Below are 55,970 nucleotides of genomic sequence, written 5' to 3' on the forward strand. Positions count from 1 at the left end.
ATGTAGCCGTCCGGCGAGAGCGTGCCGACGTCCCCGGTCCGCAGCCAGCCGTCGCGGAACTTCTCCTCGTCCGGGATGTCGTCGCCGACGTACCGCGCGGTCACCCACGGCCCGCGGACCTCCAGCTCGCCCACGGACGTGCCGTCGGCGGGCAGCGGCTCGCCCAGCGGGCCGACGATCCGCGCGGCGACCCCGGCCGGCACCCGGCCCTGCGTGTAGCGGTAGCGCCAGGCCGTCTCGCCGGTCGCGCCGGCCGGCGGCCGGGAGACCGAGCCCAGCGGGGACATCTCGGTCATGCCCCAGGCGTGGATGACCTCGATGCCGTGCCGCTCCTGGAAGGCGTGCATTAGCGACGGCGGGCAGGCCGAGCCGCCGACGATCACCTCCTTCAGCGAGGAGGTGTCCACCTCGTGGCTGTCCAGGTAGGCCAGCAGGTCGGTCCAGATGGTCGGCACCGCGCCGGCCAGCGTGGGGCGCTCGGCGGCGATCATGGCAGCGATCGGCTCGGCCTGGAGGAACCGGTCCGGCATGATCAGCGACGCGCCGGAGAGGAACGCCGCGTAGGGCAGGCCCCACGACATCGCGTGGAACATGGGGACGATGGCCAGCTCGCGGTCCTGCGGGCCGAGGCCGAAGCCCTCGGGCATGCAGACCTGGAGCGAGTGCAGGTAGATCGAGCGGTGCGAGTAGGCGACCCCCTTGGGGTTGCCGGTGGTCCCGGAGGTGTAGCAGAGCGCCGCGGCGTCGCGCTCGTCCACCTCGGGCCAGTCGTAGACCTCCGGCCGGTCGGCCAGCAGGGCGTCCCAGTGGTGTACGGCGATCCGGTCGCCGGCCGCGGCCACCAGCGGCCCCGGGTCGCCCCCGCCGACCACCACCACGTGCCGGACCGTGGCCATCTGGCCGATCACCCGGGCCAGCAGCGGGATCAGCGTGGTGTCGACCAGCACCACCCGGTCCTCGGCGTGGTTGGCGATGTAGGCGACCTGGTCGGGGAAGAGCCGGAGGTTGAGGGTGTGCAGCACCGCGCCCATGCTCGGCACGGCGAAGTAGGCCACCAGGTGCTCGTTGTTGTTCCACATGAAGGTGGCGACCCGCTCGTCACCGGTGACCCCGCACTCGTCGCGCAGCGCGTGGGCCAGCCGGGCGGCGGTCCGCCCGACCTCGGCGTACGTCATCCGGCGGGGCTCGGCGCCGGTCCAGGTGACGACCTCGGCCGTGCCGTGCACGGTGGAGCCGTGTTCGAGGATCCGGGCGACCTGGAGGGGGGCGTCCATCATCGTGCTACGCATGGGTAACAACGTAGTGTCGCCGGTCACACGAGCGGAACCCCCGGAACGGCCGAGCCGACCAGGGAAGGTGCGTAGATTGTCCGGGTGAGCATCTCGTGGGCCGACTCGTACGTGGGGCAGCTCCGGGCCCTGGCCGGTGACCGCACCCTGATGTTCGTCGGCGCGCGCGCCGTGGTCCGGGACAACGCCGCCCGGGTGCTGCTCATCCAGCGCTCCGACAACGGCCAGTGGGCGTTGCCGGCCGGCGCCATGGAGCTGGGCGAGTCGATCGCCGACTGCGCCGTCCGGGAGGTCCGCGAGGAGACCGGCCTGCGTGCCCTGCGGGTCAGCGCCTTCGCCCTCTACACCGGCCCCGACTTCACCAACACCAACATGTTCGGCCACACCTACCAGATCTTCACCACGGCGTTCCGGGTCGAGGAGTGGGACGGCGAGCTGGCCCGGTTCACCGACGAGACCACCGACGCCGGCTTCTTCCACCGGGACGAGCTGCCCGCCCCGCTCTCCGGCAGCGTCATCGAGACCCTCGCCGACCTGGACGTCTTCGAGCAGACCAACCGCCTCATCCTCAAGTGACGGCGCCGGCCTCCACGGGCCGCCCGTCGGGGGACGCCGCGGGGTCGCCGGCCGGCCGGGCGCCGGACCGTTCCGCGCCGATCCCGGCCACCACCACGAAGGCGATCCCCGCCACGGCGGCCGGCCCGGGCACCTGACCCAGCGCGACCAGGCCGACGACCAGGGCGATGGCCGGCTCCAGGCTCATGAGCGTGCCGAACGCGGCGGTGGTGAGCCGGCGCAGCGCCAGCAGTTCCAGCACGAACGGCACGACGGGCAGCAGCACGGCCAGCCCCAGGCCGGCAAGGAGCACCGGCCAGGTCAGGTCACCGAACACCGACGGGCCGACGACCAGGGTCGCGACCACCGCGGCCACCGGCATGGACACCGCCAGGCCGCGGACCCCGGAGACCTCGTCGCCCACCCGCTGGGTGAGCAGGATGTACGCGGCCCAGCAGGCCCCCGCCCCGAGCGCGTACGCCACCCCGACCGGGTCCGCGCCGCCGTGCCACGGCTCGGTGAGCAGCAGCACCCCGACCGCCGCGAGCGCCGGCCAGAGCTTGGCGCCGCCCCGGCCGCGGGACACGGCCACGCCCAGCGGCCCGAGGAACTCCAGCGCGCTGGCCGTGCCCAGGGGCAGCCGGGCCACCGCCGCCATGAACAGGATCGTGACGCCGGCGGTCACCACACCGAGCGCGACGCAGGCCCGCAGGGCGGAGCGGGTGAAGGCCGACGGGCGGGGCCGGACGAAGGCCGCGAGCAGCACCCCGGCCCAGGCCAGGCGCAGCCAGGCGGCGCCCTCCGGGCCGACCCGGTCGAAGAGCCCCACCGAGGCGGCCAGCCCGAGCTGGACGCAGGTCATCGAGGCGACGGCCATGGCGGTGCCGGCCCGGGCGGGAGTCACGGTGGTCATGGGGACAGTAGAGCCGGTCCGGACCGCTCGCGTCCACGTGCCATTCCTGGACGGACCATTCGGCGATCGTGAACAATCATCCCATGGACCTGCGTCGCCTCCGCCTGCTGCGCGAACTGGCCCGGCTCGGCTCGATGCGCCTGGTCGCCGACGAGCTGCACGTCACCACCTCGACGGTGTCGCAGCAGCTCGCCGTGCTGGCCCGGGAGGTGGGCGCCGACCTGGTCGAGCCGCACGGCCGCCGGGTCCGGCTCACCCCGGCCGGGCGCCGGCTGGCCGAACACGCCGTGACGATCCTCGCCGCGGTCGACGCGGCCCGGCTCGACCTGGACCCCCGCGGCGAACCGGCCGGCACGGTACGCGTCGCCGGCTTCGCCACCGCCGTCCGGCGCTCACTGCTGCCGCTCACCGCCCGGCTCGCGGCGGACCACCCCCGGGTGCGCCTCCACATCGACGAGCACGAGCCGGCCGAGGCGTACGCGCTGCTCGCCACCGACGACGTCGACCTCGCGCTGACCTACGACTACAACCTGGCCCCGATCTCCGCCGACCCCGCGCTGGAGGCCACACCGCTGTGGTCGGCGGCCTGGCACCTCGGCGTCCCGGCCGGCGCGGCGGCCCTCCCGGAGGCGGACGCCCCGGCGGTGTTCGACCGGTTCCGCGACGCGGACTGGATCGTCAACTCCCGCAACACGGCCGACGAGGTGGTGGTGCGGACCATCGCCTCGATGGCGGGCTTCGAACCCCGGATCGTGCACCGCGCCGACAGCCTCGACCTGGTCCAGGACCTCATCGTCGCGGGGCTCGGCGTCGGCCTGCTCCCCGGCGACCAGCCCACCGGGCCCGGGGTCCGGCTGCTGCCGCTCACCGCGCCGCAGGCCCTGCTGCGCGCCTACGCCGTGACCCGCCGCGGCCGGGCGGCCTGGCCGCCGCTGGCGCTCATCCTCGACCTGCTGACCGCCCATCCGGACCCGACCTCAGAGCCGGGGTGACAGGCGCCCGGGAGCCGGGCCCGCCGGCTGGTCCCCGGGTGGCGGCCACCCGAGGACCAGCCGGTCACCGTGTCAGGCCACCGGCTCCACGTAGTGGTAGGAGGCGTCGGCGCCGTTGTCCCAGGGGCGCCACTCCTCGCCCGAGGTGCTGATCTCGCCGTGGATCGCGAAACGGTCGTCGGCGACACCCGCCGGGGCGGTCATCGGCACGGTCACCGTGGATTCGGCCTCCACGGCGAGCGGGCCGGCGGTGCACACCACCTGCGTGGTGGTGACGTCACACGCCCACGGGCTCGGGTTGCCGGGCCCGTCGTACGGCTGACCGGCGGTGAAGCCGGCCGGCACGTCGACCACGAGGCGCAGGTCGCCGGCCTCGGCGGTGCCGATGTTGTGGGCCGTGAAGGTCGGGGTGATGTCCCCGCCGCTGGTCGGAAGGTCGGTCTCCCACGCCCCGCTGGCGCCTCCGTCGCCGCTCAGCGAGAGGTCGGCGACGTACCCGTAGGTGGTCTGGACCTGGGCGGAGTTGTTGGTCCGGGTGACCTCGCGGGCGCTGGTGGCGGCGGTCGCCCCGATCGTCGCGACGGTGCCGGCCGGCGCATCGGGAAGGCCGACGTAGACGCGCAGCGGCTCCGCGGTGCCGCCCGGCGGCACCGGGCCGTAGATGTTGGTGCAGACGAAGGTGGTGTAGTCGCACTGCCAGGACGGGTCACCGACGATCTCGCCGCCGGGCGGGAACGTGAAGGAGACGGTGACGTCCTCGACCGTCGCCGCACCGACGTTGTCGACGGTGGCGATGACGACGGCGGTGTTCTCCGTGGCGCCGATCATCGTGGTGGGCGTGACGGTGAGGTTCAGCTTCAGGTCGGGCCGGGGTGGCGGCGCCGCGACGGCGGGCGCGGCCGGCAGCAGCGCGGCCGACGCGGCCAGGGAGAGGATGGTGAGACCGGTACGGAGGGTGCGGTCGGAGGTCATGACGTCCCTTGCTCGCAGGGAGCCGCCCCACGGCCGTCGACCGGCGGGGCGGCACGGCCGGCGCCCCCGTCGACGCCGACCGGGGAGCCGCTCGGCGGCGGCTCACCCCTCAAAGGACGTTCACCGACGTCATCGCGTTACATGACTGGCTTCCCCCGGGATCAGAGCATGGTCTGGGACTTGGACTCCATGTCGGCGGCGGCCTCCTCCTTCGACTCCCTGGTGAGGGGCTTGCCGCCGGGAGCGGCCGCCGGGCCGCCGAGCGGGTCCGCGCCGCCGGTCGACCCGTGCGGGCCGGCGCCGCGCAGCTGCTCGTTCGGCATGAGCAGGGTGACCAGCACAGCCAGGATCGCGACCAGCCCGGTCGTCAGGAAGACCAGGTGCAGCGACTCGACGAACGACGCCTGGATGGCGGCCCGCACCGGGGCGGGCAGCGCCATGATCGTGGCCGGGTCGTTGATCGAGATGTTGGCGCCGCCGCCGGCCGCCACGGCCGCCCGCTGGTCGGGCGGGAGCTGGGCGATCGCCGCCGGCAGCCGGCCGGCCAGCTCGCCGGTGAGCCGGGACGACAGCACCGCACCGAGGATGGCGACCCCGAACGAGCCGCCCAGCGAGCGGAAGAACGTCGCCGACGAGGTGCCCGCGCCCAGGTCGCGCGGGTCGACCGCGTTCTGCACGGCCAGGATCAGCGACTGCATGCACAGGCCCAGCCCGACGCCGATCACCACCATGAAGCCGAAGGCGACCCAGAGCGAGGTGGCCACCTGGAGCTGCCGGAACAGCAGCATGCCGGCGACCAGCACGGCCGCGCCGGCCACCGGGAACCACTTGTACCGGCCGATCCGGCTCATCGCCCGCCCGGTGATGATCGAGGTGAAGATGATGCCGGCCATCATGGGCAGCATGAGCAGGCCGCTGCGGGTCGGCGAGGCGCCCTTGACGATCTGGAGGTAGAGCGGGATGAAGATGATCGACCCGAACATCACCAGACCGAGCACGAAGCCCGCCGAGTTGGCCAGCGCGAAGGTGGGGCTGCGGAACAGCCGCAGCGGCAGGATCGGCTCCTCCACCCGGGCCTCCTGGACCAGGAAGAGCGCGCCCAGCACCGCCCCGGCCACGAACAGCCCGATGATCACCCCGGAGCCCCAGGCGTACTCGTTGCCGCCCCAGCTCAGCGCGAGCAGCAGGCAGCTCACCCCGGCGACCAGCAACCCGGCGCCGACCCAGTCGACCTTGTGCTCCCGGCGCTGGAAGGGGACCAGCCGCATGACGTGGTAGCAGACCACGATGGCGAGGATGGCCAGCGGCACGTTGATGTAGAAGATCCACCGCCAGTTGGTCTCGGCGAAGTAGCCGCCGACCAGCGGCCCGGCCACCGAGGAGATGCCGAAGACCGCGCCGAACAGGCCCTGGTAGCGGCCACGTTCCCGGGGTGGCACCACGTCCGAGATGATGGTGAACGCCAGCGTGAGCAGGCCGCCCGCGCCGAGGCCCTGCACGCCCCGGGTGACGATCAGCTGGGTCATGTTCTGCGACAGGCCGGCCAGCAGAGAGCCGAGCAGGAACGTGCCGATCGAGAAGAGGAAGACCGGGCGGCGCCCGTACAGGTCGGCCATCTTGCCGTACAGCGGGGTCGACGCCGTGGAGGCGAGCAGGTACGCGGTGACGACCCACGAGTAGTGGTTGATCCCGCCCAGCTCACCGACGATGGTGGGCAGCGCGGTGCCGACGATGGTCTGGTCGAGCGCCGCCAGCAGCATGCCGGTCATCAGGCCGAACATCAGCAGGCGGATCTGGCGGGCGTGCAGCACGGGACGAGCGGCCTGGGCTGTCATCCCGCTTCCTTTCCCACCGGGGGCGGATCATGCCCCCGGTGGGAGAAGAAGTCAGTGCCTGCCCTCGGCGAACTCCTCGACGATCTTGTCGCAGAACGCCGGCAGGTCGTCCGGCTTGCGGCTGCTGACCAGGCCGTTGTCGGTGACGACCTCCTGGTCCACCCAGTTAGCTCCGGCGTTGGTGAGGTCGGTGCGCAGGCTCGGCCAGGAGGTGATCGTCCGGCCGCGCACCACGTCCGCCTCGACCAGCGTCCACGGGCCGTGGCAGATCACCCCGACCGGCTTGCCGGCCTCGAAGAACGACTTCACGAACCGGACCGCGTCGGGGTCGGTCCGCAGGAAGTCCGGGTTCGCCACGCCGCCGGGCAGCACCAGCGCGTCGTACGCCCCCGCGTCCGCCTCCTTTGTCGTCACGTCGACCTGGTACTGCTTGCCGTGGTCGAGGTGGTTGAAGGCCTGGATCGAACCGGACTCGATCGAGACCAGCTCGACCTGGGCGCCGGCGTTCTCCACCGCCTCGCGGGGCTTGGTGTACTCGACCTCCTCGACGCCGTCGGCGGCCAGGAACGCGATCCGCTTGCCCTGCAGTGTCGCTGCCATGGTGGTTCTCCTCTCCGGGGTCTGTCTGCACCCGTTCCCGGGCCGGAACCGCCGAAACCGGACGGCCAGGGTGTCCCGGGCCGCAGGTTTGGCCGGTCCCGCTCGGGGGACCCGAAGGGGCATGGCAGGAGCAGCAGCGGAAGAGCGCCGGCTCGCCACCGTCGTGGCCGGCTGGCAGGGGCGTCCCGTGCTGGTCGTGGGCGACGCCATGCTGGACGAGTGGCGGTTCGCGGAGTCGGAGCGGCTCTGCCGGGAGGCGCCCGCGCCGGTCCTGACCCTGCGCCGCCGGATCTCCGCCGCCGGCGGGGCCGCGAACACCGCCGTCAACGTGGCCGCCCTCGGCGGCCGGGCCGCCCTGGTCGCCCCGGTCGGCGCCGACGTGGCCGGTGACGAGCTGCACGACTGCCTCGACCGGGCGGGCGTCTGGGACCGTACGGTCGGCCACCCCGGGCGGCCCACGCCGGTGAAGCGGCGGATGCTCGCCGGCAACCAGATCCTGCTCCGCGAGGACTCCGGCGACCCGGAGGACCCGCTCGACGACGACGGGGTGGCCCGCCTGCTGACCGCCCTGCACTGCGCCACCGAGGAGCTGCGCGCGGTGGCCGCCGGGCAGCCGCCCACCCTGGTCGTCTGCGACTACGGCCTCGGCGCGCTGCCCTCGGCGGTGCGCGCCTGGCTGGTCGCCAACCGGGACCGGTACGCCACCGTGGCGCTCGACGCGCACGACCTGGCCGACTGGCGCGGCCTCAACCCGACCGTGGTGACACCGAGCTTCGCCGAGGCGACCCGCCTGCTGGCCCGGGCGGCCGCCGGCTTCAACGGCGGGCACCGGAGTGCGGCCCACGGCGCGACCGCCGGCCACCTGCACCTCGACCACCTGGCCGACCCGGCCGACGGCCCCTCCGAGCTGGTCGTCGGCGCGGCACCCGGCGGTGCGGGCGAACGGGAGCCCGGCAGCCCGCACCCGACCTCCGGCGCGCCCGCGGCCGAGCACGGCGGCGGGGTCGCCGGCCCGACCGGCGAGCCGACGCCCGCCGAGGAGCGGGTCGCGCTGACCGGGGACGGGCTCAGCGTCACGGGCACCGGCGTGACCGTCAACGCGGCGGCCGGGGCCGGTGTGGACCGGGCCGTGCTGGCCGAGTCCCGTCTGGACGAACTGCGCGAGCACACCGGCGCGGACGTGGTGGCGGTGACCCTGGACACCGAGGGCGCGGTGGTCGGCGGGGCCGACGGCGAACCCCGGCGCAGCCACAGCACCCCGGTCCCGGCCAGCCACGCCGTGGGTGCCGGGGACGCGTACCTGGCGGCGATGACCCTGGCGCTGGCGGCGGAGGCGAGCCTGCCGACCGCCGCGCAGCTCGCCCAGCTCGCCGCCACCATCACCGTCTCCGACACCGGCACCTGCGTGTGCCGGCGGGAGGACCTGCTCGACGCGCTGGGCAGCGGGCCGGAGGCGGCCGGCCGCTCCACCCAGGTGGGCGCCGAGGAGCTGACCGCGATCGTCGCGGAGCACCGCCGGGCCGGCCGGTCGATCGTCTTCACCAACGGCTGCTTCGACGTGCTGCACCCCGGGCACGTCCGCTACCTGACCCAGGCCCGCGCGCTCGGCGACCTGCTGGTCGTGGCGGTCAACTCCGACGGCAGCGTACGCCGGCTCAAGGGCCCCGACCGGCCGGTCAACCCGGTCGAGGACCGCGCCGCCCTGCTCGCCGCGCTGGAGTGCGTCGACCACGTGGTGGTCTTCGAGGAGGACTCCCCGGCGAAGCTCATCGAGGCGGTCCGCCCGGACGTCTACGTCAAGGGCGGCGACTACCCGCCGGAAATGGTCCCGGAGGCCCCGCTGGTCCGCCGGCTGGGCGGCCAGGTGCGCACCCTCGGGTACGTGCCGGACCGCTCCACCTCGGCGATCATCGACCGGATCCGGTCGCACCCGGTCGTCCCGCCGGTGGGTGAGGGCAGGCCGGCGTGAACCGGCCGCTCGACCCCGGCGTACCCGAGGACTTCCGCCGGCCCCGGCAGCTCGACGTGCTGATCCCCACCCGCAACCGGCCCGCCGAACTGGCGGTCACCCTGTCCGGGCTGGCCGCGCAGGAGGGCGTACCGGACTTCGGGGTGGTGGTGAGCGACCAGTCCGACGACGACCCGGCGTACGCGCACCCGGCGGCGGCCACGATGGTCCGGGCGTTGCGCCACCGGGGCCACCCGGTGCTGCTGACCCGGCGGCTGCCCCGGCGCGGGCTGGCCGAGCACCGGGCCTCCCTGCTGGACCGGTCGGCGGCCCGCTACGTGCTCTGCCTCGACGACGACGTCTGGCTGGAGCCCGGCACGGTGTCCCGGCTGGTCACCGCGATCCGGGAGCTGGGCTGCGGGTTCGTCGGCAACGCCGTGCACGGACTCTCCTACGCCGACGACGTGCGCCCGGAGACCCACGTCCATTACGAGGAGTGGCCCGGGCCGCCGGTGCCCGAGCGGATCCGCCCCGGCACCCCGGAGTGGCAGCGGGCGGACATCCACCCGGCGGCGAACCTGCTGCACGTCACCGAGAAGCTGCGGCTGCCGACCGGGGCGTGGCGGGCGTACAAGGTCTCCTGGATCGGCGGGTGCGTGCTCTACGACCGGGCCAAGCTGCTCGACTCCGGCGGCTTCGAGTTCTGGCGCCGGCTGCACGAGCGGCACCAGGGCGAGGACGTCGCCGCGCAGCTCGCGGTGCTGGAGCGGCACGGTGGCGCCGGCGTCCTGCCCAGCGGGGCCTACCACCTGGAGTCGCCGACCACCGTCACCGAGCGCGACGTGGAGGCGTGGGAGGTCGTGGTCGCCGAGCCGGACACCCCGCAGCCGGCCTGACGCTCACCCCGCCAGCAGCTCGCGGGCGGCCTCGACCACCTCGGCCGCCGGCACGTCGGCCACGAACGAGTCGCGGTGCGGGCATTCGCCATCGCCGGGCCGGTGCGGATAGATGTCCCGCGTGCAGTCGATCCCGCAGACCGGGCAGTGGGTGGTCCACGAGGCGATCGGGCGGTGCCGGACGCGCAGCGGCGTGGCCCCGTTGATCAGGTTGCCGATCCAGTAGACGCCGACCGTCGGGGCGCCCACCGCGGCGGCCAGGTGCAGCGGGCCGGTGTCGTTGGAGACCACAAGCGCGCAACCGGAGTACGCGGCGGCCAGCCCGCCCAGGCTGAGCGTGCCGACCTGCGGGCGGACCGGCACCCCGGCCGCGGCGACCACCTCGTCCACCGTCTCCCGCTCGGCGGGAGTGCCGGTGACCAGCACCTCGTACCCGTCGCCGGCCAGCGCCCGCGCGACCTCCCCGAAGCGCTCCGGCGGCCAGCGCCGCCGGGTGTCGGTGGCCCCCGGGTGCAGCGCCACCCGGTGCCGGTCCGGCTCGCCGAGCACCGTGCGCGCCTCGGCCCGGTCGGCGTCGGTCACCGCCAACGCCGGGGTGATCGTCACCGCCGGCGCACCGACCAGGGCCACCGCCTCCAGATAGCGGATCACCTCGTGCTGGTAGTAGACGTACCGGATCCAGCGGTCCAGCGGCGGCGCGTCGTCGGCGCGCAGGCCGGCGGTGACCCGGGCGCCCAGCCCGGCGATGACCGGGTTGGAGTTTGCGCCCCCGCCGTGCAGTTGCAGGGCGAGGTCGAACCGCTCCTTCCGGGCCGCCGCCAGGAAGTCCGCCAGCTCGGACGGCGCCTCGTCCGGGCCGGGCTCGCGGATGCCGGGCGCCGGCGGCACCACCAGCACCCGGTCCACCGGGCCGGGCCGGTCGCGCCAAAGCTTCGCGTGCCACGGCGCGCCGAGCAGCACGATCTCGGCCGAGGGGTACGCGGCCCGCAGCGCCTCCAGCGCCGGCAGCACGAAGATGAAGTCCCCGAGCGCGTTCGCCCGCAGCACGGCGATCCGCTCGACGTCGGGTACGCGCTCGCCCACCGGGCCGAGCACCGACGACGGCTCCAGGTCGCGGCGCGGCGACAGACCCGCCGAGCTGGAGTCGTCGGACGACGGCTCCAGGTCGCGGCGCGGCGACAGACGCGCCGAGCTGGAGTCGTCGGACAGGGTGGCCACGCGACCCCTACGGCCGGTCGATCTCGTCGACCGCGGTGTCCGGGTGGTGCAGCTCCCGGTCCGCGGCCGGGTCGGTCACGGTCCGCGTACCCCCGGAGGTGGCGCCCGGGCCGGTGCGGCCGACGGTGATGGTGCGCGGCGCGGGCCGGGCCGCCCGGGGCAGGCGCACCCGCAGCAGGCCGTGGTCCATCACCGCGTCGATCCGGTCCGGGTCCACCCGGGACGGCAGGTCCACGCGGTACTCGAAGCCCCGGGTGGTGAACCCGCCCGGGATGCCCTGGTCGGCGTTGACCTCGGCCTCGGACCGGGCCCGTACGCACAGCTCCCGGTCGTCCAGCTCGACGGCCACCTCCTCGGGGGCCACGCCGGGCAGCCGGACGACCACCTCCCAGCCGTCGGCGATCTCGGTCAACTCCACGTCCGGGCTGCCGCCGCGGCCACCGACCAGGCGGCTCAGCTCGGCGCGCAGCGACTGCAGCTCGCCCATCGGATCCCAGCCCTGCTGGCGGCCCCGCCAACCCCGACCGCCGCTCTGTTCCGTCATCGCACGTCTCCGATCCGCTGGGTCGCCGAGGGGGGTCGCAGCGAGCTGGGCGCGTTCAGGTCGTGCTCCGGGTCGACGCCGACGCCCAGCCGGTCCACCAGCTCGCCGCCGAGCCAGGCGCTGACGCCGAGGATCGCCACGGCGACCACCTCGATGGCGATCAGGGCGCCCCCGGCGGCCCGGGAGTCGGCGTTGAGCCGGACCACCCAGACCGCGGCGAAGAGCAGGATCACCGCCACGTTGGCGGCGGCGTGGGTGAGCCCGACCCGCTTGGCGCGGGTGCCGGTGGGCAGGGCGAGCAGGTCGAACGCGCCGGCCGCCGCGGCCAGCAGGCCGCCGACCAGGCCGACCGTGATGTTCCAGTACGCGACCTCGCCGAGGAAGTCCGGCCCGCCCACGGTGTCGATCACGTCGAAGATCACCGCGGTGACCAGCAGGGCCACCGGGAACATCACCAGCATGGGATGCACGGGATGGCCGAGCACCTTCAGTCGGCTCTCCATCTCGGCCTCCATCGATCGCGTCCGGGCGCGCTGCGGCTCAGTCCGTACCCGCCGGCTCCGGGGGCAAACCTCGCCGTCGACGCGCTCTCCTAGGCTGACGATGGCGGAAACCGGCCTTCCGTGCGCCGGAATCGCCGTCAAGGTCAACGGACGGGGGAGGAAGACGTGACGACACGGGAGATCACCAGCCCGGAGGAACTGGCCGAGCTGCTGGGCGCGCCGGGGCAGCGGGCGCGGGACAAGGAGCGCACGGTGCTGCACGAGCGGGACCGGGAGTGGCTGGCCGCCTCGCCGTTCTGCCTGGTCGCCACCGCCGGCGCGGACGGCAGCTGCGACGTCTCCCCGAAGGGCGACCCGGCCGGCTTCACCCTGGTGCTGGACGAGACCACCATCGCCATCCCCGAGCGGCCCGGCAACCGGCGGGCCGACGGCTACCGCAACATCCTGGCCAACCCCCATGTCGGGCTGCTCTTCCTGATCCCCGGGCGCACCGACACGCTGCGGATCAACGGCCGGGCCCGGCTGGTGGCCGACGCGCCGTACTTCGCGGACATGGAGGTCAAGGGGCACCGCCCGGTGCTGGCCGTCGAGGTGTCCATCGAGCAGATCTTCTACCACTGCGCGAAGGCGTTCCTCCGCTCCGAGCTGTGGCGTCCGGAGACCTGGCGGCCCGACGTGCTGCCGACCCGCGCCCGGCTGGTGAAGGAGGTCGAGGCGCCGACGGAGAACCTCGCCGACCTGGAACGCCACTACGGCCCGGACTACGCCCGCAAGCTCTACGTCTGAGCCTCCGCCCTCGCCGCCCGGCCGCCGCGGCGGGCGATCAGCTCACCGGGGAGAAGCGCGCCGGCACGCCGACGTCCGACAACGCGCGGGCGAGGTGCGGGGCCGTGGTCCTGGCGTAGGCCGCGCCGATGTGCGAACCCCCGCGGTAGACGAGGACGTTGCCGAACACCACCGGACACCTCTCGGTCGGGCAGATGGCGTCGAACAGGTCGATCATCTTGACCTCGGGCATCCCGACCACCGCCTTCCGCTGCATCTGGAACGCGGGGTCCTCGTCGTGGCGCTCGCGGTCGAAGGCGCAGGCCGACAGGTGGTCCCGGTTCCTGTCGGCGCACTGCACGATCGCCGGGCCGGGATGGGGGTTGTTGGCGAGGACGACGACCTTCGTGCCCACGGAGTCGAGCGCCTTCCAGGAGGACCGCACGCCCGCGACCATCGCGTCGACCGACCACTTGCCCGCGGCGTCGACGGCGCTCCCCGCCGACTGCGAGGTGACGACGTAGTCGGGACGTTCCTCGACCAGCCTGCGCAGCAGCGTCCTGTTCCACTCCATGCAGTCGGTGTAGAGCTTCCGGGATCCGTCGGCCATGAGGACCCGGGCGCCGGTGAACGGGCAGGACGCCTTGACGGTGATCACCAGCTTCCAGTCGTTCTGCGCGGCGAGCACCTGGAACGCCGGCAGCCACTGGTCCATCTTCGAGTCGCCCACCAGGGCCACCGTCGTGGCACCGTCGGGATTGCCGTAGGTGCAGGACAGGACCTCAGCGCCCGCGATCTGCTGGAAGCACCTGTCCCGGTTGGTGTCCGGCACATCCAGGAAGCCCTGGGCGAACCGCAGCGGATCCGGCGAGATGAAGTCGAACCGCTCCGGGACCGGGCCGATCGGGGCGGTGCCGGGCGTGGTCGACAGCAGCGCGGCACCGGGCGCGTACCGGCCCCGGTCGCTCGGCGTCGCGCTGGCCGCCAACGCGGCGGTCAGGACCAGGGCGAGGCCCGCGCAGATCCCGGCCATGGTGAAGTTGCCACCGAGGCTCAACGCGAGACGCGGCGACCTCGAAATCGCCCGCGAGTACCGCAGCGGGTTCTCCACGAGCCGGAAGGTGATCCAGGCAGGGACCAGCGAGGCGAGCACCACCACCAGGCCGCGCTCCACCGAGAGGCCGTCCCAGTACGCGCCGGCAACGACGAGCATCGGCCAGTGCCACAGGTACAGGGAGTACGACAGGTCACCGACCCACCGGAACGGGCGCGTGCCGAGCACCAGGACCGGTCCGCGGGGGCCCGCAGCGGCCCCGGCCGCGATCACCGCGGCGGCGCCGAGGGTGGGCAGCGCGGCAGCGTACCCGGGCCACGCCGTCCCCTTCGTGATCAGCAGCGCCGCCGTCACGATCGCGGCGAGACCGAGCCACCCGAGGACGACGGCCAGCGCCCGGGGCAGGCGCGCGGCGCCGGTCGCGATCAGGGCGGTGCCCGCACCGACCGCGAGCTCCCACATCCGCGTCGTGGACACGAAGAACGCACGCTCCGGCGAGGTGGCCGTCTCGACGATCGACCAGGCGAACGACGGCACCGCCAGGACCGCGAGACCGACCCACAGGACCGGCCGCACACCGGTCCGCCGGAGCCTTTTCGCCGCGAGGATCGCGAGGATGATCAACAGAGGCCAGATCAGGTAGAACTGCTCCTCCACGGCGAGCGACCAGAAGTGCTGGACCGGCGAGGGCGGGGCGTCCGCGGCCAGGTAGTCGACCGCGCGGTCGGCGAAACGCCAGTTCACCACGTAGATCGCCGCGGCGACGATGTCGCTGCCGATCTCCTGCCACTGGCCCCGGGGGACAAGCAGCCGGGCCGCCACGGCGGTGGCCGCCAGCACCACCGTCGCGGCGGGCAGGATCCTCTTGGCCCGCCGCGCGTAGAACCCCACCAGCGAGATGCGGCCGGTGCGGTCGATCTCGCTGACGAGCTGCCCGGTGATGAGGAAACCGGAGATCACGAAGAAGACGTCGACCCCGACGAAGCCACCCGGGAGGAACGGTAGGCCGGCGTGGTACAGCAACACCAGCCCGACGGCCACGGCCCGGAGCCCGGCGACGTCGGCGCGGAACCGGCTCGGTTCCCGGCGCGGCTCGCGTCCGGCGGCCACGCCCGGGAGGGTGTCGGCGCCCGCCGGGGTTGACTGCTTGATCTGGGAACTTCCCGAAGCGGCAACTGTCGTCAACTCCGGGGAATTCATCACGATCCTCGAGCTTGGGGGGATTTCAGCCTCGGGAACAGTAGCGACTGGTCAGGCGGGTGGGCAATCGCGCCAACCCGCGGCCGGAACTGCCCCTGGACAGGCCCCGCGAAGCGGCGGCGGCCGAGCGCCGGACGTTTGGACGGGCGGCTGGGGGTACTGATTCGGGGACGGCCCACCGCCACCACACGACGCTGGAACCCCCCCCTGGAACCGGGTCGAGGAAGGATGATGTGCGATGCCCACGAAGAACGGCTCCGGGCGCGGCAGCGGCTCGACCGCGACCACGAACCCGCCGGGCAACCAGACCCCGAACACCCCCGACATCAACGAGAGCGAGATCGCCCGACTGAAGGTCGACCAGCTCCGCGACCGGCTGCGTCGGCGCGGCGTGACCGGCACCGCCGACATGCGCAAGGATGACCTGGTCAAGGCCCTCGTGAAGGCCATGAAGGATGGCGCCAAGAAGAGCACATCCGCCGGCGCGGGTGGCTCGCCCGGCTCCGGCTCGTCCCGGTCGGGCTCGTCCCGGTCGGGCTCGTCCGCGAAGAAGACCACCTCGTCGTCGGCGAACCCGCCGGGCAACCAGACCCCGAACACGCCGGACGTCAACGAGAGCGAGATCGCCCAGCTCAAGGTCGACGAGCTGCGCGGCCGGCTGCGCGCCCGGGGCGTCGCCGGCACCGCCGACATGCAGAAGGCCGACCTGGTCAAGGCCCTGGTCAAGAGCCTGCGCGACAACTCCGGCGCGTCCTCCTCCCCGGGTGGCGGCGGCGTCCGCAAGGGGCCGCAGACCTCGAAGTCGATCAAGTACGCCCAGGAGGTCACCTCGGTCGACGACGAGCCTGAGCGGCCCGGCCGCAGCCTGGTCACCACCGACCACGAGGTGATCCGGCGCTGGGCCGAAGCCCGCAAGGGCCTACCGACCACCGTGGACGGCACCGAGCACGACGGGCACGCCGGGGTGCTGCGCTTCGACTTCCCCAGCAACGGTCGCGAGCAGCGGCTACGCGAGATCAGCTGGGAGGAGTGGTTCCGCGCCTTCGACGAGCGGCGGCTCAACTTCATCTACCAGGAGGAACGCTCCGACGGGAAGCAGAGCAACTTCTTCCGGCTGGAGAGCCCGGACCGCGAGGACGGCTGATCCCCTGATCGTGCGGAGGCCCGGGTCGCGACATGGCGACCCGGGCCTCCGGTGTGTCAGGGCGTCGTCACTGCGTGACGGCCGCCGTCAGGTGGAAAGGGTTCTCCAGCGTCGGGCTGGTACGGCGTGCCTCGACCACGAACTCCCACACGCCGGGCTTGGGCTTGGCGTAGCTGCGGGTGAACGGGTCGCAGCCGTTGCCGCCCTGGTAGTTGGCGTAGCAGTAGATGGTGCCGGCGCTGGACTTCTCCGCCTCGAGCCCGTCCGGCCCGTACGCCCACCAGCGGGTCTGGCTGCTGTCCGCCAAGCCGGAGAGGTTCACGGTCAGGTCGGTGGCACCGGCCGGGACCGCGACGCTGTAGACGACCGTGTCGTTACGGTCCACCGCGCCCGCCACGGACCAGACGGCGCCGGGGGTCAGCGGAGCGGCGGCCTCGACGGCCAGCATGGCGGACTGCTCGACGGCCTGTGTCGCCGCGTTGTCGATGGTCAGCACGGCGCTGTGAATGCCCTGGTTGCCCGGGGCGGCGGTCACCTTGACCACGGTGGGGACGTTCTTCGCGAGGCTGACCTTGTGGGGCGCGGTGAAGGTGCCGTCGTTGCCCCGCAGGTCGAGGACGTAGTCCAGCGCACCCTCCGCCCCGCCGGCGCGGGTCAGGGTGACGTCGTAGGTGCGGGACTCGCCAACGCCCTGGCCGCCGCTGCCCGGCGCGCAGCTGTTGTACAGGCCGCTCCCGGTGTTCGGGGTGACCAGCTTGGCGGAGAGGCTGGTGCAGACCGGCGCGGAGACGGTGACGTCGTCGGTGCCGGCGACACCCTTGGCCAGGTACTGCCAGGCGTGCACGACGTTGAACTCACCACGGCCCTGGGCGATGGCCGGCTCATCCTTGTTGTAGTCGGCGGTCGAGAAGATGGCCCGGCGCAGCTGCACCGGCGTGGCGCTGACGCCGTCCTGCCGGGCTGCGGAGATCAGCAACGCGGCGGCGCCGGTGGCCTGGGGGGAGGCCATCGAGGTGCCCTGCAGCATCGAGTACCCGGCCGGCAGGGTGTAGCCGGCGTCGGCGACGACGCTGTTGGCGATCCAGCTCGGGGTCGGGGCGATCGCCGCGCCGGGCGCGGTGATGTCCGGCTTGAAGCCGCCGTCCTCACGCGGGCCGCGCGAGGAGAACGGGAAGACCGCCCGCGCCCGGGTCACGAAGGAGCCGTAGTTGGCCCACCAGGTCTGCTTGGAGACCGAGGCGCCCACGCTGACCACGGTGTCGGCGGAGGACGGGTCGCCGACGCTGTTGGTGCCGGCGCCGGAGTTGCCGGCCGAGGAGAAGATCTGCACGCCGGTGGTGGCGATCAGCCGGTCGTAGAGCAGCGCCATGGCGCTCTGCCCGTCGTTGAGGGCAGGGCTAGAGCCGATGGACAGGTTGATGACGTCCACGTGGTGGTTGGTGGCCAGGTCCACCATGCCGTCCGTGAGGGCGGCCGAGGAGCAGCCGCTGTGGGTGCAGGCCCGCATGGAGACCAGCTTGGCGCCGGGCGCCTGGCCGTTCATCTGCCCGCCGAGGATCCCGTTGGCGGCGGTGATGCCCGCGACGTGGGTGCCGTGCGCCTCGTCGAGGGTGTTGATGTTGACGCCGATGAGCGCCGAGCTGAGGCGCCGGGCCTCGACCGTGAAGGGCTGGCGCTCGTTGAGCTCGGTCGCCGGGTTGTCCGTGCCGATGTACCCGATCTGGTGGTCCACCCGGTACGGCCGGTACAGCTCGTCGTCGGTGAAGACGTGGTCCTGGTTGAGGTCGATCCAGACCGCATTGTCGGACTCGCGGTAGGCGACACCCAACGAGCCCGTGAGGGTGGGGTCGACGTAGCCGGCGACCGCGAGGTTCTTGCGGGTCAGGTACATGTCGTCGCTGCCACCCTCGGGCAGCGTCCAGGTGATGTCGTACTTGTCGACCGTCGACCCGGTGACCTTGTTGCCGGCGGTCATCGTCAGCCAGGTGCGGTCGAAGAGGATGTCGATCAGGTTGCGCGGGTCGCTGCCGGCGACCGTGTCCACCAGCTTGCGCTCGCCGGTCGTGGTGGTGGCCAGCGCCGGGTGGGTCGGGTCGACGCCGGTGTCCATGATGCCGATGGTCACGCCGCGGCCGTCGTAGGTCGGGTGCTCGGTCTTGAAGGCCACCGAGCCGGTGTCCCGGGTCGGCATGTACGGGTTGTCGTCCGGCGTGGCCGCGGACGGCGCGGACGGCAGGCTGCCGCCGTCGCCCCCGGCACCGGCGACACCGGCGGCGTCCGCCCTGGTCTCCTCCAGCTTGAGCAGCTCGTCGGCGTCCACCCGGAGCACGTCGTCGAGGGCGACGACCTGGTCCACGGCCGCGAACGGCACGTTCACCTTGAGGTAGCCGATCGCCGGGTCGGTCCGGGTGACCTCGGCGCCGAGCCCGGTGACCTGCCGGGCCGTCTCGTCGGTGCGGCCCGACTTCACCGCGAGCATCAGGGTCACGAAGTCGGGGACCGGCTGGTCAGCGTCGGCCGGGACGCTGCGGGTCCGGGACTGGGCGGCGTACCCGGCGATCAGAGCCCGGTCGTGGCTGCCGAGCTTGTCGGCGACGCCACCCGGCGTGGCCGAAGGGTCGGCGTGGGCGGGAACGGAGGACAGGGACAGTCCGCCCACAACGAGTGTGGTGGCCAGTGCGGCGACGGCGCGGCGGGTGCGTTTGGCAGGGGAAGTCACGCGGCATCCTTCGGAGGCAGGGATGGGTTGACGCGCACACACTGCCACCGGGTGACACCCGGCCATCAGGGCTCTGAGCTGGCACTTCAATGCCATGGCGTAAAACCGTCAGCGGTCCGGCGGTGCCCCCGCCCGTCGGCTAGATCCAGTTACGACGCGCGGCCTGCCAGCCGAGTTGAATCCTGCTCTGCACCCCGGCGACGGTGAGCAGCCGCTGCACCCGGCGCTGGACCGTCCGCATGCTCACCCCCAGCTGCGAGGCGATGGCCTGGTCGGTGTAGCCGGCCAGGAGCAGGGCCAGCAGGCGGCGGTCGTCGGCTACCAGCGGACCGTCGGAGACCTCGGAGAGCGCGGCAGGCACCGGCAACGCCGACTCCCAGATCCGGTCCACGATCCAGGCGAGGCAGTCCACCACCGGACGAGCGCGCAGCACGAAGAGCACGGGCTGCTCGGGAGGTAGATCGGGCGGCACGAGCGCCGCCTGCCGCCGGTCGATGACCATCAACTTGAACGGAACGCTGGCCACCCGCGACTCCTCGCCGAGCGCGGCCCACTCCTCGAGCAACAGCGGGATCTGCAGGCTCTTCGGGTCCAGCAGGTCACGGTCGTACACGACCCGGTAGCGGACGCCGGCCCGCAGCGCCTCCCGCTGGGCGGCGTTCTCGGCGGCCGGCACTGCGACAGCCGGTCGCCGGCTGAGTGAACAGATCTCCCGCGTCGCCTCACGCTGCAGCATGGCGTACCGCTCGGCGATGGGCCGAGCATCCCGGACCACCTCGACCGCCTCGGTGCCGCGCCACGCCTCCCGCGCGAGGAACCGCTCGGTCAGCTCCGCGATGACGGCCTGCGCCTTGCGGAGCTCGTCCATCCGGCGCAACGCCAGGAGCTTGAGGGTGGGGTCGGGCGGCGCGGCCCGGATCGCGCCCGGCTGGTCGGCCGGGATGTCCACCAGCCCCTTGGCCTCCAGACCCGCCAGCGCCCGCCGGATCTCCGGACCGGACAATCCCGTCCGTTCGGACAACTCGTCCACACCGGCCGCCTGCCCGGCGGCGAGCGCCAGGTAGACCTGTTCCTCACCCGGCTCGACGCCGACCGCCTCCAACATCCTGTTCCCCCCGCCCGCCGGCCCCCGACCCACCGCTTGAGCTGCGATTTCGCAGCAGTGTAGACAGCTCCTCGCGAATGCCGGGGCCCCGTCCGCAGGGCGGGACGGGGGCCTCCGCCGCGGGTCGGAACCGGCACTCATCTGATTGAGGGCGGCATCCCGGGGTACGGATTTCAGTACCGACGACTGAACGACAAGGAGTGCCCATGACCACGAAGGTCGAGAAGTCCATCGAAGTCGACGTGCCCGTCAGCACCGCGTACAACCAGTGGACCCAGTTCGAGGAGTTCCCCCGGTTCATGGGTGGCGTGCAGGAGGTCCGCCAGCTCGACGACCGGCGGATGCACTGGGTCGCCGAGATCGCGGGCGTGAAGCGCGAGTGGGACGCCAAGGTCCTGGAGCAGGTGCCGGACCGCAAGGTCGCGTGGGCGGCCACCAGCGGCGCCACCAACGCCGGCGCCGTCTACTTCCAGCCGATCGGCACCGACCGCACCCAGGTCCGGCTCTCCCTCGAGTACGAGCCGGAGGGGCTGGTCGAGAAGGCCGGCGACAAGCTGCACATCGTCGAGAAGCGGGCCGAGGCCGACCTGGAGAAGTTCAAGTCGTACATCGAGGGCCGGGGCGCGGAGACCGGCGCCTGGCGCGGCACCGTCGACGAGGGCCGTACCCTCGGCACGCCCGGTGTGGAGCACGCCGCGTCCTCCCGCGGTGACGACGGCAAGGCCGGCCTCTCGGGCAAGGCGGTCGCGGCCGGCGCGGTCGCCGCGGGCGCTGCCGCGGCCGGAGCCGCCGCGGTGGCCAGGCACCGCTCGGACACCGACGAGGAGCCCACACCGCAGACCGAGACGGAGTACGTGGTGACCGACGTCCCCACGCAGCGGACCGGCGTGTTCCCGCCCGACCCGGCGGACCCGCGCCGCAACGTGTAGGACCTTTCACCTTCCTGCCGGGGCGAGCCCGGTGGGCCGGCCCCCGCGCCGCGCCCGCCGGGCTCGCTTCGTTCCGGCGCGTATCGTTGCCGTCCGTGACCGACCTCGGACGACGCACACCGGAGATCACCGTCGCCGGCCCCGCGGAGCGCGGGCGGGTGGTCGACTCGCTGGTCGCCGCCTTCGCCGCCGACCCCGTCCTGACCCACCTCTTCCCCGACCCGGCCAGCTACCCCCGGCACGCCGCCGCCTTCTTCGGACACCTCTTCGACAAGCGGGTCCACCGGGGAACGATCTGGACGATCGGCCGGGGCGCCTCGGTGGCGATCTGGGAACCACCCGTCCCGCCGGAGCCGGAGCCGGAGCCGGCCGACCCGCTGGCCGCCCAGCTGCCCGCCGACGCGCTGGCCCGGGTCCGCGCCTACGACGCGGCCGTGCACGCCGCGCTGCCGGCCGGGCCGTTCTGGTACCTCGGCGTCCTCGGCACCCACCCCGACAGCGCCGGGCGCCGCTGGGGCCACGCCGTCATGCGGGCCGGACTGACCCGGGCGGCGGCGGACGGGCTGCCGGCGGTGCTGGAGACCAGCAACCCGGCCAACGTCGAGGTCTACCGCCGGGCCGGCTGGCAGGTGGTACGGGAGGTCGCCGAACCCCTGCCGACCTGGATCATGCAGCAGCGCTGATGGGTCCCGCTCGGGTCGTGGGCGAGGAGGATTTCGCCGGGTGCACCACCGGCCAGTTCCTGGAGCTGCTGAAAGCCCTCACGGTGATCCTGACGCTGCCCCAGTCAGCCGCCGACCGCGTCGAGGCACTCGTCGTCGCCACCGGTCAGGGCGAAGAATGGCGCCTGGCCCACGCGATCCGCACCTGGGAGGCGAACCCGAAGCTCCGCCACCTCCTGGTGGCGAACGGGAACCCGGCGGAGAAGACCTACGCGGAGATCACGCTCGACCAGCTGCGGAGCCTCGGCCTCCGTCGTGTCGAGGGGGTGCACGTTCAGGCCGAGCCGGCCCCGAACACCGGCCGGCAGGCCGCCTGGATCGCCGACCAGGTCCGGGCCCGCGGCATCAGGAGCCTCGCGCTCACCGTCTCGCCCTACCACCTGGCCCGCGTCTACCTCACGGTCCTCAAGGCCTTCACCCGGCGTGGCATACGCCTTCCGATCATTCCGCTCCCCGTGGCCGTCTCCCCGGAAACACCCGTCCCGGAGACCGGGGCGACCGCATACGACCTCGTGCCCGGGGAGGCCGGACGCATCCTCGCCTACATCGAGGAAGGGTGGGTCGCCACGGCGGCGGAGCTACAGGAGTACCTACGGTGGCTGTGGAGCCGGCACAGTGCCCTCCTGGTAGGGCCCGACCGCGCCCGGTGACGGCGCCGGCGATGGCCGCTCTGCCGCCCATCGGGCCTCAGCTCTCGGCCGACCGCCAGCCGGACGAGCCGCGCCAGAGCCGGGCTTCGGCCGTCAGTTGCCGCATCGCTTCCTCCTTCGCGGCGCCGTACCGCGCCCGGCTGTCGGGATGCCGTTCGGCCGCATGCCGCTTCGCCGCCTCGTAGCGGCGCGCGGCATCGGCGTCAGCCGCGATGTAGGCGCGGAAGAGCCGGTTCGCCGCCGGCACCGGCGACGTGACGCCGAAGACGTGCAGGTGCTCGGCCCGCTTCCCGGCGGTGTCCTTGACGAAGAACAGGTGCTGGTCGTCGTCGGGGAAGACCAGCGGGCGATGGACGTATCCGAGCTGCTCCAGGGGCCGAAGGTCGGCGAGCACCGCCTCGACCTCGGGCACCACCGCCTGGATGTCGATGATCGGCTTGGCCGCCATTCCGGGAATGCTGGTGGAGCCGATGTGTTCGATGCTCACCGCCGTGGGCAGGGCGCCCACCAGCAGCCGCTGTGCCGCTGTGAACCGCTCCGACCACGTCGGGTCGTGGGCCACCACCTCGACCACGCGCGCAACGTCCTTCACCTCGTCACCGTAGCGGCGGTTCTCGGTGCACCGGTGCCCGCAGCTCCCCTCGTGGCGGCGGCATCGGCGCCCGCGACCGGTCGTGGTTTCCGCTAGCGTCCGGTCTGTGGCAGCCGAAGCAGCAGGAGCATTCCGTCGGACGCCGATCGAACGATCAGATCAACGCGTGGCATGGGAACGGACGGACCAGGCCTTCTTCGCGGCCGGAGCGTGTCACATCCTGGCCTGGGTCTGCCGGGGCTCCTACCCTGATCGCCAGATCCAGATCGCCGGGGTGCGCCCGGCCGGCGAATGGCAGGTCTTCCACGTCTACGCGGTGTGGGACGGCTGGGCGTTCGACCACTCGGGCTGGAATCCCGAGCCGCGACTGCTCGCGGTGAACACCGAGTTCGAAGGCCGCCCGCTGGAGCGCGTCGCGATCACCGACGACCTCGCCACGTTCTGCGCGACGCACCACTCGCGCATGCCCAGCCAGTACTGGCAGGACCCGCTCCCCCGGGCCCGCGACTACGTGAGCCGGCACAGCCCGCCCTGGGCGGTGCATCCGTCGTCAGTTCCAGTTCAAGCTGCCCATCTCCCGCTTGAACTGCTTGAGGCTGATGGTGCCGCCCTCGACAGGCGTCAGCCGGAGGGAATAGGTGACCTCCCCGGCAGCCCACCACAGGGTCCATGAGCCTTCTGCCCCACCGGTGATGACACCCTTGCGTGCGCCGATCGTGAGGGTGCCGACGGTGGCGGGTCGACCCGCTTCGGCGGTGCGACGCGCAGCCGCGAGGAGATGCGAGCCACCGGGGCCGTTGTAGCCCTGAAACCAGCCGTCGTCGGTGGACGCCCACCGCCCGGGGTGCGGGCTCCACCGCTTGTCGCTGCTCAACCCGGGAAGATCGCGCTCGAAGTACGCCGGTGGCGGGAGTGCGGTGGCGGCGTCGCGCAGCACCCGGTCGCCGAGAGGTTCCGGTAGCGACACCACGAGGGGGATGGCTCCGCCGCTCGTGGTGCAGTCGGTCGCACGCCCGGTGCGCGCCTTCACCGCGATCACCACCCGGGTGCCGTCCTGCTCGACCACCGCCGCCTGGGGTTGCACGAGTTCCCCGCACTCGGCGCTCGTCCCGGCGTACACGGTGACGGACGTGCCGTCGCGGGCAACCAGCGCCGAAAGCCAGGCCAGGGTCGAGGGGGCCTCCGCCGGCGTCTCCCGCGCCGACACCTGCCGGGGCGCCACCGGATCGGTTGCGCGTTGCTGCCTGAGGAAGAAGCTGCCGACGAGCGCCAAGCCGATGGCGGCGGCCGCGACCGCGAGGGTGACCCGCCCATGGTGGCGTGGCCGCTCTGCCGGAGGCTGCCCGGTCGGCAGGTCGCCGGCGACCATCAGGTCGGGCAGTCCGTCGTCGGATCTCATCAGCCGCCTTCACCTTCCGCGGGACACGCAGAAGCGGAGCGTACGCGATCATCGGCTGCCCACCGGCCCCGTTCGGGGGGCCGCCCGGTGCCACCGTTGGCTCTATCGTCACGGCCATGATCCGCAAGGTTTCCGCTGCCGTGGTGCGCCGTCGGCAGGCCATCCTGCTGCTCGGCCTGCTGGTGGCGGGCGTGAACGCCGCTGCCGTCGGATTCGCTCCCTCCGTCGGGCAGGTCCTGTTCTCCCCGCTTCTCCTCCTCGCCCTGGCGGTCGTGGTCCTGTCGGTCATCGTCATGGGGATCCGGCCGGCCAGCTTCGTGGTGCTGCCACAAGTGCCGGCCTTCGCCACGCCGGCGCCGGCGTGGAAGGTGTTCTTCGCTCTGGGCTTCCTCGGGCCTGCCTCGGCCAGCGCCGGCACATTGGCGCGCTCGACGAGGACGAACCCCGTGTCGACCCTCGACGTGGTCATGACGATCTCCTGGCTGGCGCTTGTCGCGCTGCTGCTCGTCGAGGCGTGGCGGGGGCACGAGGTGCAGCTACGGCCTCACGGCATAGTGCAGAGCTGGGTGCTCGGCTCGCTGACCGTGCCGTGGGAGGCCCTCCCGGCCGCGCAGGTTCCTGCCGGGGCGTACCGTCCCTCACGGCTCTGGATGACCTTCGCGGAGCCTCAGCTCGTGAAGCGGCGGGGCCTTCCGTGGAGCCGGTACGCGCTGCGCACGGACAGCGTCGACGCCAGGTTCCTCGCCGCCACGATCCGGCACTACGTCGGTCATCCCGAACACCGGGCCGCCATCGGCAGCGCTGGTGAATACCGGCGGCTGCTCGCCCAACTGGCCGACCCGGACGGTGGAAGAGAACACTGACCGGCACGGCCCTGCGCCGCCGCCCCATCGCCGAGCGCGCCGCCAGCTGAGCCGGGTGGTACGCGGCAGCTCCGAATACCGAACCGTGGGCCGCCGCCAGGGCATCAGGCGACGCAGAACTCGTTGCCCTCGGGGTCCTGCATGACGACGTGACCGAGCACGTCGCCGTACCACTCCTCCCGGATCACCGTCGCGCCCGCGGCGACCAACTCGGGCACCCTCTGCCGGATCAGTCGGGCGCGCTCGACCATGTCCCAGGGGCCTGGACCGGCCACCCGGACATCGATATGCATCCGGTTCTTGCTCGACTTGCCCTCGGGCACCTTCAGGAAACCAATGGCGGGGCCCCGGCCGTCCGGGTCGACGATTGACGCGTTATCGGGCTCGTCGAAGCCAGGTTCCGTGACATAGCCGAGGGCCAGCGCCCAGAACGCAGCGATCCGCTGCGGATCGTCGGCGTCGCAGCCCAAGGTCCAGAATGTCGCCATGGCGCCAACATACGGAGCCTGCTACCCCGCTGCCATCGGCAGGTGAATGCTCGCAGGCAGACAAATGTCACCGACTGTAAGCAGGGCGACCGGGGAGCCAGGGCGGGCTGTCGTGCATGCGGCGGGCCAGGTGATCCTGTTCACTCCAGCTAGATCGGGTATCGGCCGACCGGCAGCCTGGCCGGATGACAACCACGGTGATGCCTGAGAGCCCTGGCGTCGCTGTCGCGCCCAGCAGGCGTGACCCGTACATCGACAACGTCAAAGGGCTGTTGATCGTCCTGGTCGTGCTCGGCCACATGGTGGGTCAGACGGTGGGCTCCTCGCCAGGTGGCAGGACGATCTACACGTTCATCTACCTGTGCCACATGCCGGCCTTCGTCATGCTCTCAGGGATGCTCTCGGCAACCGAGCTCACCGGCCGTCGTGCGGCGTCGCTGATCCGGGATCTGCTCGCGCCGTACCTGGTGTTTCAGCTGCTCTACATGGGCTTCTACACGGCGATGGACCAGCCGATGCCCTGGACGGCCAACATGTTGCTGTCCCCGATCTATCACCTGTGGTTCCTGCCCGCGCTGTTCATCTGGCGGATGCTCGCTCCGCTCTTCGCCCAGCTTCGCGGAGCGGTCGTCATCGCCATCGTCGTGTCCCTCTCCGCCGGAACCGCCAGTCTGCTCGGCCACGCCCTGTCCCTGGACCGGGTGGCAGGAATGCTGCCCTTCTTCGTCATCGGCGTCTGGCTCGGTCGCGGCAGGCTCGCGTACCGTCCGTCTCCGCCCGTGCGGCTGACCGCGATCGCCGTCCTCCTCGCTGCCGCGCCGGTCGCCTATCTGGTCGCCTCGCGCCTGTCGGACCTCTGGGTGTACTGGAACCGGACTTACCAGCGGCTCGGGGTGGAGGTGACCGAGGGCGTCCTGATCCGGCTCGGACTGCTGGCCGTCGGGTTGGCGATGACATGGGCGATCATGATGCTCGCTCCCCGTCGACACACGTTCCTCACGGGTTGGGGAGCCAACTCCATGTACCCGTATCTGCTGCACGGGTTCGTCGTCCTGGCCTTCAAGTGGTCATCCCTCGACAAGCAGGTCGACAACATCCCAGCCCTGCTGGCGCTCACCGCCGCGGTCGTCGCGCTGGTCTGGATCACCGCCAGCCGGCCCGTGGTGTGGGCGTTGCGCCCCCTGGTCAGCCCGCCGGTCGGCTGGCTGCTCAGGGACGTCGCCCGAGCGAAGAAAGAGCAGCCCATGGCGGTGACCAGCCAGACCTGAGCCGATGACCTGGACGTTCGAGGGCCGTTCGGCGTGATCGACCTTGGGAAACGGCAGAAGCCCAGGTCGATGACCTGGGCTTCTGTACCGAGCCGCCTGACGGAATCGAACCGTCGACCTACGCATTACGAGTGCGTCGCTCTAGCCGACTGAGCTAAGGCGGCAACGATCGTCAAGTGTACGGCACACCCCGCCGGACGCCGAACGGGATCCCCCTCACCTCCGATCCGGACATCCGGGAGTTTCGGTACGTCCGCGGGAGAGACTTCGCGCTCGGTCAGGACTACCCTGCGGCGGGTGAGCGACGATCACGTACCGCCGCAGCAGCCGATGCCCGAGGCGCACCCCGGCGAGCGCGCCACCCGACGCCCGCGCAGCCTGGACCCGCTGGAGCTGGGTTTCACCCCGCGCAAGCCGGTCCCCTGGCTCGCGCCGCTGCTGCTCATCAGCACCGGCCTGCGGACCCTGCTGGCGATCCTGTTCGGGGCGTACCTGGACAAGCGCGAGTTGCAGAACGCGTTCGGCGACGACACGTTCCGGCAGGTAGGGCCGGACGGCGGCCTCTGGCTGGACTACGTGGCCGACCTGGGTGACGGCTTCGACGCCACGTACTCGGTGGCGTACCTGCTCGCCCAGCCGGAGCTGGAGGTGGACGGGCACCGGCTGCCCCGGGCGCAGACCCTGGTGATGGGGGGCGACCAGGTCTACCCGTCGGCGGCGTACGAGGCGTACGAGGACCGGTGCAAGGGCCCGTACCAGGCGGCGATGCCGGTCGCCCCGCCGCAGCGGCCGACACTCTTCGCGGTGCCGGGCAACCACGACTGGTACGACGGGCTGACCGCGTTCCTGCGGCTGTTCGTCCGGTCCCGGGACCGGCACTTCGCCGGCTGGGGCACCGGCCAGTCCCGCTCGTACTTCGCCGTGGAGCTGCCGGCCGACTGGTGGCTGCTGGGCCTCGACGACCAGTCCGGGTCGTACCTGGACGACCCGCAGCTCACCTACTTCGACGAGGTCGCCCGGAAGCTCACCCCGCGCGCGAAGGTGATCCTGGCGGTGCCGGCACCGACGTGGGTCAAGGCCCACGACCACCCGACGGCCTACGACTCGATCGACTACTTCATCCGTACGATCATCGCGCCCACCGGCGCGCAGGTGCGGCTGCTGGTCTCCGGCGACCTGCACCACTACGCCCGCTACACGGGGCCGGAGCGACAGCTCATCACCTGCGGGGGCGGCGGCGCCTACCTCTACCCCACCCACCAGCTGCCCGAGCGGCTGGAGGTGCCGCCCCGGGACACCCTGGCCCGCCGGTCCAGCCGCACCCGCGAGTACGACCTGGCCGCCCGCTATCCGGACAAGGCCCGCTCCCGGCGGTACGGCTGGGGGATCTTCGCCCGGCTGCCGTTCCGCAACCCCGGCTTCACCACCCTGCTGGGCACCCTGCACACGCTGCTGATGCTGGCCATGGCCGGGGTGGCGGCCAACCACGTGGGCACCACCGAGCAGCGCCTGTTCAGCGTTCCCCTGGTGATCATGCTGGTGGTGACCCTGCTGAGCGCGGCGTTCTTCGCCAAGCCACCCAGCTCCGGCGGGAAGCGGCACGCCCGGCACTGGATCCTCGGCGTGACGCACGGGCTGGCCCACGTCGCGCTGGCCGCCGGGGGCACCTGGCTCTGGCTGCACCTGCCGTTCTACGACTGGCCGTGGCCGCTGCCGGCGGTCGCCGCGGCGGTCCTGTACGGGCCGGCGATCGGGCTGGTGGCCAGCCAGGTGGTGGCCCTCTACCTGCTGGTGGCGGGGTCGTTCGGGGTGAACGTCAACGAGCTCTTCGCGGGCCAGGGCATCGAGGACTCGAAGTCGTTCCTCCGCTTCCGCATCGACCCCGACGGCACCCTGACCATCTACCCGATCGCCGTGGACAAGGTCTCCCACGCCTGGGAACTCAACGAGGACGAGTCCCCGACCTCAAGCTGGCTCCTCCCCAGAACCCCCCTGACCCCCCGCCTGGCCGAACCCCCCATCGTCCTCCGCTGACCCCGAGAGTTGATCAAGAGGTTTGCGTCAGGAAGCACGCGAATCCTGACGCAAACTTCTTGATCAACGGGGCAGGGCGGCAGGGCGCGCGGAAGGGTCGGGACCGCGTCAGGAGTAGTGCTGGTCGTGGGCCTGGCGGGGGGCGCAGACCGAGGCGCGGCTGCAGGAGCAGCGGGAGCCGTCGGCGTCGAGGCGGACCGTGACCGAGTCGCGGGGGACGCTGTGGCCGACGACCTTGCCCTCGCCCTCGGGCGTGGAGACGCGGCTGCCGATCGCCGGGGCGGACTCCTGGAACCGCTGGTAGAGCGGGTGCTCGTACTTCAGGCAGCACATCAGCCGGCCGCACGCGCCGGAGATGCGCAGCGGGTTGAGCGGCAGGTCCTGGTCCTTGGCCATCCGGATGGTCACCGGCTCGAAGTCGGTGAGGAAGGTGGCGCAGCACAGGTCCCGCCCGCAGGAGCCGATCCCGCCCTGCACCCGCGCCGAGTCGCGGGCGGAGAGCTGCCGCAGCTCGACCCGGCAGTGCAGGGTCGCCCCCAGGTCGCGGACGAGGGAGCGGAAGTCGACCCGGTGCGGGGCGGTGAAGTAGACGGTCGTGCGGTCGCTGCCGGTTTCCGGGGTGGCGAAGACGTGGTCGATCGCCACCACCTTCATGGGCAGGCCGTGCTCGCGGATCAGCCGCTTGGCGGCCACCTTGGCGTCGGCCTTGCGGCGGCGCAGCAGTTCGTCGCGGCGCAGGTCCTCGTCGCCGGCGAGGCCGGCGAGCCGGGGGAAGCCGTCGGTGTCCTCGCTGACCCACTGCGCGGCCCAGACGCACTCGGCCACCTCGGGCCCCTCGTCGGTGGGCACCAGCACCTTGTCGCCCACCTGCGGACGCAGCTCACCCGGGTCGAGGTAGTAGAGGCGCCCGTACCGGTTGAAACTGACCGCGCAGAGCATGCCCATGTCCACCACCCTACGACCTCCGCGGGGTTCGGGGACGGCCGCCCGTCGCCGTCCGGTCACCCGGCGCAGTGATCCACGATTGTCGACTCGACCGAACCCACCTCGACCCCTCGTGCCGTTGATCCTCGCCCGGACGGCTGAAACATGAGTCGGTTACGGGACAAGCGGCGACCGACCGCGTTGAGTGAAGGCATACCTGCGGGGGGTGCAGGGGAAGGCCACGGCGTCGCCGCCGGAGCCCGGCCACGGCCGGTTCGGCGTGCGACGCCGTGGACCTGCCGGGGCCCGTTCAGTGTCCGATCCGGGTGGTGCCGCCGTAGCGGGGCGCGGTCGTGGCCCGGTCCCGCCAGGTCGTCTCGGTCAGGCTCGGCGCCCACTGGCGCAACAGCGTCTCCGCGCCGTCGTACGCCACCCCGAGGACGCCCAGCACCCGGGTGGCGATCTCGGCGGCCGCGAGCGCTCCGGCCCGCCCCGCGTCGACGCCCGGGCGGGTCGCGGCGTGGACGGTGACCGCCTCGGCCGAGCGCAGCACCTCAGCGAGCGCCCGGGCCAGCGCGACCCGGCTCCCCTCCACCCAGTCGGCCAGAGCGTCGGCGTAGCCGGCGGTCGACTCCAGCCGCCCGACCAGGCTCTCCGGCCCCTCGTCGAGGTGCCGGAGCAGGGCCGTGCGGGCCTCGTCGTAGGCCGCGGCGGCCGCCCCGGACCAGGCGACCGGGTCGGCGAGCATGGCGCAGGTGTCGTCGTACCCCCGGACGAGCCGGCGCACGGCGTGGCCGGCGCCGGTCAGCGGCGCGGGGTGCAGGTCGAGGAACTCGCGCACGGCCGCGCCGGGGAGCACCTGCATGCGGCGCAGCAGCGGCCAGAGCCGGTGCCCCTCGGGCGCTCCGGCGGCGAGCAGCGCGTCGACCCGGGCGAGCAGGTCGAGACCCGGCTCGGCGAGGCGGTCGAGCGCGTCCATCAGGCCTCCCGGGCCAGCCGCCGCCCGACGGACTCGTCGGTGCCGGAGTAGCGGTCGGCGGCGCTGCGCAGGGCGGCCGCGGCGGCAGCCAGCCGGGTGGCGGCGGCCTGAGCCTCGCGGGCCCGGTCGCCGGTGGCGGCCGTCCACTGCCGGTGCAGGGCCCGGCCGACGTCGCCGGGCCGGCCGGCGGCCTGGGCGCCGAACGCGGGGTGGGGCGGGTCGGTGGCGGTCACCGTGCGGGCCAGCGTGGCGAGGGTCGCGCCGGCCTCGTCGAGGCGGGCGGCCAGCGCGCGCAACGTCTCCATGTCAGGCTCCCGCCAGCGGCCGGTAGGCCGCGAAGGTCTCGTTGTGCAGCTTCTCCCGGGCCCACTGCGCCGCGTCGGCGGCGGCGGTGACCGCGGCCTGCACCGAGCCGGCGACGTCCCGGGGGCTGCGCTGGTGCAGCGGGCCGAGGAACCGCACGTCGGTGATCCGCCCGCTGGCGGTCACCACCACCTCGACGAGGCCGTCCGGCGAGCGGACGGTGACCTCGACCGTCGACACCGCCTGGTCGAACTCGGCCTGGAGGGTCTCGATGCGCCGGTAGCGGCGGACCGCCTCCTCGATCCAGGCCTCGTCGATCTCCCCCCGCGGCATCGGCGGACTCCTCCCGGCTGACCCTCGTCACTGAGCGTGCCGCCATCGTCACCGCGGCCACACCGGACCGTACCGCAGTCAACAAAGCCTGTCGATGCCCCTGTGGACAACGCTGCAGGGTGGCGGTCAGCCCTTCCACAGGGCGAGCATCATGGCCTCCACCGCGATCCGAGGCTTGACGTTCGCCTCGATCGCCGCCCGGCACTCCAGCACGGCCTCCAGCCGGCGCAGCGACCCCTCGGCGTCCCACTTCTGCGCGCCGGCCCCGGCCAGCGCCGCGGTGTCGGTGTGCACCGGCGCGACCGGCGCCCGCAGCGCCATGGTCAGCGCGTCCCGGTAGAAGCCGGCCAGGTCGACCAGAGCCCGGTCGAGGGCGTCCCGCTGGGCCCGGGTGGCCCGCGACTTCTGCCGCTTCTCCAGGTCCTTGAGCTGACCGGCGGCACCCCGCATGGCCCCGGCGGCGCCCCGGCCGGTGCCGCCCGCGCCGAGCGCGGTCTGCAGCGCGGCCCGCTCCGCCTCGTCGGCCTCGGCGACCGACGCGGCGGCCTCCGCCTCGGCCGCCTCGATGAGCGCGGAGGCGGCGTCGAACGCGGCCCCGACCCCGGTCAGCCGGCGCGGCACGGCGAGCACGGCGTCGCGGCGCTGCCGGGCCTCCGGGTCCCGGGCCAGCCGCCGGGCGCGGCCCACGTGTCCCTGCGCCGCCGCGGCGGCCCACCCGGCCACGTCGGGGGCGATGCCGTCCCGGCGTACGAGCACCTCGGCCACCGCGCCGGCCGGCGGCTGCCGCAGCGGCACGACCCGGCACCGCGACCGGATGGTCACCGAGATGTCGTCCGGGTGGGTGGAGGGGGCGCAGAGCAGGAAGACGGTACGCGGGGGCGGCTCCTCGATGGCCTTGAGCAGCGCGTTGCCGGCGGCCTCGGTGAGCCGGTCGGCGTCCTCGATGATGACGATCTGCCAGCGGCCGCCGGACGGGGTGCTGGCCGCCCGGAGCACCAGCGCGCGCATCTCGTTCACTCCGATGGAGAGCCCCTCGGGCACCACGAGCCGCACGTCGGCGTGGGTGCCGGCCAGCGTGGTGTGGCAGCCGGGGCAGTGGCCGCAGCCGGTGCCGTGCACGCACTGCAACGCGGCGGCGAAGGCGCGCGCGGCCACCGAGCGGCCGGAGCCGGGCGGCCCCGTGAAGATCCAGGCGTGGGTCATCCCGGCGCCGGGTTCGGCCCCGGCCCGGTGGTCCGCCGGGCCGGGCCCGTCGACCTGCTCGGCGAGCGCGTCGAGGTCGTCGTGTCCGCCGTCGGGGTCCGCTCCGCCGGCCGCCGGGGCGCCCGCCCGGGACACCGCGGGCGCGGCGGCGCGGAGCAGGGCGGCGGCCGAGGCGGCGGCCCGCCGCAGCGTGACCACCGCCTCGTCCTGCCCGACCAGGTCGGCGAAGACGTCCGTCATCGTTCGCGGCGCTCCATCGTCACCAGCTCCGCGTCGGATAACTCGGGCTGGACCGTGGTGTCGGGGCCCTGGGCCGGGCGCGGGTGCACGATGCCGGCCGGGTCGACGAGGAACTCGTCCACCCGCCGGGCGACCGCCGCGGCGATCTCCTCGACCGGGCGGGACGCGTCGAGCACGAGGTAGCGCTTCGGGTCGGCGGCGGCCAGGTCGAGGAAGGCGTAGCGGACCCGCTCGTGGAAGGCGAGCGACTCGGCCTCCAGCCGGTCGGCGCCCTGGTTGCGGGAGTCGACGCGGGACCGGCCGGTGTGCGGGTCGACGTCGAGGAGCACCACGAGGTCGGGCTTCAGCCCGCCGGTGGCCCACGAGGAGAGCCAGGAGACCTCCTGCACCGGCAGGGTCCGCCCGGCCCCCTGGTACGCCAGCGACGAGTCGACGTACCGGTCGCTGACCACCACCGCGCCGCGGATCAGCGCCGGCCGGACCACGGTGGCCACGTGGTGCGCCCGGTCGGCGGCGTAGAGCAGCGCCTCGGCGCGCGGCGACGGGGCGTCGTCGGCGGAGGTCTCCAGCACCAGCGAGCGGATCCGTTCGCCGATGCCGGTGGCGCCCGGCTCCCGGGTGACCACGACGTCCCGGCCCTGCTCACGGAGCCGGTCGGCGAGCGCGGCGAGCTGGGTGGACTTGCCGGCGCCCTCGCCACCCTCGAAGACCACGAAGAGGCCGGTGGAGACGAAGGGTTCGGCCGGCATCAGCGGGCGGCCCCGGATCGAGCCCCAGAGGTCGGCCAGGACCGGCACGCCCTTCTTGTCGTCCATCTGGCCGAAGGCGCTGATCCCGGCGAAGATGCCGGCGGCGCCCGCGGCGAGCAGCAGCAGGCGGGTCGAGGAGACCGAGATGCCCAGGTCGGCGATGGTCAGCTGGCGCGAGCCGCCGACGCCGACCAGGAGGCTGCTCAGCGCGATGGCCAGGATCAGCACCAGCCGGGTGCCGATCTGCACCACGGCGAAGACCCGGCCGCGCACCTCGTCGGCGACCTCGCCGCCGAGCAGCGTGGTGCCGGCCAGGAAGGCCATGCCGGCGCCCGCGCCGACCAGGATCGCGCCGAGCATCGCCATGGACAGGTGGATGGCGAAGGCGAGTACCAGCACCGAGGCGCTGGCCAGCACGATGCTCATGCCGAACCAGCGGCGCCGGGACATGTCCCGGACGATCATCGGCCCGAGCCCGATGCCGAGCGCCAGGCCGACGAAGATCGCACCGAACAGCAACGAGAAGGCGGCGTCACCGGCGCCGAGCGAGTTGGCGAAGAACTTGGCCGTGCCGACCACGATGCCGCCGCCCGCGAAGGCGCCGAAGATGCCCAGCACGAGGCCGCGTACCAGCGGGGTCTGGCCGATGTACTTCCAGCCGTCGGCGAACTGGCGGAACATGGTCTGCTCGACGCGCTCCGTCTCGCCGCGCTGGGCCTCGCTGATCTCCTTGATCCCGAAGGCCACCACCAGTGCGGTTGCCAGCCGGGAGAAGGCGTTGAACCAGAGGGCGAGCTGGGCCGGCTCGGCCCAGTCGGGCAGGTCGCCGCCGACCGCCCCGCGTACGCCGCGGTCGAGCACGGCCAGGGCGATGGCCGCGGCCACCGGGGTCAGGCCGTACGTGGTGATCAGCGTGAGCTGGTTGGCCGTCTCCAGCCGGGTGCGCGGGATCAGGTTGGGGACCGCGGCCTCCTTGGCCGGGATCCACAGCAGGGTGACCGACTCGATCAGGAACGTGGCGATCAACGCCCAGCCGACCACCAGGCCTCCGGCGGCGCCGGTGAGGGCGTAGAGCGGGATCGAGGCGAACAGCACGAAGCGCAGCAGGTCGCAGATGACCATCGTCCAGCGGCGGTCGAACCGGTCGGCGAAGACGCCGGCAACCGGACCGAGCACCAGCGCCGGGAGCAGCCGGATCGCGGTCACGCCACCGAAGGCGGCGCCCTGGGCGGTGCTGCCGGAGACCTGGGCTGCGGCGAAGAGGGCGGTGGCGAGCAGGCCGAGCCAGTCGCCGAAGGAGGCCACGCCGAGCACGATCCACAGCCGGCGGAACGGCCGGATGCGCAGCACCGACCGGATGGCGGCCGCTCCGGAGCGGTCGGCCTGCCCCGCGGGCGACGACACGCCGGGCGACTCGCCGTTGTTCTGGCTTTCGATGGCCGTACCTCCACGTGCCGGCCCAGAGCTGGGCATCCCCGGTGGAACACTCTAGTCGCGGCGAGATGCGTCCCCCTCCGCGACATTCGCCTGCTCGCCGAGCCTAGGCCGCGGGCACCACCGACCGCAGCCCGGACAGACACGAGGGTATTTCGCATTGGCGTCCAGACAGTTAGCGTGCAGACGTGGCCACCGACCGTGACAAACTTCGCGATCGCCTCGATCGGGCGACCGCCCACCTCGACCCGCCCTACGCCGTGGTCGATCTCTCCGCCTTCGATGCCAACGCCGCCGCCCTGGTCGACCGGGCCGCTGGCAAGCCGGTCCGGATCGCCAGCAAGTCGGTCCGGGTCCGCGAGCTGCTGACCCGGGCACTGGCCCGGCCCGGCTGGCGGGGCGTGATGGCGTTCACCCTCCCCGAGGCGCTCTGGCTCGCCCGCGGCGGCGTCAGCGACGACGTCCTGGTCGCCTACCCCACCGCCGACCGGAGGGCGCTCGCCGAGCTGGCCGCCGACGCGGCGCTCGCCGAGGCGGTGACCCTGATGGTCGACGACCCCGGGCAACTCGACCTGGTCGACCAGGTCTGCCCGCCCGGGCGCCGGCCGGCGCTGCGGGTGTGCCTCGAACTGGACGCCTCCTGGCGGCCGCTGGGCGGCCGGGTGCACGTGGGCGTGCGGCGCTCTCCCGTGCACAGCGCCGGAGCGGCCGGCACGCTCGCCGCCGCCGTCGCCGGCCGGCCGGGCTTCCGGCTCGTCGGCCTCATGTCGTACGAGGCGCAGATCGCCGGCCTCGGCGACGCCCCGCCCGGGCAGGCGGTGCTGGGCACGGCCATCCGGGTCACCCAGCGCGGGTCGTACCGGGAACTGCTGGCCCGCCGGGCGGCCGCGGTCGCCGCGGTACGCGAGCACGCCGACCTGGAGTTCGTCAACGGCGGCGGCACCGGCAGCGTGGCCGCCACCAGCGCCGACCCCGCGGTCACCGAGGTCACCGCGGGCTCCGGCCTGTACGGGCCGACGCTCTTCGACGCGTACCGTGCCTGGCGGCCGACCCCGGCGACGTTCTTCGCCTGCGCGGTGGTCCGGCGCCCGGGGCCCGGGCTGGCCACCGTGCTCGGCGGCGGCTGGATCGCCTCGGGCCCGGCCGCCGACAGCCGCCTCCCCCGGCCGTGGCTGCCGGCCGGGCTGAAGCTGCTGGGCGCGGAGGGCGCCGGCGAGGTGCAGACCCCGCTGGCCGGCGACGTGGCGACCGCCCTGCGGATCGGCGACCGGGTCTGGTTCCGCCACGCGAAGGCCGGCGAGCTGTGCGAGCACGTCAACGAGGTGCACCTGGTGGACGGCGACAGCGTGGTGGCCACCGTGCCGACCTACCGCGGCGAGGGCCACGCGTTCCTCTAGATGGTGACGGCGGGTCCCGGCGCACCTCGGGAACCCGCCGCTCGTCGTCCTGCCCCGGTCGCACCCCGGGCATCGCACCTTGTCGTCACCGCCGGCACCAGGGCGGTGACGCCCTGCTCAACCCTGCTGGACGGCCTCCGTCCGGGCGTCGACCTGCCGGTGCAGGTACTCCCGGATGAGCGCCTTCGCCTCGACCAGCACCCGCTCGTCGCCGTCGGTACGGCGGCGGAACGCCAGCTTGATCAGGGCGTCGGCCGCCTCCACCGCGACCTCCAGGTGGAACCGGAGGTCGGGCACGCCGGCCAGACCGAAACGCTCCGTGAGCACCCGGGCGAGCTGATCGGCGATCACCCCGTTGTTGTCCCGCTGCTCGTCGAGCAGGTGCAGGTCGACCACGTCGCCGAAGTGCAGGGTACGGAACCCGGGGACCGTGCGGTGCATCGAGATGTACTCGTCGATCGCCGCGTCGACCCCGTCCCACCAGTAGGTCAGGTCGGTGGAGGCGAATCGCTCGTCGAGCCGCTGGAGATAGGACTCCATCGTGCGCAGCGTGAGCGCCTGCACGATCGCCCGCTTGTCCGGAAAGAACTGGTAGACCGACCCGATCGCCACCTCGGCACGCTCGGCGAGCAGGGTCGTGGTCAAGCCCTCGTACCCCACTTCGTCGACGAGCTCGGCGCAGGCGTCCAGCATCCGCTGGACCCGCGCCACACTTCGACCCTGCACCGGTACCCGACGCAGCGGCCCGGTCGTGGCGGCTGGTGTGGACACTCGGCGCCACCCCCCTTCGACGGATGAACATATCTGCACGTCACGAGTCTGTGACTACCGGTACAACGAGCCGGGCTCGATTGCGGTATTTACCAGGTACAACGTTCCTGATATGAAGTCAGTTCATATTCACGTCGAGGAGCGTCCCATGGTCGGCACGCCAGCCGCCTGGTCCAACTGGGCCGGCAACCAGCGCAGCACCGCCGCCCTGACGGTGCGCCCCCGCACCGTCGAGGAGGTCGCCGAGGCGGTGCGCCACGCCGCCGACACCGGCCGGACGATCCGGGCGGTGGGCAGCGGACACTCCTTCACCGCGACCGCCGTCGCCGACGGGCACCGGCTCGACCTCGCCGACCTGGACACCGGGGTCACCGTCGACCCCGCTCGCCGCCTGGTCACCGTACCGGCCGGAATGCCCCTGCACACCCTCAACGACCTGCTCGCCCGCCATGGCCTGGCTCTGCCCAACCTCGGCGACATCGACGCGCAGACCATCGCCGGGGCGCTCTCCACCGGCACCCACGGCACCGGCGCGAAGCTCGGCTGCCTGTCCACCTTCGTCACCGCGCTGACCCTGGTCACCGGGACCGGCGAGGTGCTGCGCTGCTCCGCCGACGAACACCGCGACGTGTTCGCCGCCGCCCGGGTCGGGCTCGGCGCCGTCGGGGTGCTCGTCGAGGTCACGCTGCGTTGCGTCGACGCCTTCGTGCTCCGCGCGCACGAGCGGCCGGCCGCGCTCGCCGCGGTCCTCGACGACCTGCCCGGCCTGATCGAGCAGCACGACCACGCCGAGTTCTACTGGTTCCCTTACACCGACCGCGTGCAGGTCAAGACCAACGACCGGGTCCCCGCCGACGACCGGCCGCTGCCCCGCTGGCGCGGCTGGCTGGACGACGAGTTCCTCTCCAACACCGTCTTCGCCGGGGCCTGCCGGCTGGGCCGCGCCGTGCCGGCGCTCGCCCCCGGGATCAGCGCCATCTCCGCCCGGGCGCTCACCGAACGCACCTACACCGGCCGCTCCGACCAGGTCTTCTGCACCCCGCGCCGGGTCCGCTTCGTGGAGATGGAGTACGCGCTCCCGCGCACCGCCCTGCCCACCGCCCTGGCGGAACTGCGGGGGATCGTGGACCGGATGCCGTTCAAGGTGCTGTTCCCGGTCGAGGTGCGGTTCACCGCCGCCGACGACATCTGGCTCTCCCACGGATACGGGCGGGACTCCGCGTACATCGCCATCCACCAGTACGTCGGGATGCCGTACGAGCCGTACTTCCGGGCGTTCGAGGAGGTCGCCACCGGGCTGGACGGCCGCCCCCACTGGGGCAAGCTGCACTGGCGGACCGCCGACTCCCTGGCGACGGCATACCCGAAGTTCACCGACTTCCAAACGGTCCGCAAGCGCCTGGACCCCGAAAACCGCTTCACCAACCCATACCTCCAGCAGGTGCTGGACGCCTGACCCTGAAGATCTTGGAAGGAAAGGGCCCTCATGGGGGCCGGTTCCTTCCAAGATCTCGGGGAGGCGTCAGCCGCGCCAGCCGGCGGCGCGGAGGGCCGCGCGGAGTTGGGTTACGACCGTCTCGGGGTCTGTGCGCAGGGCCCACGAGGGGAACCGGAGGACGCGGTCGCCCTCCACCCACAGGTCGTTCTGTCGGCGCATGTCCGCCCCGGCGTGGGCGGGGTCGAGATGCTGGCCACCGTCGACCTCGACGTGCACCCGCCACTCCTCGAAGTACGCGTCCAGGTAACGGCGCCGGCCAGCCGCATCCCGCCGGACCACCTGACGCGTCGGCTCCGGCAGCCCGGCGCGACGGACCAGGCTCAGCAGGTCCAACTCGCCCAGCGAATGCGCGCCACCGGCGGCGTCCGTCGCGGTGGTCAGGATCAGCCGGCGCCGACGGAGGCGCGGCATCCGATCGACGACCTCGTGCAGGTCGTCACCGCCCACCAACCGCTGCTGGAACGCCGCCGCGACGACGGCCCGAGCCTGCCCGTCGTTGAGCGCCCACTGGGCCGCGTCGACGATCGACCGGGCGGCCGCCGTCCGAGGTGGCTGTCCCAGCGCGAGCACGTCCCGGTCGGGTAGGTGACTGGTGCGGTGCGCCCGGACGCCCGCTTGCAGCGGGGCACGACGAACGGCTGCCGGTAGCAGCAGGTGCACGACCCGGTCGGGGAACCCGCGCAGGCCGCCCGCCTGGGCGGCGCTGAGCCCGCCGAGCAGCGCGGCGGGGCCGGCGGCCAGCACGGCGATCCAGGGAAGCTGAGCCGGCGCGATCGGGCCGTTGTGTGCGACCAGGACCGCACGGTGCACCTGGCGCCAGCGACCCGTCGCCACCCGGTGGCGGATCGCCTTACGGGTCAGGTGCTCCCGCGCCTGCGCCAGGGAGATCACGTCCTCCTGCCGGAAGAGCAACCAGGTCAGCTCGTCCGCGTCATCGCCCGGCACCGCCCGCCGCAACGCCGCCCAGGAACTCCCCACCCACCAACCCTGCCCAGCACCCACCTCTCCTCGCCGCCCCTGTGGACAAAGAAAAGATCTTGGAAGGAAAAAGCCCTCATGAGGGCCGTTTCCTTCCAAGATCTCGAAGAGAGCGTTACTCCGGCGAGGTGGTGGTGGCCTTCTTTGGTGTTGCCTTTTTGGCTGCGGCCTTTTTCGCCGTCGTGGCCTTGGCGGTGGTGGTCTTCTTGGCGGTGGTGGACTTGGCCGCCGCCGTCTTCTTCGCTGCAGTCGTCTTCTTGGCGGGGGCGGCCTTCTTCGCCGCCTTCTTCTTCGGGGCCGGACCCTTCGCCCGCTTCTCGGCGAGCATCTCGGAGGCCTCCTCGAGGGTCAGCGCCTCCGGGGTCTGCCCGCGCCGCAGCGACGCGTTGGTCTCCCCGTCCGTGACGTACGGCCCGAACCGCCCGTCCTTGATGACCAGCGGCTTCTCGGTGGCCGGGTCGTTGCCCATCTCCCGCAGCGGCGGCGCGGCGGCCCGGCGCTGGCGCGTCTTCGGGGCGGCCAGCAGGGCGAGCGCCTCGTCCAGCGTGACGGTGAACATCTTGTCTTCCGAGTCCAGCGAGCGGAACTCGTCACCACGCTTGACGTACGGGCCGTAGCGGCCGTTGTTGGCGACGACCTCGTTGCCCTCGGGGTCGGCGCCGATCACCCGGGGCAGGCTGAGCAGCTGCAACGCCTGGTCGAAGGTGAGGCTGTCCGGCGACTGCGAGCGCAGCAGCGAGGACTTCCGCTCGCCGCTGGCCACGTACGGGCCGAAGCGGCCGGACTTGAGCAGGATCGGCTCGCCGGTGGCCGGGTCGTCGCCGAGCTTGCGCTCGCCCCCGCCACCGAGGAACAGCTCGTGCACCTTCTCCGGGGTCAGCTCGTCGGGGGCCAGCCCCTCGGGGATCGGCGCCCGGTCGCCCTGGCCGCCGCCCTCCTCGCCCTCCGCGGCGGGGGCAGGCTGCTCGCCGGGCAGCGCCCGCTGGAGGTACGGCCCGTAGCGGCCGACCCGGACGACGACCTCGCGCCCGTCCTCGTCGGTGAAGAGCGGGATCGAGTTGACGCTGCGCGCGTCGATGTCGCTGAGGTTCTCGGTGACCAGCTTCTTGAGCCCGCCCGCGTGGGCGATGGCCTGGTCGCCGGTGCCGTTGGCGCTGCCGAAGTAGAAGGAGGTGAGGAAGTCGACCGCCGCGTGGTCGCCGCCGGCGATCTCGTCCAGCTCGTTCTCCATGCTGGCCGTGAAGTCGTAGTCGATGAGGCGCGGGTAGTGCCGCTCCAGCAGCCCGATCACCGCGAACGCCAGGAACGACGGGATCATGGCCTGGCCGCGCTTGAAGACGTACCCGCGGTCCTGGATGGTCTGCATGATCGACGCGTACGTCGACGGGCGGCCGATGCCCAACTCCTCGAGGGCCTTGACCAGCGACGCCTCGGTGTAGCGGGCAGGCGGCTGGGTGTGGTGGCCCTGGGCGGCCAGCTCGTCGGCGGTGAGCGGCTGGTCCTTGGTGAGGGTGGGCAGCCGCCGCTCGGCGTCCTCGGCCTCGGCGTTCTCGTCGTCGCTCGACTCGACGTAGGCGCGCAGGAAGCCGGGGTCGGTGATGGTCTTGCCGGTGGCACCGAAGTCGGCCTCCTCACCGGCGGAGGTGAGCGCCCGGATGCGCACCGAGACGCTGGAGCCGACCGCGTCGGTCATCTGCGAGGCGATGGTGCGCCGCCAGATCAGCTCGTAGAGCTTGAACTCCTCGGCGGACAGCTCCTTGGCCACCTCGCCCGGGGTGCGGAAATTGTCCCCCGCCGGGCGGATCGCCTCGTGCGCCTCCTGCGCGTTCTTCACCTTGCCGGTGTAGCGGCGGGGCTCCGGCGGCACGCTGCGCTCGCCGTACAGCTCGACGATCTGCCGGCGGGCCGCCGCGATGGCGGTCTCCGACAGGTTCACCGAGTCGGTACGCATGTAGGTGATGTAGCCGTTCTCGTAGAGCCGCTGCGCGGTACGCATCGTCTGCTGCGACGAGAGCCGGAGCTTGCGGGCCGCCTCCTGCTGGAGGGTGGAGGTGATGAACGGCGCGTACGGGCGGCGGCGGTAGGGCTTCTCCTCGACCCGGGTGACCGTGAACGGCCGCCCTTCGAGGCGCGCGGCCAGACCCCGGGCGCCGCTCTCGTCGAGGTGCACCACCCCGGCTCCGGGCTTGACCCGGCCGGTGGTCGGCTCGAAGTCCTTACCGGTGGCGATCCGGTCGCCGCCCAGCGCGATGAGGGTGGCGTTGAAGGTGCGCGGGCCCTCGCCGGGGTTGGCCACGGCGAGGGTGGCCAGGATGTCCCAGTACTCGGCGGTGCGGAAGGCCATCCGCTGCCGCTCCCGCTCGACCACGATCCGGGTCGCCACGGACTGCACCCGGCCGGCGGAGAGGCCGCTGCGGACCTTGCGCCAGAGCACCGGGGAGACCTCGTAGCCGTAGAGGCGGTCGAGGATGCGCCGGGCCTCCTGGGCGTCGACCAGGTCCCGGTCGATCTCCCGCGGGTTGGCCACCGCGGCCTGGATGGCCGGCTTGGTGATCTCGTGGAAGACCATCCGCTTGACCGGCACCTTGGGCTTGAGCGTCTCCACCAGGTGCCAGGCGATCGCCTCGCCCTCGCGGTCCTCGTCGGTGGCGAGGAAGATCTCGTCCACCTCCTTGGCCAGCGACTTCAGCTTGGTGATCTGCTTCTTGCGGTCCGCGGAGACCACGTAGAGCGCGGCGAAGCCGTTGTCCACGTCCACGCCGAGCCGGGCCCAGGGCTTGTCCTCGTAGGCGGCCGGGATCTCGGCGGCGTTGCGGGGCAGGTCCCGGACGTGGCCGAAGCTGGCCTCCACGACGTACCCCGGGCCGAGATAGCCCGAGATCGTCTTGGCCTTCGCCGGTGACTCGACGATGACCAGACGGGTGGTTCCAGCGTTGCTCGGCACGTCTCTCCCCGACCTCACTCCTACGCAATGCCCGCTTCGGGCCGTGTCGCACCACCGGCGGTCCGGATGTCCAACGTAACGCGCCGTCCGCGTTCCGGGTTTCGTGGGCGGCAAATGATCAGGTTCCGTCGACCATCGGCCGGCACCCCGCCGGACGGCGCCACCGTACACCGTGGGTAGGGCGCCGAGCGGGTCACTGTGACGATCACGCACCCATGGCGGAGGGGACACCAGTCGTTTTCCTGGGCAAACCGCCGCACGGTGTGTCCGGGATCGGACAGCCGGTGGGGTTGCGCCGGAGGGTCAGCCGTGCGTCCCCGGCCACTCGGCCGCCGGCACGGCCCGCGGCCGGTCCCCGACCAGCTCCGCGAGCCGGGCCACCCGGCGCCGGCCGGTGATCCGGTACGCCGGCCCGCCCTCCTCCGCCTCCACGAACGCGGCCGGAAGCCCCACCGCGGCGAGCGCGGCGCGCACCGGCGGCCAGCACTCCTCGTCGGCCGGGCCGAGCCGCAGCCGGAACCCGGCCGGGTCGGCCGCCCCGGCGGCGGCGAGCCAGAGCCGCAGCCGCCGCCCGTTGAGGTGGAACCGCGCCGGGGGCCGCTTCACCGCCCCCCGCAGCCAGGCCAGGGCGAGCGGGGCCAGCGTGGTGGCGTACGCGGTGCGCACCAGGTGCCGGCCGTCCTCCGTCGGCTCCCAGCTCGCCGGGATCCCCCGGGCGCCCAGCTCGGCCACCAGCACGTGCACCCGCCAGGCGGCGTCCACGACCACGGCGACCCGGGCCGTCCCGCCCATCCGCACCACCTCCCCGGGCCCGGCGAGCAGGCCGGCGAGGTCGGACAGCGACGGGTCGGCCGCCTCGGTGGAGAACAGCGAGGGCTGGCGGGCCGGGTTCTGGGAGGGAGGGGTCAGCGACACTCCGGGACCTCGTCGAAGGCCTCTTTGAGTTCGGTCGAGTTGAGTTTGCTGGTGTCCAGCGCGCTCGCGTCGTACTCCTTGTTGAGCGTGTCCACGGCGGCCCGCACCCCGTCGTAGAAGGGACCGGCCTGGGCGGTGTCCAGGCGGTCGATGGTGTCCCGGGCCCGCCCGTACGCGTCCCGCACCTTGCTGAGCGAGGCGCGGAACCCGGCGGAGATCTCGTCGCCGTGGTCCGTCTCCGGCACGCCCGCCTCCTCGACCTTGCGCCGGGCGGTCTCGCTGGCCTGCTCGGCCCCGGCGAACAGCCGGACCAGGTTCTCCTTGGCCTGCGCAGGGGTGGTCTGCGCGGTCATCTGCTGCTGGGTGCTGCTGGTCAGCTTGTTGATCTCGGCGCGCCACGGGCTGAGTGCCTGGCAGACCGAGGCGGCCCAGGCCTGCGGGCTGGGACCGCCGCAGCCGGCGACGACGAGGACCAGCGTGGCCAGGACCACCGTGAGCTTTCCGGCGGTTGCCGCCCGGCGCGTACGCATGCGTTGCAGCGTACGACCTCCCGGTGGAAGTGCCACCGGTCAGGTTTCGTGCACGGGACCGCCGGACGGCACGGTTCCCGGCCGGCCTGGGCCGACCGGGAACCGTCGCGTCGTCCGGGTCAGGCGTTGACCGTCTCCACGCGCTCGTCCGGGGTGCCGGCGCCGCTGTCGGAGTCGTCCATCGCGATGCCCTTGCGCTTGCTGAACACCACGGCCGCCACGATGATCAGCGCGGCCACCACGGCGATCGCGATGCGCAGCGCGGTGTTCTTGTCGTCGCCCACGCTCCAGGCCACCACGGCCGGGGCGATCAGCAGCGAGACCAGGTTCATCACCTTGATCAGCGGGTTGATCGCCGGGCCGGCGGTGTCCTTGAACGGGTCGCCGACGGTGTCGCCGATGACGGTCGCGGCGTGCGCCTCGGAGCCCTTGCCGCCGTACGCGCCGTCCTCCACGAGCTTCTTGGCGTTGTCCCAGGCGCCACCGGAGTTGGCCAGGAAGACCGCCATCAGGGTGCCCGCGCCGATCGCACCGGCCAGGTACGAGGCCAGGGCGCCCGGGCCGAGGCCGAAGCCGACCGCGATCGGGGCCAGGATGGCCAGCAGGCCGGGGGTCATCAGCTCGCGCTGCGCGTCCCGGGTGCAGATGTCGACGACCTTGCCGTACTCGGGGCGCTGGGTGCGGTCCATGATGCCGGGCAGCTCGCGGAACTGCCGGCGGACCTCCATCACCACGGCGCCGGCCGAGCGGGACACCGCGTTGATGGCCAGGCCGGAGAAGAGGAAGACCACCGCCGCGCCGATGATGAGGCCGACCAGGTTGCGCGGGTTGGCCACGTTCAGCGAGTTGAGGATCTCGGTGCCGACGTCGCCCACGCCCGCGTCCTCGTACGAGGAGCGCAGCGTGTCGGTGTACGAGCCGAACAGCGCGGTCGCGGCCAGCACCGCGGTGGCGATCGCGATGCCCTTGGTGATCGCCTTGGTGGTGTTGCCGACGGCGTCGAGCTCGGTCAGCGTCCGCGCGCCGTGCTCGTCGATGTCACCGGACATCTCGGCCACGCCCTGGGCGTTGTCGGAGATCGGGCCGAAGGTGTCCATGGCGACGATGACGCCGACGGTGGTGAGCAGGCCGGTGCCGGCCAGCGCCACCGCGAACAGCGACAGCGTGATGGAGCTGCCGCCGAGCAGGAAGGCGCCGAAGACGCCCGCGCCGATCAGCAGCGCCGAGTAGACCGCCGACTCCAGGCCGACGCTGATGCCGGCGAGGATGACGGTGGCCGCGCCGGTCTGCGAGCTCTTGCCGATGTCCTGCACCGGGCGCCGGTTGGTCTCGGTGAAGTAGCCGGTGAGCGCCTGGATCGCGGCGGCCAGCACGATGCCGATGACCACCGCGCCGATGGCCACGAGCCGCGGGTTGCGGTCGACGTCGGTCAGCCCGCCCTCCAGCTCGCCGAAGGTCGCCGGCAGGTAGGCGAACGCCGCGATCGCCACCAGCACCGCGGAGATCACCGCGGAGAGGTAGAAGGCCCGGTTGATGGCGGTCAGGCCGTTGCGGTCGCTGGTGCGCAGCCGGGTGATGAAAACGCCGACGATCGCGACGAGCACGCCGATGGTGGAGATGATCAGCGGGAAGACCAGGCCGTCCTCGCCGAACGCGGCGCGGCCCAGGATCAGCGCGGCGACCAGGGTGACCGCGTACGACTCGAAGAGGTCCGCGGCCATGCCGGCGCAGTCACCGACGTTGTCGCCCACGTTGTCGGCGATGGTGGCGGCGTTGCGCGGGTCGTCCTCCGGGATGCCCTGCTCGACCTTGCCGACCAGATCGGCGCCCACGTCGGCGGCCTTCGTGAAGATGCCGCCGCCGACCCGCATGAACATGGCGAGCAGCGCGGCGCCGAAGCCGAAGCCCTCCAGCACGGTCGGAGCGTCACCTCTGAACAGGATGACGACCAGCGCCGCGCCGAAGAGGCCGAGACCGACGGTGAGGAAGCCGACCACGCCACCGGTCCGGAAGGCGATCTTCATGGCGCCCTCGCGCCCGCCTTCCCTCTCCCGGGCGGCCGCGGCGACCCGCAGGTTGGCGCGGGTGGCCAGCCACATGCCGGCGCCCCCGATGAACGCGCTGAACAGCGCGCCCACCACGAAGAAGGCCGACCGGCCGATCTTCACGAGGGTCTCGTTGCCGTCGGTGTCGTGCACCGGCAGCAGGAAGAGCAGCACGACGGCGATCACGACGAAGATCGCCAGGGTGCGGAACTGCCGCAGCAGGTACGCGGACGCGCCCTCCTGCACCGCCCCGGAGATCTCCTGCATGTTCGTGGTTCCCGTACCGGCCGCCAGGACCGCCCTGGTGAGGGCGGCCGCGAAGACGAGCGCCACCAGCGCGATGACCGCGGCGATGACGACGTACGTCACGTTGGCTCCGGTAAGGGACAGTGCGCCGCCGTCGGCGGCCAAGGTCCCGGACATCTATGTCCTCCTGTACCGAACAACTCGCGCCGGCCAGTGGAGACGCACGGACCGACGCCTGGATGCGGACTCGCAAGCGCGCGCCAACCCACCCCGGCGGACCAGCGATGAACACCCATTCCCGCTGGCTGCGGGATGGATCACTTGCTGACAACCCGCGTACTGTAGCCCTCCGACGTGTTGAGGGTCACAGGGAGGGGGCACCGTGTCCTGATGATCTTCGTAACTGTGCTATGCGAAAAAATCTGATATAAGGCCCAGGCAGCACGACGAGGCCGCGCTCCCCGAGGGGAACGCGGCCTGCGGCAGGACAGGGTCAGGCGCGGCCGACCGGCCACACCATCCGGACCTCGGTGCCGACGCCCTCGTCGACCGGGCGGACCTGGAGGTCCTCGACGAAACCGGCGAGCAGGGCGAAGCCCACCCCGGTGGTCAGCGCGTCCTCGCTGAGCGACTCCTTGGCCAGCTCGTCCGGGGGCAGCGCGGCGAGACCGATGCTCGCCTCGATCGGGGCGCGGTCCACCACCCGCACCGTGTACGCGCCACTGTCGGACATCTCCACGTACACCGGGTCGGGCAGCCCGTACTGCCGGTGCAGCGCGACCGCCCGGGTGCACGCCTCACCGATGGCCAGGCGCACCTCGTCGAGCAGGTCCTCGCGTACCCCGGCCCGGCGGGCCACCGCGACGCCCACCAGGCGTGCGGTGCGGACGTGCACCGGCGCCGGGGAGAAGGAAAGCTTGACGGTCGCCATCACGCGCCGGCGCCGGTCGCGTCGGCGTCGATCGCCGCGTCGACCGTGGGATGCAACGGGAAGACCTGGTCCAGGGCGGTGATCCGGAAGATCTTGAGCAGCGGCTCCTTGTCGCAGACCAGCGCGAACGAACCGCCGGCCGAGCGGAGCCGCTTGAGCGCGCCGACCAGCACGCCCAGGCCGGTCGAGTCCAGGAAGTCGACCCGGCCCAGGTCCACCACCACCCGGCGGGCACCACCGTCGATCAGCTCCAGGAGCCGTTCCCGCAGGCGCGGCGCGGTGTAGACGTCCACCTCACCGCCGACCTCGAGCACCGTGTGCTCCCCCACGGTGCGGGTCGCCAGCGACAGCTCCATCGGTCCCTCCTCGGTAAGCTCTCCTGGGCATCTAACCATCCCGCCGAATGAGCCCTTCCAGGTCACCGGCGAAGGCTTCCCCATACCCCCACCCCCGGTTTCCAATTCCGAACACCAGTGCGAGAGTGCAGGACGTGAGTTCACCGGCCACCGTATCGGCGGGGAGTGGTCCCGGCCGGCCGCCGGGCGAGCTGCTCCGGCGGCTGCGCCTGCGGCACGCCGCCGACCCGGTCACCCACGTCGAGCGGGTGCCGGCCCGGGCCGGCGAGCCGGCGCCCTGGCCGCGCTGGGCCCCCGACGAGCTGCGGGCGGCGTTCGCCCGGCGCGGCGTGGTCGCCCCGTGGCGGCACCAGGCCGAGGCCGCCGAGCTGGCGTACGCGGGGAAGCACGTGGTGGTGGCCACCGGGACGGCGTCCGGCAAGTCGCTGGCGTACCAGCTCCCGGCGCTGGGCACCCTGCTCGCCGACCCGCGCGCCACGGTGCTCTACCTGGCCCCGACCAAGGCGCTCGCCGCCGACCAGCTCCGCGCCGTCGCCGGCCTGGAACTGGAGGGGGTACGCCCCGCCACCTACGACGGGGACACCCCGCGCACCGAGCGGGAGTGGATCCGGCGGCACTCCCGGTTCGTGCTGACCAACCCCGATATGCTGCACCACGGCATCCTGCCCGGGCACGCGCACTGGTCCGGCTTCCTGCGCCGGCTCGCGTACGTGGTGGTCGACGAGTGCCACACCTACCGGGGCGTGTTCGGCTCGCACGTGGCGCACGTGCTGCGGCGGCTGCGCCGGCAGTGCGCGCGTTACGGGCGTACCCCCGTGTTCGTGCTGGCCTCGGCCACGTCGGGCGACCCGGCGACGGCGGCCGGGCGGCTCACCGGCCTGCCCGTCGCGGCCGTCACCGAGGACGCCTCGCCGCGCGGCGGGGTGACCTTCGCGCTCTGGGAGCCGCCGCTCCTGCCCCCTCCTTCCGGTGCCGAGGAGGTCGCCGACCTGGTGTCCGTCCGCCGCTCGGCGCTGCGGGAGACCGCCGACCTGCTCGCCGACAGCGTGATCGAGGGCGTGCGCACGCTCGCCTTCGTCCGGTCCCGGCGCGGCGCCGAGGTGGTCGCCGCGAACGCCCGGCGGGCCCTCGACGAGGCGGTGCCCGGCCTCGGTGACCGGGTGGCCGCCTACCGGGCCGGCTACCTGCGCGAGGAGCGCCGCGAGCTGGAACGCGCGCTGCTGCACGGCGACCTGCTGGGGCTCGCCTCCACCAACGCGCTGGAACTCGGCGTCGACCTGGTCGGGCTGGACGCCGTGCTGATCTGCGGCTGGCCGGGGACCCGGGCCTCGCTGTGGCAGCAGGCCGGCCGGGCCGGCCGCTCCGGCGACGAGGCCCTCGCGGTGCTGGTGGCCCGCGACGACCCGCTCGACACCTACCTGGTGCACCACCCCGAGGCTCTGTTCGGGCGACCCGTCGAGGCGACCGTGCTCGACCCGGCCAACCCGTACGTGCTCGCGCCGCAGCTCGCCTGCGCCGCCCACGAGGCCCCACTCACCCCGGCCGACCTGGAACTCTTCGGCGAGGGCGCCAAGGAGGCGGTCGACTCACTGGTCGAGGCCGGTGCGCTGCGGCAGCGCCCCACCGGCTGGTACTGGCGGCACCGGGAACGCCCCGAGGTCGACCTGCGCGGCGAGGGCGGGGCCCCGGTCTGCGTGGTGGAGGAGTCCACCGGGCGGCTGCTCGGCACCGTCGACGGCGGCTCCTCGCACTTCCTGCTCCACACCGGCGCCGTCTACCTGCACCAGGGCGTCTCGTACGTGGTCGACTCGCTCGACCTGGCCGACGGGTGCGCGCTGGTGCACGCCGAGGAGCCGGACTGGTCCACCCACGCCCGGGACGTCACCTCGCTGTCCGTGGTGTCCGTCCGGTCGTACGTGGACGCCGGGCCGGTCGGGCTCTTCCTCGGCGAGGTGGACGTGACCAGCCAGGTGGTGTCGTACCAGCGGCGGCGGATCGCCACCGGCGAGGTGATCGACACCCGGCCGCTGGACCTGCCGGCCCGGGAACTGCGCACCGTCGCGGTCTGGTTCACCCTCTCCCCGGAGTCGCTGGCCGCCGCCGGAGTGGAGGCCGCCGACATTCCGGGGGCGCTGCACGCCGCCGAGCACGCCGGGATCGGCCTGCTGCCGCTCATGGCGACCTGCGACCGGTGGGACATCGGCGGGCTCTCCACCGCCCTGCACCCGGACACCGAGGCGCCCACCGTCTTCGTCTACGACGGCCACCCGGGCGGGGCGGGTTTCGCCGAGCGGGCGTACGGGACGGCCGCCGCCTGGCTGCGCGCCACCCGGGACGCGATCGCCGAGTGCGGGTGCGAGTCGGGGTGCCCGTCCTGCGTCCAGTCCCCGAAGTGCGGCAACGGCAACAACCCGCTCTCCAAGCCCGACGCCGTCAAGGTCCTGGACGTGGTCCTCGCCAACCTCGCGGCGGCCGAGGCCGACCGAGGGGCGGTGCTGCCCCGGCAGGAGGGCCGCGCCGCGGACTGACCTCCTGGTTGGTGGGATGGGCGCATGAGCGGGGCGACATCGGGGCATTGATGCATGGGAGCGCTTCCATGTCCCTGAGATTCTTCGCGCCGGGAGGTACAGCCGTGGCCGACACGATCGCCGAGACCGTCGACCTGCTCTACACGATCGACCAGGAGAACCTCACCCCCGACCAGCAGATCGCGCTGGGCGCCGCGCTCGCCGGCCTGGCGCAGGCGGAGCGCCTGGAGCAGATCAACGAACGCCTGCGCGGCATCCACCAGGTGCTCAACGCCTGGGCCATGAAGGCGACCGTCGACGGCGGCCGCTGACCGCCGGCCCGCGGAGGTGGACGGCGGTCGATCGGATCACCGGCCGGAACGCGCTGGCCGCGGGCGGGCGGTGACGGCCGAGCTGTGCGAGACTCCGGCGTTCGCCTCTTCAAGGAGATCAGATGCAGCTCGACAGCTTGCAGGCCCAGCAGCGGTTCATCGTCCGCCAGCGGATCCGGATGATGGTCAACCAGTACGAGGTCCACTCCGCGGCGCCGGACGGCTCCGAGGGTGGGCTGCTCGCGTTCGCGCAGCAGAAGCGGCTCGCGTTCAAGGAGCAGGTGACCATCTACACCGACGACTCCAAGCAGTACCCCCTGCTCGGCTTCAAGGCCCGGCAGCGCCTCGACCTCGGCGCCACGTACGACGTGACCGACCACGCCGGCACCCCCATCGGCCTGTTCCGCAAGGACTTCGCCCAGTCGCTGCTCCGCTCCACCTGGCACGTCGAGCAGGCCGGCCTGCCGCAGATCACCGGGCAGGAGCGCAGCCTGCCGGTGGCCCTGCTGCGCCGCTTCGTCGACTCGCTCTCCTGGCTGCCCTACCACTTCGACTTCGTGGCGAACGGCCAGCCGGTGTTCTCGGTCGACAAGAAGTGGGGCCTGCGCGACCGGTACGTCGTCGACATCCACCACCCGCAGATCGACCGGCGACTGGTGATCGCCATGGCGGTCGGCCTGGACGCCCTCCAGTCCCGCTGACGCCCGCAGCTCACCCGACCGGGCCGCGAGGGATCGAGCATCCGGTGGTGTCGGGGCGACAGGACTCCCGCCCCGACACCACGCCCGCCGTCAGCCCTGAGCGGGGCCGGCCGGTCCGCCCCGACACCACCCCGCCGTCCGCCCCGAGCGGGGCCGGCCGGTCCGCCCCGACACCACCCCCGCCGTCAGCCTCGGGCGGGACCGGCCCGGGAGGTCGCGCTCGCCGCGCGGGCGAGCCAGGGCAGCGGAGCGACCCTCACCTCCGCCGTCGCGACCACGTCAAGACCGTCGAGCCGGCAGGCCGTGAGCCGAGCGCCGTTCGCCGCGGCCAGGTCGGCGGCCCGTGCACACGCCTCACCGGCGCCCTCGATCGCCCGGCCGGCGCCACCGAGAGCCGCGAAGTCGGCGGCGTTCCGGGCCTGGTGGCGTGCGCACCGGGCCGCGCCGAGCCCGGCGCCGAAGAGCCCGACCAGCACGAGCACCAGTCCGACCGCGAGCAGGCAGACGGTCGCGCCACCGCGGTCGACCTGGTGTCTCCATCCGCTGATCACCCGACGCACCGGTGGGAACCGCTCGCGCCGGGTCACGGCAGCGGCCCCGGGGAGCCGGGTTCGACCGCCGCCACCGCGGTGCCCGACACGCTGAGCCGGGGCAGCCGGGCACCGAAGCTCCGGACCGGCGCCCGCACCGTCACGGTGACCCGGTCGCCGGCCACCGTCACCGAGACGTCGGCGCCGGCCGGGGCGTACCGGGCGCCGGCAGTCGACCCGGGTTCGCCCCGGGCGGCGGCGAGCGCCGCTTCCCGGGCGGCGTCCAGGCAGCCGGCCCGCGTGGTCACGGCGTCGACCGCGGTGAGACCGGCGAAGAGGAGAAGCATCAGCGCCGGCAGGCCGGCCGCCAACTCGGCCGTGAACGAGCCCCGCTCCCGCGCACCCCACGACCGCCGCCCGACGACCCGTCCCCGCCGCCGGCTCAGGGTCCCGCCTTGAAGGTCGGTGCCAGAGCCGAGGCCAGAGTCACGGCCAAGGCCAGAGCCACGGCCAGGGGCAAGGTCGGGGGCAAGGCCACGGCCAGGGGCACGGTCCGGGGCAAGGCCACGGTCCGGGGCAAGGCCACGGTCCGGGGCAAGGCCACGGTCCGGGGCAAGGCCACGGTCCGGGGCAAGGCCGCTGGACGTTGAGCCCGGGTCGGGGCCGGGTTGGCAGCCGGCCCACCGGCGACCGGTCACTTCAAGGCCCGGTCGATGACGGCGGTGAGCGCGGACTGCACGTTGCCGGAGGTGAGCACCTTCAGCAGGATCCCCGCGAAGGCGACCGCCGCGAGGGTGCCCACGGCGTACTCGGCCGTGTTCATCCCGGCGTCGCCGCGCAGGCGGGTGAGGAGTTTGCGCATGTCGTACTCCCTTTCTGGAGAGTTCAGAGCACGTCGCCGAGGACGGCGACGATCACCGGCACCAGACCGGCGAGAATGAAGGCGGGCAGGAAGCAGAGCCCGAGCGGCAGCACGATGAGCACCCCGGCCCGCCGGGCGGCCGCCTCGGCCGCAGTCGAGCGGTCGGACCGCAGGTCGTCGGCGAGCCGGGTGAGCGCGCCGGCCAGCGCGGCGCCGCTGCTCGACGAGCGGATCGCGCCGGTCACCAGGCGCTCCGCGCCCGGCACCGGTCCCAGGTGCTCCCACGCCTCGGCCGCCGTGCCGCCGAGTTCGAGCGTCCGCCCGACCCGGCCGAGCCGGTCGGCGAGCGGTCCACCGAGCGCGTCGGCGACCGCCAGCACCGACCGGTCCACCGGTGCGCCGGCCCGGAGCGCGGCGGCCAGCAGGTCGGCGGCGAGGGGCAGGTCGGCGGCCTCGCGGAGCCGGCGGTCGCGGACGGCCCGGGGCTCGATCCGGCGCAGCAGACGGTCGGCGGCCATCCCGGCCAGCGCCCCGACGAGCACACCCGCCCAGCCGCCCACCACGACCAGCGCGGCCACCCCGGCCAGGCCGGCGCCGAGCCGGATCCGGTCCGGCCACCAGGCCGGGCGGCTCCGCTCCGGCGGCCGGTTGGGGACGAGGAGGCGCAGCCGCCGCGCCGGACGGGCGGCGGGCCCGGACACGACCAGGAGCAGCGCCGCCCCGCCCAGGCAGGCGGCGGCCACCACGGGGCGGGACATCAGGTGGCCCGCCCGGGCGCGGCGCCGAGGCGCTCCGCCCAGATCAGCCCGCCGATCTGCAACGCGACGGCTGCGACGGCGCTGCCGCCGCCGACCGGGGTGTGCAGGAGCACGGCGACCGGGTCGACGCCGATGGCGTACCCGAGCCCGATCCCGCCGAGCGGCAGCCCGGCGAGCAGCCAGGCGGTCGCCCGGGCACCGGCCGCCTGTGCGGCGGCCGCGGCCAGACCCCGTTCCGCCGCCCGGGCGTCTGCCTCGATCCGTTCGAGCAGCTCGGCCAGGGGCGCCCCGGTGCGGTCGGCCAGCCGGACGGCGGCTCGCGCCAACCGGGCGACGCGCCGCGGACCGTCGCCCATCCCCCCGCCGGGCGGCAGCCCGGCCCGCAGGTCGGCGGCGAGCGCGCCGAGCTGGTCCAGGTCGCGGCGGTGGGCCAGGTCGGCCGCCCGGCGGAGCCGCCGGCGCCGCACCGCCCGCGCCGCGAGCGTGCCGTAGGCGGCCAGCACCACCGCGGCCACCGGGCCGCCGAGCAGCGCTCCGGCCCCGGCGCCGACCACCGCCGCCGCCGGCAGGGCAGTTCGCCCGGCCAGCGGAGCACGACCGCCCCGGTGGGATGACCCCGGGTGGGGTGCGGACGCGACGGCACCCGATCGCCAGGACCCGAGCCCGGCGGCCAGCCGGAGCGCGCCACCGGCGGCGAAGGCGGCAACCAGCCGGGGTCGCATGCCGCGACCCGAGGGGAACCGAGCGATGGCCGACCGGGACCGGGCCGCGTGATGGGTGGCGAGCAGACGTGCGGCCGGCCCGGACCGGGGATCACGATCAGTGCGGATGAGCCCGGAAGTCGGGCGCGTCGGGTCCCGCCGGCCCGGCGGGCGGCCCGGAGGGGGACGGTCGGCGGAAGGTCCGGGCAACGTCGGGCGCCGTCGAAGGCCGCTGGGGTGGGGCGTCCGCAGCATCGTTCCCGGTACCGCCCCGGGACAGGCTCGCACCGTCGGCACTTCGCCATGGCGAGCGGGATTCCCCAGGTCGAGGACCGCGTGCCGCCGGGCCCGGCCGAGGCGCATCGGCCAGGCGACCGCCACCGCGGCGCCGGTCAGGAGCGTGGCGACCAGCCACACCGGGCCGGTCACGACGGGCCCGCCGAGCCGGGCCACGCCGCGCAGAGGATCGGTGGCATCGCCACCCCCCGCTCGCGCAGCAGGGCGCCGAGCGGTCGGGCCCCGAGCCCGAGCCCGCGGCCGCGCAGCCAGGCCGGGACCACGGTGACCGCCCGGTCGCCGCCGCCCTCGGGCAGGAGCAGGCTGACGGACTCCAGCACCCGGCCCTCGGTGGTCCGCCGGACCTGCAGGAGGACCTGGAGCGCGGCGGCGACCTGGGCGTGCAGGGCGGCCCGCGGCAGACCACCGAGCATCCCGAGCGCCTCCAGCCGGGCCGGTACGTCCGTCGCGGCGTTGGCGTGCAGCGTCCCGGCTCCGCCGTCGTGGCCGGTGTTCAACGCGGCGAGCAGGTCGACCACCTCGGCGCCCCGGCACTCGCCCACCACCAGCCGGTCCGGCCTCATCCGCAGCGCCTGCCGGACCAGGTCGCTCAGCCCGACCGCCCCGGCGCCCTCCACGTTGGACGTGCGCGCCTGGAGACCGATCACGTGCGGGTGCACGGGCCGCAGCTCCGCCGCGTCCTCCACGAGCACGATCCGCTCGGTGCCCGGCACCAGCCCGAGCAGCGTGTTGAGCAGAGTGGTCTTGCCGGAGCCGGTCCCGCCCGTGACCAGGTACGCCAACCGGGCGGCCACCACGGCGGCGAGCAGCGGGGCGAGCGGTCGGGGCACGGTGCCCTGCCGGACCAGTTCGTCGAGGGTGAACGGCCGTTGCCGGAAGGTGCGCAGCGACAGGTAGGGCCCGTCGGTCGCCACGGGTGGCAGCACGGCGTGCAGCCGGGTGCCGTCGGGCAGCCGGGCGTCGGCGTACGGGGAGGCGTCGTCGAGCCGGCGTCCGGCGGCCGCGGTGAGGCGCTGGGCCAGCCGGCGGACGTCGTCGACAGTGCCGAGCGGCACGGCCACCTGGTGCAGGCCCCGCCCCCGGTCGACCCAGACCCGGGTGCCGTTCACCAGCACGTCGGTGACCTGCGGATCGGCCAGCAAGGGCGCGAGCGGGCCGGCGCCGACGAGGTCGTCGTGGACCCGGTCGGCGATCCGCAGCAGGGCGGTGTCCCCGAGCACGGCGGCGTCCGGCTCGGCGCGTACGGCGGAGACGATGGCCGCGGGTGTGACCGGAGTGGCCTCGGCGGCGAACCGGTGCCGGACCCGGG

Annotated in this window: 51 protein-coding genes, 1 tRNA gene and 1 pseudogene (2 of these 53 only partly in view); 18 read left to right on the forward strand and 35 right to left on the reverse strand. The window is 73.4% G+C overall.

Translation table 11 applies throughout. The annotated features are described in order from the left end of the window. Positions 1–1,289: the 5' portion of a fatty acid--CoA ligase gene (locus NLX85_RS09405; protein ID WP_254333408.1), read on the reverse strand. The gene continues 361 nt to the left of window position 1, outside the view; 1,289 of the gene's 1,650 nt are visible here — the first part of the coding sequence; the start codon lies at positions 1,287–1,289; its stop codon lies beyond the left edge, outside the window. 84 nt (positions 1,290–1,373) lie between these two features. Between NLX85_RS09405 and NLX85_RS09410 the strand changes: the two genes are divergently transcribed. Next, the gene (locus NLX85_RS09410; protein ID WP_254333410.1) at positions 1,374–1,865 is read left to right on the forward strand and encodes an NUDIX domain-containing protein; all 492 of its coding nucleotides are present in this window, start codon (positions 1,374–1,376) and stop codon (positions 1,863–1,865) included. On the opposite strand, the gene NLX85_RS09415 is transcribed toward NLX85_RS09410, so the two are convergent. Beyond that, the gene (locus NLX85_RS09415) at positions 1,858–2,757 is read right to left on the reverse strand and encodes a DMT family transporter (RefSeq protein ID WP_254333412.1); all 900 of its coding nucleotides are present in this window, start codon (positions 2,755–2,757) and stop codon (positions 1,858–1,860) included. The two genes, NLX85_RS09410 and NLX85_RS09415, sit on opposite strands and share 8 nt — an antisense overlap. 83 nt (positions 2,758–2,840) lie before the next feature. Here NLX85_RS09415 and NLX85_RS09420 point away from each other — a divergent pair, with 83 nt between their 5' ends. Then, positions 2,841–3,749: a LysR family transcriptional regulator gene (locus NLX85_RS09420; RefSeq protein ID WP_254333414.1), complete on the forward strand. Its 909-nt coding sequence runs from the start codon at positions 2,841–2,843 to the stop codon at positions 3,747–3,749. A gap of 72 nt (positions 3,750–3,821) precedes the next feature. Here NLX85_RS09420 and NLX85_RS09425 read toward each other — a convergent pair whose 3' ends face one another. The 3 genes from NLX85_RS09425 to NLX85_RS09435 all read right to left on the reverse strand — a co-directional run bounded on the left by NLX85_RS09425 (position 3,822) and on the right by NLX85_RS09435 (position 7,156). After that, the gene (locus tag NLX85_RS09425; RefSeq protein ID WP_254333417.1) at positions 3,822–4,721 is read right to left on the reverse strand and encodes a hypothetical protein; all 900 of its coding nucleotides are present in this window, start codon (positions 4,719–4,721) and stop codon (positions 3,822–3,824) included. Between the two features lie 161 nt (positions 4,722–4,882). Continuing rightward, complete coding sequence (locus tag NLX85_RS09430) at positions 4,883–6,556, reverse strand: MDR family MFS transporter (protein WP_254333431.1); 1,674 nt, start codon at positions 6,554–6,556, stop codon at positions 4,883–4,885. Positions 6,557–6,607: 51 nt separating this feature from the next. Next, entirely contained in the window at positions 6,608–7,156 is a 549-nt protein-coding gene (locus NLX85_RS09435; protein ID WP_254333433.1) for a type 1 glutamine amidotransferase domain-containing protein, read from the reverse strand. A 121-nt stretch (positions 7,157–7,277) separates the two neighbouring features. Between NLX85_RS09435 and rfaE2 the strand changes: the two genes are divergently transcribed. After that, positions 7,278–9,125 carry a D-glycero-beta-D-manno-heptose 1-phosphate adenylyltransferase gene (gene rfaE2 / locus NLX85_RS09440; RefSeq protein ID WP_254333435.1) on the forward strand — a complete coding sequence of 616 codons (1,848 nt, stop codon included), beginning with the start codon at positions 7,278–7,280 and terminating at the stop codon, positions 9,123–9,125. Continuing rightward, positions 9,122–10,000, forward strand: a complete 879-nt coding sequence (locus NLX85_RS09445) for a glycosyltransferase family A protein (protein ID WP_254333437.1) — start codon at positions 9,122–9,124, stop codon at positions 9,998–10,000. The genes rfaE2 and NLX85_RS09445 overlap by 4 nt, the downstream gene beginning before the upstream one ends. 3 nt (positions 10,001–10,003) lie before the next feature. Here the strand turns inward: NLX85_RS09445 and NLX85_RS09450 are convergent, their stop codons facing one another. The 3 genes from NLX85_RS09450 to NLX85_RS09460 form a co-directional block, all read right to left on the reverse strand. Continuing rightward, positions 10,004–11,110 carry a glycosyltransferase family 9 protein gene (locus NLX85_RS09450; protein ID WP_254333734.1) on the reverse strand — a complete coding sequence of 369 codons (1,107 nt, stop codon included), beginning with the start codon at positions 11,108–11,110 and terminating at the stop codon, positions 10,004–10,006. Between the two features lie 115 nt (positions 11,111–11,225). Further along, the gene (locus NLX85_RS09455) at positions 11,226–11,762 is read right to left on the reverse strand and encodes an Hsp20/alpha crystallin family protein (RefSeq protein WP_254333439.1); all 537 of its coding nucleotides are present in this window, start codon (positions 11,760–11,762) and stop codon (positions 11,226–11,228) included. Then, positions 11,759–12,265, reverse strand: a complete 507-nt coding sequence (locus NLX85_RS09460) for a DUF2231 domain-containing protein (RefSeq protein WP_148427317.1) — start codon at positions 12,263–12,265, stop codon at positions 11,759–11,761. The genes NLX85_RS09455 and NLX85_RS09460 overlap by 4 nt, the downstream gene beginning before the upstream one ends. A 165-nt stretch (positions 12,266–12,430) precedes the next feature. Here NLX85_RS09460 and NLX85_RS09465 point away from each other — a divergent pair, with 165 nt between their 5' ends. Beyond that, positions 12,431–13,051 (forward strand): pyridoxamine 5'-phosphate oxidase family protein, encoded by a 621-nt coding sequence (locus tag NLX85_RS09465; protein WP_254333441.1) that lies wholly within the window; start codon positions 12,431–12,433, stop codon positions 13,049–13,051. 37 nt (positions 13,052–13,088) lie between these two features. On the opposite strand, the gene NLX85_RS09470 is transcribed toward NLX85_RS09465, so the two are convergent. Continuing rightward, positions 13,089–15,284, reverse strand: coding sequence for an acyltransferase family protein (locus NLX85_RS09470; protein WP_254333443.1), 2,196 nt, complete (start codon positions 15,282–15,284; stop codon positions 13,089–13,091). A 238-nt stretch (positions 15,285–15,522) separates the two neighbouring features. Here NLX85_RS09470 and NLX85_RS09475 point away from each other — a divergent pair, with 238 nt between their 5' ends. Next, positions 15,523–16,428 carry an SAP domain-containing protein gene (locus NLX85_RS09475; protein WP_254333445.1) on the forward strand — a complete coding sequence of 302 codons (906 nt, stop codon included), beginning with the start codon at positions 15,523–15,525 and terminating at the stop codon, positions 16,426–16,428. Between the two features lie 67 nt (positions 16,429–16,495). Here the strand turns inward: NLX85_RS09475 and NLX85_RS09480 are convergent, their stop codons facing one another. Both NLX85_RS09480 and NLX85_RS09485 read right to left on the reverse strand, forming a co-directional pair. Continuing rightward, complete coding sequence (locus tag NLX85_RS09480) at positions 16,496–19,147, reverse strand: S8 family serine peptidase (protein WP_254333447.1); 2,652 nt, start codon at positions 19,145–19,147, stop codon at positions 16,496–16,498. 139 nt (positions 19,148–19,286) lie between these two features. Then, the gene (locus NLX85_RS09485) at positions 19,287–20,252 is read right to left on the reverse strand and encodes a helix-turn-helix domain-containing protein (protein WP_254333454.1); all 966 of its coding nucleotides are present in this window, start codon (positions 20,250–20,252) and stop codon (positions 19,287–19,289) included. A gap of 206 nt (positions 20,253–20,458) precedes the next feature. Between NLX85_RS09485 and NLX85_RS09490 the strand changes: the two are divergent. From NLX85_RS09490 to NLX85_RS09500, 3 genes and pseudogenes are all read left to right on the forward strand, one after another. Further along, positions 20,459–20,908: pseudogene (locus NLX85_RS09490) on the forward strand (SRPBCC family protein); the annotation flags it as partial. Positions 20,909–21,276: 368 nt separating this feature from the next. Further along, positions 21,277–21,864 (forward strand): N-acetyltransferase, encoded by a 588-nt coding sequence (locus tag NLX85_RS09495; RefSeq protein ID WP_254333456.1) that lies wholly within the window; start codon positions 21,277–21,279, stop codon positions 21,862–21,864. Then, positions 21,864–22,553 (forward strand): ElyC/SanA/YdcF family protein, encoded by a 690-nt coding sequence (locus tag NLX85_RS09500; RefSeq protein WP_254333458.1) that lies wholly within the window; start codon positions 21,864–21,866, stop codon positions 22,551–22,553. The genes NLX85_RS09495 and NLX85_RS09500 overlap by 1 nt, the downstream gene beginning before the upstream one ends. A gap of 37 nt (positions 22,554–22,590) precedes the next feature. On the opposite strand, the gene NLX85_RS09505 is transcribed toward NLX85_RS09500, so the two are convergent. Then, positions 22,591–23,145: a GrpB family protein gene (locus tag NLX85_RS09505; protein WP_254333459.1), complete on the reverse strand. Its 555-nt coding sequence runs from the start codon at positions 23,143–23,145 to the stop codon at positions 22,591–22,593. 550 nt (positions 23,146–23,695) lie between these two features. Continuing rightward, on the reverse strand, positions 23,696–24,544 hold the full coding sequence (locus NLX85_RS09510) for a hypothetical protein (RefSeq protein ID WP_254333461.1): 849 nt from the start codon (positions 24,542–24,544) through the stop codon (positions 23,696–23,698). 116 nt (positions 24,545–24,660) lie between these two features. On the opposite strand from NLX85_RS09510, the gene NLX85_RS09515 reads away from it, so the two are divergent. Beyond that, positions 24,661–25,407, forward strand: coding sequence for a hypothetical protein (locus NLX85_RS09515; protein ID WP_254333463.1), 747 nt, complete (start codon positions 24,661–24,663; stop codon positions 25,405–25,407). A 104-nt stretch (positions 25,408–25,511) separates the two neighbouring features. Here the strand turns inward: NLX85_RS09515 and NLX85_RS09520 are convergent, their stop codons facing one another. Continuing rightward, positions 25,512–25,895: a VOC family protein gene (locus tag NLX85_RS09520; RefSeq protein WP_254333465.1), complete on the reverse strand. Its 384-nt coding sequence runs from the start codon at positions 25,893–25,895 to the stop codon at positions 25,512–25,514. Between the two features lie 185 nt (positions 25,896–26,080). Here NLX85_RS09520 and NLX85_RS09525 point away from each other — a divergent pair, with 185 nt between their 5' ends. Then, positions 26,081–27,163 (forward strand): acyltransferase family protein, encoded by a 1,083-nt coding sequence (locus tag NLX85_RS09525; protein WP_254333467.1) that lies wholly within the window; start codon positions 26,081–26,083, stop codon positions 27,161–27,163. 90 nt (positions 27,164–27,253) lie between these two features. Here the strand turns inward: NLX85_RS09525 and NLX85_RS09530 are convergent. Then, positions 27,254–27,327, reverse strand: a tRNA-Thr gene (locus NLX85_RS09530). A gap of 166 nt (positions 27,328–27,493) precedes the next feature. On the opposite strand from NLX85_RS09530, the gene NLX85_RS09535 reads away from it, so the two are divergent. Beyond that, positions 27,494–29,197, forward strand: coding sequence for a metallophosphoesterase (locus tag NLX85_RS09535; RefSeq protein WP_254333735.1), 1,704 nt, complete (start codon positions 27,494–27,496; stop codon positions 29,195–29,197). A 108-nt stretch (positions 29,198–29,305) separates the two neighbouring features. Here the strand turns inward: NLX85_RS09535 and NLX85_RS09540 are convergent, their stop codons facing one another. The 6 genes from NLX85_RS09540 to tmk all read right to left on the reverse strand — a co-directional run bounded on the left by NLX85_RS09540 (position 29,306) and on the right by tmk (position 35,401). Next, entirely contained in the window at positions 29,306–30,142 is an 837-nt protein-coding gene (locus NLX85_RS09540; protein ID WP_254333469.1) for a regulatory iron-sulfur-containing complex subunit RicT, read from the reverse strand. Positions 30,143–30,431: 289 nt separating this feature from the next. Beyond that, positions 30,432–31,100 carry a hypothetical protein gene (locus NLX85_RS09545; RefSeq protein ID WP_254333471.1) on the reverse strand — a complete coding sequence of 223 codons (669 nt, stop codon included), beginning with the start codon at positions 31,098–31,100 and terminating at the stop codon, positions 30,432–30,434. Continuing rightward, entirely contained in the window at positions 31,100–31,405 is a 306-nt protein-coding gene (locus NLX85_RS09550) for a hypothetical protein (RefSeq protein ID WP_254333472.1), read from the reverse strand. Before NLX85_RS09550 ends, NLX85_RS09545 begins: the two co-directional genes overlap by 1 nt. A gap of 1 nt (position 31,406) precedes the next feature. After that, entirely contained in the window at positions 31,407–31,736 is a 330-nt protein-coding gene (locus NLX85_RS09555) for a YbaB/EbfC family nucleoid-associated protein (protein ID WP_254333474.1), read from the reverse strand. A gap of 126 nt (positions 31,737–31,862) precedes the next feature. After that, the gene (locus tag NLX85_RS09560) at positions 31,863–33,179 is read right to left on the reverse strand and encodes a DNA polymerase III subunit delta' (RefSeq protein ID WP_254333476.1); all 1,317 of its coding nucleotides are present in this window, start codon (positions 33,177–33,179) and stop codon (positions 31,863–31,865) included. Next, a complete protein-coding gene (tmk, locus tag NLX85_RS09565) occupies positions 33,176–35,401 on the reverse strand; it encodes a dTMP kinase (RefSeq protein ID WP_256566159.1) in 2,226 nt (741 codons plus the stop codon). The genes NLX85_RS09560 and tmk overlap by 4 nt, the downstream gene beginning before the upstream one ends. Positions 35,402–35,550: 149 nt before the next feature. Here tmk and NLX85_RS09570 point away from each other — a divergent pair, with 149 nt between their 5' ends. Beyond that, on the forward strand, positions 35,551–36,759 hold the full coding sequence (locus tag NLX85_RS09570) for an amino acid deaminase/aldolase (RefSeq protein ID WP_254333478.1): 1,209 nt from the start codon (positions 35,551–35,553) through the stop codon (positions 36,757–36,759). Positions 36,760–36,876: 117 nt separating this feature from the next. Here the strand turns inward: NLX85_RS09570 and NLX85_RS09575 are convergent, their stop codons facing one another. Next, the gene (locus tag NLX85_RS09575; RefSeq protein ID WP_254333737.1) at positions 36,877–37,452 is read right to left on the reverse strand and encodes a TetR family transcriptional regulator; all 576 of its coding nucleotides are present in this window, start codon (positions 37,450–37,452) and stop codon (positions 36,877–36,879) included. 226 nt (positions 37,453–37,678) lie between these two features. Between NLX85_RS09575 and NLX85_RS09580 the strand changes: the two genes are divergently transcribed. Continuing rightward, positions 37,679–38,986, forward strand: coding sequence for a D-arabinono-1,4-lactone oxidase (locus NLX85_RS09580; protein WP_254333480.1), 1,308 nt, complete (start codon positions 37,679–37,681; stop codon positions 38,984–38,986). 66 nt (positions 38,987–39,052) lie between these two features. Here the strand turns inward: NLX85_RS09580 and NLX85_RS09585 are convergent, their stop codons facing one another. From NLX85_RS09585 to NLX85_RS09615, 7 genes are all read right to left on the reverse strand, one after another. Beyond that, positions 39,053–40,006, reverse strand: a complete 954-nt coding sequence (locus tag NLX85_RS09585; RefSeq protein WP_254333482.1) for an endonuclease domain-containing protein — start codon at positions 40,004–40,006, stop codon at positions 39,053–39,055. Between the two features lie 115 nt (positions 40,007–40,121). Further along, positions 40,122–42,950, reverse strand: a complete 2,829-nt coding sequence (topA, locus tag NLX85_RS09590; protein WP_254333483.1) for a type I DNA topoisomerase — start codon at positions 42,948–42,950, stop codon at positions 40,122–40,124. 303 nt (positions 42,951–43,253) lie between these two features. Then, positions 43,254–43,865 carry a hypothetical protein gene (locus NLX85_RS09595; RefSeq protein ID WP_254333485.1) on the reverse strand — a complete coding sequence of 204 codons (612 nt, stop codon included), beginning with the start codon at positions 43,863–43,865 and terminating at the stop codon, positions 43,254–43,256. Continuing rightward, positions 43,856–44,395, reverse strand: a complete 540-nt coding sequence (locus tag NLX85_RS09600; protein WP_254333487.1) for a hypothetical protein — start codon at positions 44,393–44,395, stop codon at positions 43,856–43,858. Before NLX85_RS09600 ends, NLX85_RS09595 begins: the two co-directional genes overlap by 10 nt. Before the next feature lie 119 nt (positions 44,396–44,514). Then, positions 44,515–46,863: a sodium-translocating pyrophosphatase gene (locus NLX85_RS09605; RefSeq protein ID WP_254333489.1), complete on the reverse strand. Its 2,349-nt coding sequence runs from the start codon at positions 46,861–46,863 to the stop codon at positions 44,515–44,517. 316 nt (positions 46,864–47,179) lie between these two features. Then, positions 47,180–47,617 (reverse strand): ATP-binding protein, encoded by a 438-nt coding sequence (locus NLX85_RS09610; RefSeq protein ID WP_091261158.1) that lies wholly within the window; start codon positions 47,615–47,617, stop codon positions 47,180–47,182. After that, positions 47,617–47,973 (reverse strand): STAS domain-containing protein, encoded by a 357-nt coding sequence (locus tag NLX85_RS09615; protein WP_091261160.1) that lies wholly within the window; start codon positions 47,971–47,973, stop codon positions 47,617–47,619. The genes NLX85_RS09610 and NLX85_RS09615 overlap by 1 nt, the downstream gene beginning before the upstream one ends. Before the next feature lie 47 nt (positions 47,974–48,020). Between NLX85_RS09615 and NLX85_RS09620 the strand changes: the two genes are divergently transcribed. From NLX85_RS09620 to NLX85_RS09630, 3 genes are all read left to right on the forward strand, one after another. Continuing rightward, a complete protein-coding gene (locus NLX85_RS09620) occupies positions 48,021–50,501 on the forward strand; it encodes a DEAD/DEAH box helicase (RefSeq protein ID WP_254333491.1) in 2,481 nt (826 codons plus the stop codon). A 104-nt stretch (positions 50,502–50,605) separates the two neighbouring features. Further along, a complete protein-coding gene (locus NLX85_RS09625) occupies positions 50,606–50,812 on the forward strand; it encodes a hypothetical protein (RefSeq protein ID WP_091315198.1) in 207 nt (68 codons plus the stop codon). Positions 50,813–50,934: 122 nt separating this feature from the next. After that, complete coding sequence (locus NLX85_RS09630; RefSeq protein ID WP_254333493.1) at positions 50,935–51,513, forward strand: hypothetical protein; 579 nt, start codon at positions 50,935–50,937, stop codon at positions 51,511–51,513. 185 nt (positions 51,514–51,698) lie between these two features. Here the strand turns inward: NLX85_RS09630 and NLX85_RS09635 are convergent, their stop codons facing one another. Beyond that, on the reverse strand, positions 51,699–52,064 hold the full coding sequence (locus NLX85_RS09635; RefSeq protein WP_254333495.1) for an Rv3654c family TadE-like protein: 366 nt from the start codon (positions 52,062–52,064) through the stop codon (positions 51,699–51,701). A gap of 32 nt (positions 52,065–52,096) precedes the next feature. Beyond that, on the reverse strand, positions 52,097–52,489 hold the full coding sequence (locus tag NLX85_RS09640) for a TadE family type IV pilus minor pilin (RefSeq protein WP_254333738.1): 393 nt from the start codon (positions 52,487–52,489) through the stop codon (positions 52,097–52,099). 9 nt (positions 52,490–52,498) lie between these two features. Between NLX85_RS09640 and NLX85_RS09645 the strand changes: the two genes are divergently transcribed. Continuing rightward, entirely contained in the window at positions 52,499–52,693 is a 195-nt protein-coding gene (locus NLX85_RS09645) for a hypothetical protein (protein WP_254333739.1), read from the forward strand. A gap of 44 nt (positions 52,694–52,737) precedes the next feature. Here the strand turns inward: NLX85_RS09645 and NLX85_RS09650 are convergent, their stop codons facing one another. The 4 genes from NLX85_RS09650 to NLX85_RS09665 all read right to left on the reverse strand — a co-directional run. After that, the gene (locus NLX85_RS09650) at positions 52,738–52,905 is read right to left on the reverse strand and encodes a DUF4244 domain-containing protein (protein WP_013283643.1); all 168 of its coding nucleotides are present in this window, start codon (positions 52,903–52,905) and stop codon (positions 52,738–52,740) included. A 23-nt stretch (positions 52,906–52,928) separates the two neighbouring features. Next, the gene (locus NLX85_RS09655) at positions 52,929–53,663 is read right to left on the reverse strand and encodes a type II secretion system F family protein (RefSeq protein ID WP_254333502.1); all 735 of its coding nucleotides are present in this window, start codon (positions 53,661–53,663) and stop codon (positions 52,929–52,931) included. Further along, positions 53,663–54,385 (reverse strand): hypothetical protein, encoded by a 723-nt coding sequence (locus NLX85_RS09660; protein ID WP_374628062.1) that lies wholly within the window; start codon positions 54,383–54,385, stop codon positions 53,663–53,665. Before NLX85_RS09660 ends, NLX85_RS09655 begins: the two co-directional genes overlap by 1 nt. A 404-nt stretch (positions 54,386–54,789) precedes the next feature. Beyond that, positions 54,790–55,970: the 3' portion of a TadA family conjugal transfer-associated ATPase gene (locus NLX85_RS09665; RefSeq protein WP_254333504.1), read on the reverse strand. 34 nt of this gene lie beyond the right edge of the window; the window shows 1,181 of its 1,215 coding nt (coding positions 35–1,215); its start codon lies beyond the right edge, outside the window; the stop codon is at positions 54,790–54,792.

Origin of the sequence: Micromonospora sp. A3M-1-15 (assembly GCF_024213425.1) — a bacterium.
GTDB classification, from domain to species: domain Bacteria; phylum Actinomycetota; class Actinomycetes; order Mycobacteriales; family Micromonosporaceae; genus Micromonospora; species Micromonospora chersina.

Coding starts and splice junctions, on each gene's coding strand:
- NLX85_RS09415 (WP_254333412.1), bottom strand. CDS start 2,757: ATGACCACCGTGACTCCCGCCCGGGCCGGCACCGCCATGGCCGTCGCC.
- NLX85_RS09420 (WP_254333414.1), top strand. CDS start 2,841: ATGGACCTGCGTCGCCTCCGCCTGCTGCGCGAACTGGCCCGGCTCGGC.
- NLX85_RS09425 (WP_254333417.1), bottom strand. CDS start 4,721: ATGACCTCCGACCGCACCCTCCGTACCGGTCTCACCATCCTCTCCCTG.
- NLX85_RS09430 (WP_254333431.1), bottom strand. CDS start 6,556: ATGACAGCCCAGGCCGCTCGTCCCGTGCTGCACGCCCGCCAGATCCGC.
- NLX85_RS09435 (WP_254333433.1), bottom strand. CDS start 7,156: ATGGCAGCGACACTGCAGGGCAAGCGGATCGCGTTCCTGGCCGCCGAC.
- rfaE2 (WP_254333435.1), top strand. CDS start 7,278: ATGGCAGGAGCAGCAGCGGAAGAGCGCCGGCTCGCCACCGTCGTGGCC.
- NLX85_RS09455 (WP_254333439.1), bottom strand. CDS start 11,762: ATGACGGAACAGAGCGGCGGTCGGGGTTGGCGGGGCCGCCAGCAGGGC.
- NLX85_RS09460 (WP_148427317.1), bottom strand. CDS start 12,265: ATGGAGAGCCGACTGAAGGTGCTCGGCCATCCCGTGCATCCCATGCTG.
- NLX85_RS09470 (WP_254333443.1), bottom strand. CDS start 15,284: ATGAATTCCCCGGAGTTGACGACAGTTGCCGCTTCGGGAAGTTCCCAG.
- NLX85_RS09475 (WP_254333445.1), top strand. CDS start 15,523: ATGCCCACGAAGAACGGCTCCGGGCGCGGCAGCGGCTCGACCGCGACC.
- NLX85_RS09485 (WP_254333454.1), bottom strand. CDS start 20,252: ATGTTGGAGGCGGTCGGCGTCGAGCCGGGTGAGGAACAGGTCTACCTG.
- NLX85_RS09500 (WP_254333458.1), top strand. CDS start 21,864: ATGGGTCCCGCTCGGGTCGTGGGCGAGGAGGATTTCGCCGGGTGCACC.
- NLX85_RS09510 (WP_254333461.1), bottom strand. CDS start 24,544: ATGAGATCCGACGACGGACTGCCCGACCTGATGGTCGCCGGCGACCTG.
- NLX85_RS09515 (WP_254333463.1), top strand. CDS start 24,661: ATGATCCGCAAGGTTTCCGCTGCCGTGGTGCGCCGTCGGCAGGCCATC.
- NLX85_RS09520 (WP_254333465.1), bottom strand. CDS start 25,895: ATGGCGACATTCTGGACCTTGGGCTGCGACGCCGACGATCCGCAGCGG.
- NLX85_RS09525 (WP_254333467.1), top strand. CDS start 26,081: ATGACAACCACGGTGATGCCTGAGAGCCCTGGCGTCGCTGTCGCGCCC.
- NLX85_RS09535 (WP_254333735.1), top strand. CDS start 27,494: ATGCCCGAGGCGCACCCCGGCGAGCGCGCCACCCGACGCCCGCGCAGC.
- NLX85_RS09540 (WP_254333469.1), bottom strand. CDS start 30,142: ATGGGCATGCTCTGCGCGGTCAGTTTCAACCGGTACGGGCGCCTCTAC.
- NLX85_RS09545 (WP_254333471.1), bottom strand. CDS start 31,100: ATGGACGCGCTCGACCGCCTCGCCGAGCCGGGTCTCGACCTGCTCGCC.
- NLX85_RS09550 (WP_254333472.1), bottom strand. CDS start 31,405: ATGGAGACGTTGCGCGCGCTGGCCGCCCGCCTCGACGAGGCCGGCGCG.
- NLX85_RS09555 (WP_254333474.1), bottom strand. CDS start 31,736: ATGCCGCGGGGGGAGATCGACGAGGCCTGGATCGAGGAGGCGGTCCGC.
- NLX85_RS09560 (WP_254333476.1), bottom strand. CDS start 33,179: ATGACGGACGTCTTCGCCGACCTGGTCGGGCAGGACGAGGCGGTGGTC.
- tmk (WP_256566159.1), bottom strand. CDS start 35,401: ATGCCCAGCTCTGGGCCGGCACGTGGAGGTACGGCCATCGAAAGCCAG.
- NLX85_RS09575 (WP_254333737.1), bottom strand. CDS start 37,452: ATGCTGGACGCCTGCGCCGAGCTCGTCGACGAAGTGGGGTACGAGGGC.
- NLX85_RS09580 (WP_254333480.1), top strand. CDS start 37,679: ATGGTCGGCACGCCAGCCGCCTGGTCCAACTGGGCCGGCAACCAGCGC.
- NLX85_RS09600 (WP_254333487.1), bottom strand. CDS start 44,395: ATGCGTACGCGCCGGGCGGCAACCGCCGGAAAGCTCACGGTGGTCCTG.
- NLX85_RS09605 (WP_254333489.1), bottom strand. CDS start 46,863: ATGTCCGGGACCTTGGCCGCCGACGGCGGCGCACTGTCCCTTACCGGA.
- NLX85_RS09610 (WP_091261158.1), bottom strand. CDS start 47,617: ATGGCGACCGTCAAGCTTTCCTTCTCCCCGGCGCCGGTGCACGTCCGC.
- NLX85_RS09615 (WP_091261160.1), bottom strand. CDS start 47,973: ATGGAGCTGTCGCTGGCGACCCGCACCGTGGGGGAGCACACGGTGCTC.
- NLX85_RS09620 (WP_254333491.1), top strand. CDS start 48,021: ATGAGCCCTTCCAGGTCACCGGCGAAGGCTTCCCCATACCCCCACCCC.
- NLX85_RS09630 (WP_254333493.1), top strand. CDS start 50,935: ATGCAGCTCGACAGCTTGCAGGCCCAGCAGCGGTTCATCGTCCGCCAG.
- NLX85_RS09650 (WP_013283643.1), bottom strand. CDS start 52,905: ATGCGCAAACTCCTCACCCGCCTGCGCGGCGACGCCGGGATGAACACG.
- NLX85_RS09655 (WP_254333502.1), bottom strand. CDS start 53,663: ATGTCCCGCCCCGTGGTGGCCGCCGCCTGCCTGGGCGGGGCGGCGCTG.
- NLX85_RS09660 (WP_374628062.1), bottom strand. CDS start 54,385: ATGCGACCCCGGCTGGTTGCCGCCTTCGCCGCCGGTGGCGCGCTCCGG.